The sequence below is a fragment of the Lysinibacillus xylanilyticus genome, assembly GCF_001708185.1.
GTDB classification, from domain to species: Bacteria; Bacillota; Bacilli; order Bacillales_A; family Planococcaceae; genus Lysinibacillus; species Lysinibacillus xylanilyticus_A.
On record NZ_MDDN01000018.1, the window covers coordinates 1 to 57,671 of the forward strand.

At 36.8% G+C, this 57,671-nt stretch carries 46 protein-coding genes and 3 pseudogenes (1 of these 49 running past the window's edge); 3 read left to right on the forward strand and 46 right to left on the reverse strand.

Annotated elements, in window-relative coordinates:
- Positions 1-319: 319 nt before the first annotated feature.
- The 8 genes and pseudogenes from BFJ97_RS20265 to BFJ97_RS20295 form a co-directional block, all read right to left on the reverse strand.
- Positions 320-1,486, reverse strand: coding sequence for a DUF418 domain-containing protein (locus BFJ97_RS20265; RefSeq protein WP_068986460.1), 1,167 nt, complete (start codon positions 1,484-1,486; stop codon positions 320-322).
- Positions 1,487-1,671: 185 nt separating this feature from the next.
- A pseudogene (gene addA, locus BFJ97_RS20270) lies at positions 1,672-4,032 on the reverse strand (helicase-exonuclease AddAB subunit AddA); the annotation flags it as partial.
- A gap of 112 nt (positions 4,033-4,144) precedes the next feature.
- Positions 4,145-5,958 (reverse strand): annotated as a pseudogene (gene ltrA, locus BFJ97_RS20275) (group II intron reverse transcriptase/maturase).
- Between the two features lie 587 nt (positions 5,959-6,545).
- Positions 6,546-6,698: a UvrD-helicase domain-containing protein gene (locus BFJ97_RS24370; protein ID WP_217492405.1), complete on the reverse strand. Its 153-nt coding sequence runs from the start codon at positions 6,696-6,698 to the stop codon at positions 6,546-6,548.
- 846 nt (positions 6,699-7,544) lie between these two features.
- Positions 7,545-8,807, reverse strand: a pseudogene (locus BFJ97_RS20280) (UvrD-helicase domain-containing protein); the annotation flags it as partial.
- Position 8,808: 1 nt separating this feature from the next.
- Positions 8,809-12,318 carry a helicase-exonuclease AddAB subunit AddB gene (gene addB, locus BFJ97_RS20285; RefSeq protein ID WP_068986462.1) on the reverse strand — a complete coding sequence of 1,170 codons (3,510 nt, stop codon included), beginning with the start codon at positions 12,316-12,318 and terminating at the stop codon, positions 8,809-8,811.
- A 245-nt stretch (positions 12,319-12,563) separates the two neighbouring features.
- On the reverse strand, positions 12,564-13,193 hold the full coding sequence (locus BFJ97_RS20290) for a TVP38/TMEM64 family protein (protein ID WP_068986463.1): 630 nt from the start codon (positions 13,191-13,193) through the stop codon (positions 12,564-12,566).
- 11 nt (positions 13,194-13,204) lie between these two features.
- Complete coding sequence (locus tag BFJ97_RS20295; protein WP_068986464.1) at positions 13,205-13,756, reverse strand: helix-turn-helix domain-containing protein; 552 nt, start codon at positions 13,754-13,756, stop codon at positions 13,205-13,207.
- 124 nt (positions 13,757-13,880) lie between these two features.
- On the opposite strand from BFJ97_RS20295, the gene BFJ97_RS20300 reads away from it, so the two are divergent.
- Together BFJ97_RS20300 and BFJ97_RS20305 are read left to right on the forward strand one after the other, a co-directional pair.
- Entirely contained in the window at positions 13,881-14,615 is a 735-nt protein-coding gene (locus tag BFJ97_RS20300; protein WP_068986465.1) for an AzlC family ABC transporter permease, read from the forward strand.
- Complete coding sequence (locus tag BFJ97_RS20305; protein ID WP_068986466.1) at positions 14,612-14,938, forward strand: AzlD domain-containing protein; 327 nt, start codon at positions 14,612-14,614, stop codon at positions 14,936-14,938. The genes BFJ97_RS20300 and BFJ97_RS20305 overlap by 4 nt, the downstream gene beginning before the upstream one ends.
- Positions 14,939-14,989: 51 nt before the next feature.
- On the opposite strand, the gene BFJ97_RS20310 is transcribed toward BFJ97_RS20305, so the two are convergent.
- The 11 genes from BFJ97_RS20310 to BFJ97_RS20370 form a co-directional block, all read right to left on the reverse strand.
- A complete protein-coding gene (locus tag BFJ97_RS20310) occupies positions 14,990-15,226 on the reverse strand; it encodes a DUF2198 family protein (protein WP_068986467.1) in 237 nt (78 codons plus the stop codon).
- Positions 15,226-16,407 (reverse strand): PDZ domain-containing protein, encoded by a 1,182-nt coding sequence (locus tag BFJ97_RS20315; protein ID WP_068986468.1) that lies wholly within the window; start codon positions 16,405-16,407, stop codon positions 15,226-15,228. The genes BFJ97_RS20310 and BFJ97_RS20315 overlap by 1 nt, the downstream gene beginning before the upstream one ends.
- 161 nt (positions 16,408-16,568) lie before the next feature.
- Entirely contained in the window at positions 16,569-18,014 is a 1,446-nt protein-coding gene (locus tag BFJ97_RS20320; RefSeq protein ID WP_068986469.1) for a S41 family peptidase, read from the reverse strand.
- A 518-nt stretch (positions 18,015-18,532) separates the two neighbouring features.
- Positions 18,533-19,120: a peroxiredoxin family protein gene (locus BFJ97_RS20330; RefSeq protein WP_068986471.1), complete on the reverse strand. Its 588-nt coding sequence runs from the start codon at positions 19,118-19,120 to the stop codon at positions 18,533-18,535.
- Positions 19,121-19,623: 503 nt separating this feature from the next.
- Entirely contained in the window at positions 19,624-20,931 is a 1,308-nt protein-coding gene (locus BFJ97_RS20340; protein ID WP_068986473.1) for a murein hydrolase activator EnvC family protein, read from the reverse strand.
- A 119-nt stretch (positions 20,932-21,050) separates the two neighbouring features.
- Positions 21,051-21,935: a permease-like cell division protein FtsX gene (ftsX, locus tag BFJ97_RS20345; protein ID WP_068986474.1), complete on the reverse strand. Its 885-nt coding sequence runs from the start codon at positions 21,933-21,935 to the stop codon at positions 21,051-21,053.
- Positions 21,925-22,611, reverse strand: a complete 687-nt coding sequence (gene ftsE / locus BFJ97_RS20350; protein WP_068986475.1) for a cell division ATP-binding protein FtsE — start codon at positions 22,609-22,611, stop codon at positions 21,925-21,927. Before ftsE ends, ftsX begins: the two co-directional genes overlap by 11 nt.
- Before the next feature lie 269 nt (positions 22,612-22,880).
- Positions 22,881-24,074 (reverse strand): DUF4097 family beta strand repeat-containing protein, encoded by a 1,194-nt coding sequence (locus BFJ97_RS20355; protein ID WP_068986476.1) that lies wholly within the window; start codon positions 24,072-24,074, stop codon positions 22,881-22,883.
- 433 nt (positions 24,075-24,507) lie between these two features.
- Entirely contained in the window at positions 24,508-27,372 is a 2,865-nt protein-coding gene (gene uvrA, locus BFJ97_RS20360) for an excinuclease ABC subunit UvrA (protein ID WP_068986477.1), read from the reverse strand.
- Positions 27,373-27,379: 7 nt separating this feature from the next.
- On the reverse strand, positions 27,380-29,359 hold the full coding sequence (gene uvrB, locus BFJ97_RS20365) for an excinuclease ABC subunit UvrB (RefSeq protein WP_068986478.1): 1,980 nt from the start codon (positions 29,357-29,359) through the stop codon (positions 27,380-27,382).
- A gap of 636 nt (positions 29,360-29,995) precedes the next feature.
- Entirely contained in the window at positions 29,996-30,238 is a 243-nt protein-coding gene (locus BFJ97_RS20370) for an IDEAL domain-containing protein (RefSeq protein WP_068986479.1), read from the reverse strand.
- Positions 30,239-30,463: 225 nt separating this feature from the next.
- Between BFJ97_RS20370 and BFJ97_RS20375 the strand changes: the two genes are divergently transcribed.
- Entirely contained in the window at positions 30,464-30,973 is a 510-nt protein-coding gene (locus BFJ97_RS20375) for a competence protein ComK (RefSeq protein ID WP_068986480.1), read from the forward strand.
- An 83-nt stretch (positions 30,974-31,056) separates the two neighbouring features.
- On the opposite strand, the gene prfB is transcribed toward BFJ97_RS20375, so the two are convergent.
- The 27 genes from prfB to BFJ97_RS20510 form a co-directional block, all read right to left on the reverse strand.
- A protein-coding gene (gene prfB / locus BFJ97_RS20380) for a peptide chain release factor 2 (RefSeq protein ID WP_263297355.1) occupies positions 31,057-32,161 on the reverse strand; the annotation gives its coding sequence in 2 pieces (ribosomal slippage) (positions 31,057-32,085 and positions 32,087-32,161; 1,104 coding nt in all).
- Positions 32,162-32,424: 263 nt separating this feature from the next.
- On the reverse strand, positions 32,425-32,964 hold the full coding sequence (locus BFJ97_RS20385; protein WP_068986481.1) for a competence protein ComK: 540 nt from the start codon (positions 32,962-32,964) through the stop codon (positions 32,425-32,427).
- Between the two features lie 476 nt (positions 32,965-33,440).
- Positions 33,441-35,951 (reverse strand): preprotein translocase subunit SecA, encoded by a 2,511-nt coding sequence (gene secA, locus BFJ97_RS20390; protein WP_068986482.1) that lies wholly within the window; start codon positions 35,949-35,951, stop codon positions 33,441-33,443.
- 138 nt (positions 35,952-36,089) lie between these two features.
- Positions 36,090-36,641 carry a ribosome hibernation-promoting factor, HPF/YfiA family gene (gene hpf, locus BFJ97_RS20395; RefSeq protein ID WP_068986483.1) on the reverse strand — a complete coding sequence of 184 codons (552 nt, stop codon included), beginning with the start codon at positions 36,639-36,641 and terminating at the stop codon, positions 36,090-36,092.
- Between the two features lie 90 nt (positions 36,642-36,731).
- The gene (locus BFJ97_RS20400) at positions 36,732-37,115 is read right to left on the reverse strand and encodes a PilZ domain-containing protein (protein ID WP_068986484.1); all 384 of its coding nucleotides are present in this window, start codon (positions 37,113-37,115) and stop codon (positions 36,732-36,734) included.
- A 370-nt stretch (positions 37,116-37,485) separates the two neighbouring features.
- Positions 37,486-37,845: a flagellar protein FliT gene (locus tag BFJ97_RS20405; RefSeq protein ID WP_368072755.1), complete on the reverse strand. Its 360-nt coding sequence runs from the start codon at positions 37,843-37,845 to the stop codon at positions 37,486-37,488.
- Positions 37,842-38,246, reverse strand: a complete 405-nt coding sequence (fliS, locus tag BFJ97_RS20410; protein ID WP_068986486.1) for a flagellar export chaperone FliS — start codon at positions 38,244-38,246, stop codon at positions 37,842-37,844. The genes BFJ97_RS20405 and fliS overlap by 4 nt, the downstream gene beginning before the upstream one ends.
- Before the next feature lie 53 nt (positions 38,247-38,299).
- Entirely contained in the window at positions 38,300-40,642 is a 2,343-nt protein-coding gene (gene fliD, locus BFJ97_RS20415; protein WP_068986487.1) for a flagellar filament capping protein FliD, read from the reverse strand.
- Between the two features lie 22 nt (positions 40,643-40,664).
- Positions 40,665-41,051: a flagellar protein FlaG gene (locus BFJ97_RS20420; protein ID WP_068986488.1), complete on the reverse strand. Its 387-nt coding sequence runs from the start codon at positions 41,049-41,051 to the stop codon at positions 40,665-40,667.
- A 375-nt stretch (positions 41,052-41,426) separates the two neighbouring features.
- On the reverse strand, positions 41,427-42,104 hold the full coding sequence (locus tag BFJ97_RS20425) for an acylneuraminate cytidylyltransferase family protein (RefSeq protein WP_068986489.1): 678 nt from the start codon (positions 42,102-42,104) through the stop codon (positions 41,427-41,429).
- The gene (locus tag BFJ97_RS20430) at positions 42,101-43,147 is read right to left on the reverse strand and encodes a nucleotidyltransferase family protein (RefSeq protein WP_068986490.1); all 1,047 of its coding nucleotides are present in this window, start codon (positions 43,145-43,147) and stop codon (positions 42,101-42,103) included. The genes BFJ97_RS20425 and BFJ97_RS20430 overlap by 4 nt, the downstream gene beginning before the upstream one ends.
- Before the next feature lie 20 nt (positions 43,148-43,167).
- On the reverse strand, positions 43,168-43,830 hold the full coding sequence (locus BFJ97_RS20435) for a class I SAM-dependent methyltransferase (protein WP_068986491.1): 663 nt from the start codon (positions 43,828-43,830) through the stop codon (positions 43,168-43,170).
- Between the two features lie 74 nt (positions 43,831-43,904).
- Positions 43,905-44,894 carry a GNAT family N-acetyltransferase gene (locus tag BFJ97_RS20440; RefSeq protein ID WP_068986492.1) on the reverse strand — a complete coding sequence of 330 codons (990 nt, stop codon included), beginning with the start codon at positions 44,892-44,894 and terminating at the stop codon, positions 43,905-43,907.
- The gene (gene neuB, locus BFJ97_RS20445) at positions 44,891-45,967 is read right to left on the reverse strand and encodes an N-acetylneuraminate synthase (RefSeq protein ID WP_068986493.1); all 1,077 of its coding nucleotides are present in this window, start codon (positions 45,965-45,967) and stop codon (positions 44,891-44,893) included. The genes BFJ97_RS20440 and neuB overlap by 4 nt, the downstream gene beginning before the upstream one ends.
- A 2-nt stretch (positions 45,968-45,969) precedes the next feature.
- A complete protein-coding gene (locus tag BFJ97_RS20450; protein ID WP_068986494.1) occupies positions 45,970-47,064 on the reverse strand; it encodes a hypothetical protein in 1,095 nt (364 codons plus the stop codon).
- On the reverse strand, positions 47,054-48,208 hold the full coding sequence (neuC, locus tag BFJ97_RS20455) for a UDP-N-acetylglucosamine 2-epimerase (RefSeq protein WP_068986495.1): 1,155 nt from the start codon (positions 48,206-48,208) through the stop codon (positions 47,054-47,056). The genes BFJ97_RS20450 and neuC overlap by 11 nt, the downstream gene beginning before the upstream one ends.
- A 3-nt stretch (positions 48,209-48,211) precedes the next feature.
- Positions 48,212-49,366 carry a LegC family aminotransferase gene (locus BFJ97_RS20460; RefSeq protein ID WP_068986496.1) on the reverse strand — a complete coding sequence of 385 codons (1,155 nt, stop codon included), beginning with the start codon at positions 49,364-49,366 and terminating at the stop codon, positions 48,212-48,214.
- Positions 49,363-50,364: an NAD-dependent 4,6-dehydratase LegB gene (locus BFJ97_RS20465; RefSeq protein WP_068986497.1), complete on the reverse strand. Its 1,002-nt coding sequence runs from the start codon at positions 50,362-50,364 to the stop codon at positions 49,363-49,365. Before BFJ97_RS20465 ends, BFJ97_RS20460 begins: the two co-directional genes overlap by 4 nt.
- A 17-nt stretch (positions 50,365-50,381) precedes the next feature.
- Complete coding sequence (locus BFJ97_RS20470; RefSeq protein WP_254660218.1) at positions 50,382-50,729, reverse strand: hypothetical protein; 348 nt, start codon at positions 50,727-50,729, stop codon at positions 50,382-50,384.
- Between the two features lie 14 nt (positions 50,730-50,743).
- Complete coding sequence (locus BFJ97_RS20475) at positions 50,744-52,426, reverse strand: motility associated factor glycosyltransferase family protein (RefSeq protein ID WP_068986498.1); 1,683 nt, start codon at positions 52,424-52,426, stop codon at positions 50,744-50,746.
- 87 nt (positions 52,427-52,513) lie between these two features.
- Positions 52,514-53,347 carry a flagellin Hag gene (gene hag, locus BFJ97_RS20480; protein WP_068986499.1) on the reverse strand — a complete coding sequence of 278 codons (834 nt, stop codon included), beginning with the start codon at positions 53,345-53,347 and terminating at the stop codon, positions 52,514-52,516.
- A gap of 201 nt (positions 53,348-53,548) precedes the next feature.
- Positions 53,549-53,773, reverse strand: a complete 225-nt coding sequence (gene csrA / locus BFJ97_RS20485; RefSeq protein WP_068986500.1) for a carbon storage regulator CsrA — start codon at positions 53,771-53,773, stop codon at positions 53,549-53,551.
- Positions 53,773-54,216: a flagellar assembly protein FliW gene (fliW, locus tag BFJ97_RS20490; RefSeq protein WP_068986501.1), complete on the reverse strand. Its 444-nt coding sequence runs from the start codon at positions 54,214-54,216 to the stop codon at positions 53,773-53,775. The genes csrA and fliW overlap by 1 nt, the downstream gene beginning before the upstream one ends.
- A gap of 17 nt (positions 54,217-54,233) precedes the next feature.
- The gene (locus BFJ97_RS20495; protein WP_068986502.1) at positions 54,234-54,797 is read right to left on the reverse strand and encodes a DUF6470 family protein; all 564 of its coding nucleotides are present in this window, start codon (positions 54,795-54,797) and stop codon (positions 54,234-54,236) included.
- Between the two features lie 191 nt (positions 54,798-54,988).
- Positions 54,989-55,903 carry a flagellar hook-associated protein FlgL gene (gene flgL / locus BFJ97_RS20500; RefSeq protein WP_068986503.1) on the reverse strand — a complete coding sequence of 305 codons (915 nt, stop codon included), beginning with the start codon at positions 55,901-55,903 and terminating at the stop codon, positions 54,989-54,991.
- Positions 55,904-55,931: 28 nt separating this feature from the next.
- Positions 55,932-57,479, reverse strand: a complete 1,548-nt coding sequence (flgK, locus tag BFJ97_RS20505; RefSeq protein WP_068986504.1) for a flagellar hook-associated protein FlgK — start codon at positions 57,477-57,479, stop codon at positions 55,932-55,934.
- Positions 57,480-57,543: 64 nt separating this feature from the next.
- Positions 57,544-57,671, reverse strand: the end of a protein-coding gene (locus BFJ97_RS20510; protein WP_068986505.1) for a flagellar protein FlgN. 373 nt of this gene lie beyond the right edge of the window; 128 of the gene's 501 nt are visible here — the last part of the coding sequence; the start codon falls outside the window, past its right edge — the gene reads right to left on this strand; it ends in the stop codon at positions 57,544-57,546.

The window sequence follows — 57,671 nt, forward strand, 5'->3', positions numbered from 1 at the left end:
CTCGCTCCAGGGTCTCGGGCCTACACGATGTAGGTCACGAAGGCGTTATCACAGGACGTGATGCTCTTAGCCTTCGTTCCTCTATCGCTAATCTCCAAGGAGTCGCCCAGCCTCCACTCCAATCAACTTATATACATGACATATGTTTTAACAAATGTCATCACCAAATTTTTATGATGAGCCAAATCGCAATAAATTATTCTTATAATACAAGACGTGATTATTAACTATATGTTTCCACCACATAGAAGATGAAGGCTGATTTCCACCGTAGATTGCTAGATTGCACGAGAATCGTATACCTTATATTGATAAAACATTAACCTACTTTAGCATTCGCCTTATATGTTAATTTACGCCATAAAGCCTCTAACGGACCTTGTTTCCATTTTGCTAGCCAAATCTCCGCCACAATCATTTGTACAACAATAATACCTACTGCAATTAACACGCCTGTTGCGACGCTCACTTTTCCATACCAACCAAATCCAAATTGATAAAATAAACATGTTCCAATGATCGATTGTAGTATGTACATCGTTAACGACATACGCCCCATTTTTGCAAAAGGACTGAGTAACTTCGGTACAACTGGCAGTAAGCAAAGTAATACAATAACCCCAATATATCCAACTGATAAAATTGGACCACCTATGTATACTTTCAAATAATCTAAGAAATACGTACGAGTAAACATGATAGGTAAGCTCTTGATAAAAATACCAATTGTCAATCCAGCTATTGCTAACGTCAGCCATAGCCATTTTAACTCCTTCGCACGTTCCACTAAACGCCATTTAGAGGCTGCAGCACCAATTAACATATATGGCAAAACTGTAAATAATGCCGCAAACCACATGCCTATCCCTGCTTGGACAGATAAATCGGTTAAACGTTGCATAAAAGCATCTAGCCAACTTCCCGTTCCATAAGCAGTGATTGCTTGCTCTACTGAAGTAATATCTAAATACTCATCAACTGCAGTATTAAAGTTAACAAACCCTACAATAAATACCATGAAAACTTGCATAACACTGTTAATCATAATACCGATTGATAATAACCAAATAGGATGTAGTCGTAGTAATAGCAATAAAAAAATGCCACAAAATGCATAAGTCATCAAAATGTCGCCCCACCAAATGAGCACAGCATGTAAAAAACCAAATACAAATAATACAGAAAGTCTTCGCAGTCCTATCGTATAGAAATTTTGTTCACGACTTTGCGCTTTCTTCCATTGCATAGCAAGTCCATAACCAAATAACATGGCAAACAGTGGATAAAAGCTACTTTGTACATAAATATCTAAATTTTGCTGCCACACTATATCTGATGGTGTTGTAAACCATGATGCCAAATCAATATATGGCATTGGCAAATAAAAGGCGAACATATTAACGAGTAAAATACCTAGTAAGCTTATACCACGTAATATATCTAATGTCGCAATGCGTTCCTGCAACATTGTCGGTTTTAACTCCACAAAATAGCCTCCTCTATATAATCAATTTCGCCTTAGCGTAATTGTAGCTGTCGCTTTGCTTTCGCTACAGAAAACAATTGCTGAAGGAAGATAACGCTTTAGTGAAAACAGGGTATGGTAAGCTGCAAGATTTCGCAATACTTACCAATAGCAATAAGAAACCCCCGTTAACACAGTGCGTTTACTTACCCATGTATAGCCTGTTCAATATCGAATAAATATAGAATTTTATCACTCACTTTGATTTGAAGGATAGCTTCAATTGCCTCACTATAAACTCTAAGTTGAACACCATATCGCCCTAATAGTTCCTTCGAGAGTGCTGGCTCCTCAGCAAAATGTGATTGGATGCTATCTGTCTTATAATCAAGCAAGATCCATTCACCATATTCATCCTCAAATAAACAGTCAATAATTCCTTGTACAATTTGAGCATCGCCATCTTCATCTACTCTACTAATCGTAAAAGGCATTTCTCTACGTATTTGCTTTGCTTTTTTAAAGCGAAGTCCAACGTCTGTTGTAAAGAAATTACATATTTTTTTCCATGGAACAACCGTCCCCTCAGCCTCCGTCAGTAGCTGTCTTGCCACTAAATCGGCGACAAACTCCTTTACCTCCTGTACGTTTGTAAAGCCATTTTGAGGTACATGCTGCATAACTGTGTGGACAGCTGTTCCAATTTCTGCGCCTGTCAGCTGTTTGTCCTGTAAAAAAGTTGGACGTGGCGCAATGGTTGTCGTTTTTTGCTTAGAAGGTATTGAAAAGTAATATTCAGGCTCCTCCTGTCGCTGAAGATTTTCTAAACGCTTAATTTCACTAACTGATGTTTTTGAGCGTTTTTGTGTCGATTGTTGGAATGGATACTGTGCTTGAAAGCGCGTCGTAATTTCTGACAGCAATGCTTCGTCCTCTGGCGTTTCTAGCATTTGCTGTACCTCATCCTCTAACCCCTGTATGTCATATGAATAGTGACTCGTTTCGATAGCACGTACCCACCAATGTGCTACATCTTCAGGTGCCTTATAGGAGGAACTGGAGATTGCTGCAAAATCAGTATGTCTAGCAACCGCTGGCCCAAGCCAATCAAAATAGCTATTAGCTCGTGCACGTAAATACTCCTGAAGCGGAGCATCTACCGGTAAACTTTGTGCATCCAGCCAATTGTCGAGCGTTTTACTCCAATTTTTCACAGACCCAATTAAAATAAGTCGCTCCTTTGCACGTGTCATTGCTACGTATAATACACGCATTTCCTCAGCACGCATTTCGAGCTCCTTTTTCTCCTTCAGTGCTAAAAATGGTAGGGATGTATAGGTAATACGATTTTCTGGATCAATCGCCTTTACTGCAAGACCAAAATCTTGATCGAATAAATATGGATTGTGGAAATCCATTTTATTAAACGGTCTTCCCATCCCTGCAACAAAGACAACAGGGTATTCCAATCCTTTTGAAGAGTGAATCGTCACAAGACGCACAACATCATCTTTTTCTCCAATCGATTTAGCAGTTCCTAAATCATCACCACGCGTACGCATACGATCGATAAAACGTAAAAAGCGGAACAGTCCACGAAAGGCAGTTTTCTCATACATTAAAGCGCGATCATGCAAAATGCGTAAGTTGGCCTGACGCTGCTTACCATTTGGCATAGCTCCAACCATCTCGTAATAATGCGTGTCTAAGTAAATCTTCCAAATTAAATCTGACAATGAACCACGTCGTGCTAAATCTCGCCAGTTTTCAAATGCCAACATAAAACGTTGAAGCTTCGCAAAAGTGTCAGATTGTACACCATGCCCATCACTTCGAATAAATTGCCTTAGTGCATCATAAAACGGCGCTTTTGAATCTGCTAGTCGTATTTTTGCTAGCTCATTTTCAGTTAAGCCAACAAATGGAGCACGTAGCACTGAAGCTAAAGGAATATCTTGATATGGGTTATCGACAACCTTCAGTACATTCAGCATAATCATGACCTCTAACGCATCGAAATAGCCTTTGGAGGACTCTGCATAGAGAGGGATTCCCGCAAGCTTAAATTCCTCCACTAAATCTGTTGACCATGTCATTGAACGCATTAAAATCACAATATCGCTATATTTTAGTGGTCGTTCTGTCTTCGTTTTTGTATCAAATACAGTTGTCCCATCCTCCATCATCTGCCGGATACGCTCAATAATAAAACGTGCCTCATACTGTGATTTTTTTAATTCCTCTAGTTCAGCTGCTTCACTTGCAACATCTTCTGCCTCTTCTTCCTGCTCCTCTGCTTCAGGAGGATGCATGATGACTAGCTCCACCGGAACTTCTCTATCATCATATGGCGCTGCTGGCTTTAATGAAGCATTTTCATCGTATAGAATTTCTCCAACACGCTCTCCCATAATTTGTGCAAAAACGTAGTTCGTAGCGTTCAACACTTCTTTCCGACTACGGAAGTTAGCGTTTAAATCGATACGCATTCCTGTTAAATCTGGGGTCTCTAGAAACTCACTGTACTTTCGCATAAAAAGCTTCGGTTCTGCCAAACGGAAACGATAGTAGAGTAGGAACCCAGCGCCTTGCTACATTTTTGTAGTAGGTTTCCAGTGAACCCCTCCCCGAACCGTACGTACTCCTCTCAAAGTATACGGCTCTCCACTTATAACAAATCTATCGTTGTTTATGAATTTCTTTATGACATTTATCACACACGACTAACGTTTTTCTTTGCTTAGCGAGCATTGTCCATTCCCAATATTTTTTTCCCTTTAAATTCTTCACTTTATTTATGTGATGAATCTCGAATTTTGTATCGGGGTGATTGTCTCCACATAATTCGCATCGTCTTGCACTTAGTCGTTTTTCTAAATCATTTCGCCCTGATATACATAAAGATTAGGTAGTTCATCTATTGTTGCTTTGACGCTTTCTTTCTTCTTTTCAAAACCATCTTTATAGAAATATGCTATTCTTTCGCCTTGTTTTGTTTCGTATTTTACTCCCCAATACTTACCTTGTTTAAACTTAACCTTCATTTTTGCTACTGAGGATTTGTATTTATTCGCGAGTGTTTTTAAACAGCTATATTCCATTACATAACGTAATTGCCACATTTTTTGGTTTACATTTTCCGCTAGAGCATAATAATTATATAAACCACGCAGCTCTGCGTTATACGTTTCGATGATTTCTAGATCAGAAAGTCCAACTAATCTTGTTCGATGCAACATATCCCATTGTTTCGCATCAATGTCTTTGACCATTTTATTTTTTACGATTACTTTTTCAATTGTTCCTTTAGGTATTCGTAATTGTACATATCCCCTATATTTACATTTAATAACACCGTTTTTATCTTTTGCCGTACTTAAATCATGGCTAATTGATATATCGTAGCTTAAAAAATTCGCAAACTTTGTACTATGCGTAATGAGCGTCTTATCTTCTGACAATTCAAGTTGTAAATAATTTTGTAAGAAGTCTTTCATTGCTTGCTTAAGCATTTCACAATCTTCTTTACTACCGTTGACGCCAACAATAAAATCATCTGCATAACGTACATATTTTAATGCTTTATATGTGTCCGTGTTCGACTCATAGTACGGTAAATTAAGCATTATTTTCTTATTCGCCTTATATTCTTCAATCATTTCTTTTCGCAAGACTTCATCTTCTGTTGCATTAATCTTTTTATGCAAACGTTGGTTACGCATATCATATTTTCGATATTCAGTATTACGTTTACGTTTTTTTGGTTCACCTAAATCAAAAGAAGGTTTTAATTCTTTTTCAATATAATCATCAAATTCATTTAAATAAATATTCGCTAGTAGCGGACTAATAATACCGCCCTGTGGAGTTCCACTATACGTCTCTTGGAATCGCCAATTTTCAACGAATCCTGCTTTTAAGAACTTCCACATTAAACGAATGAATTTTTCATCTTTGATACGTTTTCTTAAAATAGTAATTAAAACTTGATGATTGATGTTATCGAAAAATCCTTTTATATCGCCTTCAATGAACCAGTTTACCCCAGTAAAGGTTTTCTTCATTTCGACTAATGCTGTATGACAACTTCTTTTTGGTCTGAAACCATGCGAATGGTTTGAAAATTTAGGCTCATAAATTGCTTCTAATATCATACGACAAACTTCTTGTACGATACGATCTGTAAACGTTGGGATACCAAGTGGTCGTGTGTCACCATTTTTCTTTGGGATATGAATACGACGAACTGGCTTCGGTTGATAGCTTTCATTTTTCAACGTATCAATGATTGCTTGAATTTTTTCTTCCCCGAATCCATCCGCTGTTTCTTCATCAATACCTTTTGTTGCACTACCTTTATTTTTGTATATCTTCGTATAGGCTTTTATATAAAAATCTTCATTGTATAAATGTCTGTATAGACGGTCAAATGTATATCCGTCTTTCATTGCTTGTTTCGATAGATTGTATAAGACAATTTCTGAACTTTGCATAGAGCATTTCGCTCCTTTCCTCATTGTTTATACGTTATAAGCTACTCCCCTTCGCCATGTAATAGGCTTTCCCTATCTCCGACTACTACGAGAGCTCCGTTACCTTATTGGATATTCAGTACCTTTGTACATAGCCTAGTGGCGTTCCAACTTAGGTAATCCCCATTTAGTATATTGTATACAGGCTTGATTCATTGTCGGAAGGAACGTTCATCCTTTTCTTCAATCTTGAAGAGTGTCTATTCTTTCATCAATCAGAAACTAGGATTGTGCATCAATCTAGTACACTTTCCTATGTTCAGTCGCAAGCATCTAATACGCTGAACAGAATAGAATCTAGGTTTCAAACGGTTTCCTAGATGGTTAAGCATGACCCCACTCGGACTATTCTTCAAGCAGTTTAGCCTTCTTCCTTATATGAATCTTTTATATCTTGCCATTCAGTCGTAGCCTTTCCGTTTAAGCTAACTTATGACTTTAACCGACATGCTACACTCCCTCTTTGGTTTCCCGCCAAGATAAGTCGGTTGATATATAAACCGTTTCTTTAATTTATTCACCGCCAAATGGTGAAATATACAATACCCTTATGGGCGCACGATACTTTGCTTTACGTCCCCAACCATAAAAAGGTTTCCCTCTTGCTCACTACCTGTTTTCACAAGCTGTAATATCGTTTCTTGTAGCATATTTGATATGGATAGGTAAGCCTTTGAACCATCTCCAGCTTTTCCCCCCATTCACACCGTACGTGAGGGTTTCCCCTCATACGGCGTTCCATCAATTAACTGCTCTTCATCCTAATATTTCATTTCCGCAAAGCCTGTCTCTTTAATGCTTTATTGGCGTTAACCGTTTCAGTCAATGTCCTCACCTCTATCAATCAAGAGATTGTTCAGTGATTCCATTTCTCTTGGTCCTACTCGCTTGAAAATCATGAAATATAGTATGAGTGTTCAATTAACTAACTAATGGCTATCCCTCCACTGCTTGTTATCACAGCTTCACAGGTACTATGCCATCACTTTCACTGACTTAAAATAAGGTTATAACATACAAGTTTTTCCCCTATACCTTTTCACCGAGTACAATCTCTCCAAGTAGTCAGCTTACCACGTTCCAAGAAATCATATCTGTACATATAATACCTTTAGGTCATTCCTCTAACCCTGTTAGCTTGATAGTGCCTGTAACACTATAAGGTGTTTCATAAAGACAAATTTTACTCCACCTCACTAACCCAACAATAAGTTGGTGTACCCTTTCGAATACCTATACCTCTAGAGCCGTACATTCGGAATTTCGTCAGTAGGAAGTTTTGTTCCCTACATTCTAACCATGAGTATTTTTATAGAACCCCAGCCTATCTACCACACAAAGTGCCTCCACTCCGCTTTCCTGTTATTAGGGTGATATTCAACTGACTTCACCGAGCTTATAACACCATCATGATTGCACATGACAATGCTATTCGGAGGATTAGGTCGAGCCTTTCAGAGCGTTACTTCATCATTCGACTCATCCGATTTCTTAGTTCTCCTAGCAAATATGCTAGTGGCTAATCTTTTCAATTAGCAACGTGTCGCACTATCTTGATATTCATCAACAAGCACTTCTTTAAAACGTTGTTTCAAATCTAATGCAACAGGTGAAGGTTGTAATTCACCTTCGACCTCTTCAGTTAAAATTTGCAATGCGAAATGCTCTAAATCCGAGAAATCAATAATTCCTCGTTCTAATTTGGCCATGCGGAACTGTTCGCTAAAAACATTTGTCAATTCGACTAATGTTCCAATCGTCGGACTCATTAATCGAATTTCTTCAAGCAAGCGCGCAGGAGTCCTAACAAAAAAGGTCTCTTTAAGCTTATTCACAATTTTCTTAGCTGCCTCTCGCTTTTTCTTGGCAAGCTCCTGTAGCTCCACATCTACTAATGCATCCTTTGATACACGCTTTAAAGTTGACCATTTCACAGTAGCAAAATAATCAAAGAGTTCCTGCCACGTTCCTTCACGACTAATACGAATTCCTTCCTGAATCATGGCAAAATCCATCTCTGCGGTTTCAGCATATGGTGCAGGTCCCGCAGGCTGTAGCGTAATTGTACGCATTTCAGAAATTAAAACGAATGCCTCTTCAAGACTATGCTTGACTGTTAATTTCACATATTTCGACAGCTCTAAATCATCAATTGTCACGTCTGCCGCTATGTCATATGTCTTTGGTAAACTACGAAGCCATTTTTGAGGCTCTGCATGAACACGAGACGTATCATAAAGCTTGCTTATTAAAGTTTCTATAGCCTGATCATCACGATCCGATGTAAAGCTATCAACTAGCCTATAGATTGCTTGAACCTCTGCCTCATCCTCAGAATCGTAAGCATTTTCTAGCACATCTGCTAATATATCATCTCTTAACAAAGCAACCTCTGCCTCATTCGCAATACGAAAGCCTGGGTCAATATCTAGCATATAGGCGTATTGTTTAACAATGGCTAAACAGAAGGAATGCAGTGTTGAAATTTGTGCTTTATTGACAAGGCTTAGCTGGCGTCGCAAATGATTGGAAGTTGGATTTTCTGCAATAGCTTTTTCAAGTGCCTCAGCCATACGATGACGCATTTCAGCAGCAGATGCATTTGTAAAGGTTACAACAAGTAACTCATCCACATTAATGGGATTTTCTGTGGCAACTACCTTCTCAATCATGCGATTAATAAGAACTGCCGTTTTACCAGAGCCTGCCGCAGCCGATACAAGTGTATCCTGACCGCTTGCATAAATTGCCTTCCACTGGTCATCTGTCCATGTGACTTCCGCTGGCTTTTTAGGTATTTTTTGTACCAACTTACTTCATCTCCTTCCGAATTTTCTCAACGATATCATTCGGTTTTGCTTGCTGTAACTGACGATAGTTTTGTTTACCATCAGATGGGTCAAATTGACAAACAGCTGTAAATTGACAGTAGTCACATGCTGTTTTTGCTTTTAGTTTATAAGGACTTATGGAGGTATCCCCCGCTAAAATTCCATTGCCTGCTTCTTGATGCTTGCGCCGTACAAAATGTTGTAGATTTTTCATATCATTAACAGGTACAATGCGTGACTGAGATTCTGACGGTGTCCCATCTTTTTTCATATAGACAGGAATGATTTTCGAATGCCCACTCGATTCCTCTAACTGCTCGTCCATCGATAAAATGGCCTCCGCATTTTCTGACAAAAGACCTTTCATTTTGTATTGTTTTAAACGGTCTTCCTCAATTTCGCTGTCGCTTAAATCCTTATCAAGCTTTAGCATCGGATTGTGGACATGTACATAAAGAACCCCAGCTGGCTCCGCTTCACCTGGTAACCAGTAAGAAGCATTTTCCATCGCTACATCTAAATACGTTAGCACCTGAAGTGACAATCCGTGGTAGACCTCATTCAAATCTAAATCACGAGCGGATGATTTATAATCGACGATCCGTAAATATGAGCGATCGTCAATAGCTGCACTATCCACCCTATCAATACGACCTCGCATAAACATTTTCTTACCACCTGTTAAATCAATTTCAAGTGGTGGAAGCTGTTCATGTTGCCCTGGTCCAAAAGATGCCTCAATAGCAATTGGCTTAAAGTGAGACACATTCGCATGCTGTGTAAGTGCCGTCATTGTTCGCTCGACAATACGAATAAGTTTTCGCTGAATATAGCGATAACGTGCGCTTGACAGTAAAATTTGATGTGAAAATACCGGGACAATTTGCTCAACGGCTTGCCTTGCTAATTGTTTAATTTGCTGCTTTGTTAAACGTATCCATGATAGCTGCTGACGGTGTGTCTCTTCAGTAATCCATTTCAAAGCCTCATGGAATAAATCGCCCATTGCAAATGTTTCTAGTCTATACTCTTCTCGCTCTTCTAGACGAAGCCCATACGTTGTAAAATGCGAAAATGGACAACGGAAATACTTCTCAATACGAGACACACTAGATGTTAACTTTTGACCATATAATTCCTGTGTAATGTAGTTTTCCAATGGCTCAGCTTCATTTTTATGTGTAATTGGATGTATAACTCGTTCAAAAATGAGTGCCCAATAAGGATCCTGCATATAAAATTTTTGCAGGGCAAGCCACTCTGGCGCAAGCTCACGACTGTGTTCAGCTTGGCGTTTTTGAACCATTAAATGTGCTAAAGCTGTACGTGGATGACGTAAATACGGTAAAGGACTTTCTTCAAGTAATTCAATTGGATCAATCACAACTCGCTCAACCTTGACACCACTCAAAAGCCCAGTCGTTCTATCATTGCCGATAATTTTCTTTATATAGAGTGAGGACAATAGCGCCTTACCCTCTTCATCAGCTGTTGGATAGGACATATATAATTTATCAGATGGTGTCGTTAAAGCACGGTATAGCAGGAAATTTTCTTGCAGTAAACGATTTTTAGATGTTGGCGCAAGCTCATAGCCAATTTGACTAAACCATTCACGTTCTGTATCTGACAGCAATCCCTCATACTCCATACGAGTTGGATAAACCCCATCATTCATCCCTAAGACGAAAGCGACTTTTATATTCGATAAACGAGCTAAATCAACTGTCGCTACCATGACCTCATCTAATGTAGGAGGGATACGAGAAAATTCTAATGTATCAAAGCCCTCATCTAAAATTTTCGCCGCTTCTTCTACAGACAGTTCCTGTTCCCCAAACATGTATACAAACTGATCGAGCACGGCAATCCATTCTTTCCATGCTTGGTCATGCTCGCTTGCAGCTAATGCATCCCCTCGATCAAGCTCACGTTCTTTCATTGCTTGGAGCTTTTCATAAACTTGTAAACTCTCAATCAGCTCAAACAATGCTGTCGCTACATCTCTACCTGTTGTCGCTGTTTCTAGCTTGTCCTGTAACAATTTTAGTGGCATACGAATTTCATCACGAATGGCCTCGATTTCTGCCTGCATCGCACGTTCTTCATCCGTTTGCACGCGTGAATGGAATTCAAGACCACGATACTTTTTGAAAAACCACCTGGCCTCCTCAAACCAGCGCTCACCATAGACGCCCTGTGCTAAACAGTAGTTTTCTAAACGATCCGCACGCTCTCGCCAAACACTTAGCTCAGCATGTAACGGGAAAAACAAATCTGTTTTCACGCTACGAAAAACCGGTTCATATTTCCAGTTAGAAGTGATAACCTCTAAAGCAGATCGACTTAGCTCAATTAAAGGATGATGTAGCATCGTCTTTTTAGAGTTGGTAAAAATAGGGATTTGATATTGTTGAAAAATAGTTGTGATCAATGGGTCATAAACATCTGCTTGTCTATAAAGTAGAACTATATCCTGATAACGATAGCCATCTTCCTTTGTCAGCTTTGTTATTTCCCGGGCAATGGCATGTATCTCTGCACGACGATTGGATGCCTCTAGTACCTTTACATCACCTGTAGTTTCTTTCGTTTGAGGCACCAGATGTGCAAACTCACCTTCCAAATGTTGTAAATCCTTAGATTGAAAACGATATGCATGATAGAAATGGATCGGTGCATCGATTTCAATGCCCTCCTCATAGGCGATATCGTGTAAACGTTGGTTCGTAGATGCAGCTTCATGGAATAAAGACTGTTCATCATAAACTTCTTCGATATGGTCAAAGGGAAGAACGACGGTTACTTGTTTCGTCACTTTTAATAACTCTTTTACAAGCTCTAATTCTCTTACTGTGAATGCTGTAAAACCATCTATATAAACTGTCGCTCTCTTCATCGTTTCAGAGTATTTCAGTTGCTCTGTTAAAATTGGATAATAGCCCTCGCTATCCACATAAGTTGTGCCAAGTCTCTCTTCCAAAGCGTGTAAAACGACTTGTAAATCATTCGTTTTAGCTTGCAATGTATTAGGCGCATCAACGGCCATTAAAGATGCTGTCACTTCAGCTAACACTGAACTATTTACGCTATATCGACTAAATTCTCGTAATAGCGTCTCAATTTCCTCCGTAAAGCCTCGTTTCCCGGCGGCTTGGCGAAATAACGAAAATTCACTTTTTTGTTCCTCTAAAAGTTTGCGGATCAGCATTCGATAGCCATAGCCATTTACTTCTTTTCGAGCAATCCCGCCCGTTTCCTGTAACACCAGCCATGCCAATCGTTTAAATGTCATGACTTGCGCACGGATTAAGCCTTGCAAGCCATGTTTATTCGTTAGCTCATACTCCGTTGAGTAAGACATTTGGTCAGGAACAATTATAAAAATTGGATGACCTAACGGATCTGATTTTAGTTGCTCGACTATCTCATGATGAATAAATGTTGATTTACCTGTTCCTGAACGTCCAGAAACAATACGCAATGTCATATACTCTTCCCCTCCTGTTAATATTCTATTTAATAAAATATGCTAATCGTATATACCCAACGCTTTACTACCCAACCTGTGCGTTTGTTGATATACCCAAGCACTTTACGATTCTACCTGAGCAGTTATTGCATGGGCCTGATTACTTTGCCGTTCTCCCTGGGCATTGCCTACCCTTATTGAAAGATAAAAGCCCCTGTTCTCATTCTACATGATACAAGGGGCTAGATGTGTATATTCAACTTTCATCGTTGATGATTTTTCGTCAATTTTCGCGCTTGTTTTAAATCTCGCTCCACACGTGCATTTAATCGTTTCTCTAAAAGCTTGCCAATCCACCAAAGCATAACAATCGCCACAGCTGCAATAATTAGTTTTTTAGGGCTTGTTAGTAACGCTCTTAAATCATAACCAAGCACGCTCATTCCTAAAATCATCACGAACTTCCCTGCCAATAACACAATTAAATAAAACTTTTTGTAAATATGAGATAGCCCCGCTACAACGTTTACAATGACTGAGGGTGTAAACGGAAAACACAGTAACACGAATAGTGGACTAATCCCATTCATATCTACCCATTTTATTAGCTTTTCTACTCTTTTACTACCTGTTACAAATCGAAGCTTTGGATGCTTGCCAAAATGTCGGACAAGCAAAAATACTGCATATGAACCCGCTACAGATCCTAGCCATGACAATAAAAAACCAAACCATAAACCATATGCACTTGCATTAACAACAACGAACACGACCAAAGGTAAAAACGGTAAAAATGCCTCTATAAAAGGTAATAAAAAACCAATGATTGGGCCAAGTGCTTGATATTGTTCCGTTATATGCTCAATATTTTCTACAGTAAACCATTCACTCAAAATTGACACCTCTATTTATACTGCAAAATTAAATGTAAAATCGTTAGCGCTTCAGTAGTATTTTTATACTCATGGGGCTGATGCCCTGAGAATACTAGTGTATCCCCTTCTTCTAGTTTTTCATGCATATCACCAGCAGAAATAGTGGCTTGTCCTTGGATAACGGTCACAGTTTCTTCCACTCCTTCTGTGTGGGCTTCGCTCCTGCTAAAGGCACCGGGCTCCATTTCAATCTTATAAAGCTCCCAGCCACGTTCTGGATTATAAGGAATAATGGAATATACACGATATCGCCCTTCGTCTTCATCTACATGTGGCGCATCCTTACTACTATATTTCATGAAATGTGCTGTCGGTGGCTGCAATAAGCTAGAAAATGACGTGCGCATACCTGCAGCAATTTTCCAAATCGTCGATACGGTAGGGTTTGCCTCCCCCTTTTCAATTTGTGCTAGTTGCGCTTTACTTACCCCTGTAGCTTTGGCAACATCGTCTAAGCTTAAATGACGTTGCTGACGAATCTTTTTTAGTTGAAATGCTAAATTTCGGCTCATTTGTTCCATTTTTATTCACCAATCTCTATTGTTTATTTTATAAGACATATGTATACTTTAATAAACATCAAGAAATATCAAACTATTCCATCATTAGTATACATGGAAATTTTTCAGAAAGGATGATCTATCTATGACAAGTACGACAGAGCTGCGGAATGAAGCAGCAGCTCACACACCCAATGACAACTTTTTACAAGGCGTAAAAGATTGTGTTCCCACCTTACTCGGCTATATTAGTATAGGACTTGCTTTCGGCGTTGTAGGTTCCGCTTCTGGCTTATCGGTACTTGAAATTGCACTTTTAACTATACTCGTCTATGCAGGCTCCGCGCAATTTATCTTTTGTGCACTTGTTTTAACCAATAGTCCGGCTTCTGCTATTATTGTAACCATTTTTGTCGTAAATCTACGCCATTTATTAATGAGTTTAACATTAGCTCCTCATTTTACACACTATTCCATGCTCAGAAATATTGGTTTCGGTACATTATTAACGGATGAAACATTTGGTGTAGCTGTTACGAAGCAAATGCAGACTGGTAAGCTATATGGCAAATGGATGGATGGACTGAATATCACGGCTTACTCATGTTGGATTCTTTCTTGTGTAGCTGGTGCATATTTAGGGCAATGGGTCGCAAACCCTGAAAAATGGGGCTTAGATTTTGCATTGATTGCTATGTTTGTGGCACTTCTTGTACTTCAACTTAGCAGTGTAGGTAAAAGTAAAATAATGCATTATCTTATGTTAATCGGCTATATGATTGTTACTATGTATGGCCTTTCTTATATCGTACCTTCCCATGTAGCTGTTCTACTTGCAACAGTTATTGTAGCCACAATAGGGGTGGTGACAGATAAATGACGACAACCGCTTCTATGGTCTGGCTGATCATTGGCTGTGCACTTGTAACTTGGCTACCACGTATTATTCCTTTTATTTTCGTACGAAGTGTAAAACTACCAGATGTTGTAATGAAATGGTTAAGCTTTATCCCTGTCTGCATTTTAAGTGCGCTTGTTATTGAAAATTTACTGGATACAGAAAGTGGAAAAGTCGTGACACTCGATTGGCCTGTATTTATTACATTTGTGCCAACGCTTATTATTGCACTCGTTACAAAAAGCTTATCTATTACAGTTGTAGCCGGTGTTATCATTATGGCAGCCGTACGATTTTTCATGTAAAAAGGTCAGTCCTGAAAGTGAGAAAACTTCACTTTGGACTGACCTTTTAATTTAAAGAGTATCTTTATTTTCTTTCATTTTACTTGCTAACCAAAAGCCTACTGTTAAAGAAAATGCATCAATCACATATAAAGTAGGCGTGGAAGTGTAACCTGCATATACAGATGCCGCAATTAGAGCAATCGCTAATATTAGTGCAACATAACGATTAAACGTAATTCTCGTAAACAATAACACGAGTAATGCTGGTAAAAATAACGCTAACATCATTTTCCCGAAAACATCCATTAGAAGTCCCTCGGCTCGGCTAGTAATAATCCTATACGATAATGATCATTACTATATATAACATGCTGTGTTAAACGAATTTCATTATTACAGTCTAATACTTCTAAACGACAATGTGCCGCATTTAATTGCAAAGCTTCATATAATTCATTTTCAGTAAAAATGGAACGACCATTTACTTTACGAATACATTCCCCCGCAAGTAAGCCCATCTTTTCAGCTGGAGAATCAGGAAGAACAGCCGCAATAATAGCTCCTTTCGAGCTCGGTGCAACTGCATAAATATCCTTTTTATCTTGCATTGCATAGAAGATTGAAATAACAATACGAAGTACTGCACCTACTGCCAACGTAATAAAACCGATGAACGGCTCAAAAGCTGCTATCAGTCCACCTATTAAAATAAGCTGTCCTAGTAGTAACACGGATCGCCCCATTTTAGGAAATTTAACAACCGGCATTTCTTTTCTAGTAAGCTTTGAAAATCCTATAACAATTGGAAATAATACGAGTGCAAAGCTACTCTCTCCTAATGTAAATTGTGGCCAATACGGCAAGTCTGCCGGAATAATATCTCCAGGTATTACAAAGAAAATTGGCAGTACCCATACATTTCTTGAACGATAGACAATTGCCTGCATACCCCGCTTCGTTTTTTCAACTCGTGGTGTCGTAACCTTCATTGCTGTACGACGAATTAACATGCCCTCAGCAATCACACTTAGACCTGCTAAAATCGTAATAGTTACAATAGCGCCATCTAATAAATTGGTACCTTCTAAAGAGATTTTCCACCAAGAAAATGTCCAATTGTATTGATACATCAACCATATTACTAGTGTTGCGAGCCCCATCGTATAGATAGGCGAAAGTGCATTAATGCAGAACAATAATAGTGCTAACACAGAAATGACTATTAAAATCATTAAGAAAGCTTTAGGCACTGTTAAACCTAAACCAACACTTATTAGTGAAATGAGGAGGGCATTTAGCCAACCATATTTCCATTGCCCAATTAGCTCTGTCCACCCCCAAATAATACGTCTATTAAAAAATTTACGCTCCTGCTTTACACGACTATAACCTAATAATATCGCAAATAAAATCGCAATGTACACTAATGGGTTGAGTAAAAAGCGGCCAATCGCTGTTACAATTTCTATTAATATATCACTAACCATACGAACACCCGCCATTCTGTCTTGAATACTATGAATTTATTGTATCAAACGACTACACTCTTGCGTAGTACAAACTAGTAGAAAGCTTTCTATTCTTATGATTTATCTTCATTGAGCGGATGTTACAACATATCAATTATGCCATTGTAAGTCTATATTATTTATTGTTCAATATTGTGCAATAAAAAGCTTGTCGCCATTTGGAACTGTAAATCATTTTGACGATCCTCTTTATATTTTTTCAATGTTTCATTTAAGCTGTTAAAGAAGGTACTATCCATATAAATATTATCTTCTACTTGTTTCAATTCCTTATCTTTACGATAAAGCTTAACAGCCTCTTCCGTCGTGTCATCAAAATAACCATCTAAACGAGCAATTTTATATCCTAACTTTTTTAAAGCATTTTGCGTATAAGAGATTTCCTCACTCATATCGCCCACTTTAAACTTCCCTGATAGTGGATGCATTTGGAAAGCAACTAATTCATTTTGTTCAATGACTAAATTAGCCTCAATACCTTGCCCGTGAATCCATTCGCGTTTCGGTGTCAGCCATTTATTTGTGGACAGTTTAAGCTCTCCACCATTTGACAGTGACCAAGATTCCTGCACTGTTCCCTTCCCAAAGCTCTTAACACCAACAAGGGAGGCACGTCCCCAGCCTTTTAAAGCACCACTAAGCACTTCACTAGCCGATGCACTGCCTTGATTTTGCAACACAACAATCGGTATTTTATTCATTGTCTGCAAATATTTTTCATCAAAGCTTTTTGATTCCGTTTTTAATGGTTCCATAGCACCTTCAGCATTTTGCATATACGCAAACACTTTACCATTCTCCAATACCGTGCTCAATAGTGCTGCGACGCTATGTAAATAACCGCCTGGATTATCTCGCACATCGATCACTAACCCTTTGATATCTTTTCGGAGTAATTTACTCGTTTCGGCAACCCACTCATTAGCTGTTTTCTCACCAAAAAGCGAAATTGCTACATAGCCTATCGAGGTATCTTCTACATTCACTACTTCGCTTGTTACTGTTTTATTGGAAATTGCTGCTCGTTCCATCGTCATTTTAATATGCTTATCTTCACTTGGACGATAAACAACAATTGTCACTTTTGTTCCCTTTTCTCCTTGAATTAAATGCATCAATTCACTCATCGATTTACCATCTACTCGAACACCATCAACTTGTACAATTTCATCGAGAGAGCGCATTCCTGCTTTATCTGCCGGGGACGAACGGACAGGAGACACAATAATAAATTTTCCGTTATTTTCCGTTAACTCGATCCCAATGCCCACTCTTTCTTCGGCTAACATTTGTCGGTGTTGTTCTGCCTCTTCCTTCGAATAATAAGTACTGTAAGGGTCCTTAATAGCATCTGCCATACCGCGAAGTGCTCCTTCTACTAACACATCTTTTTTCGTACTGTATACAGATTTTTTCTCAATTAAATTCAACGCTTCATTAATCGATTCGGCCTCTGTGACGACCGGCTCCTCTTTATCCCCTAAATTAAACCAATCAAAATAAATTCCACTACCTAGCAATAAACTACTAGCAAGTACGCCGACACCCGCCATTATTTTGCGCAAACCTTCCCTCCTCCGTCTCTTTTACTGTATGACTTTTATTTTTCAAACATACAAGATTCAGCTTCAAAATAATTTGTTGAATACTATGCTTTTGGTTTAGCAAGTATTCTATGAGTGCTTCGCGGATATTTGTGACTGCGGGTATTTGCCTTTCGTGCGTGGATATTCTAGCGTCTATCGCGGATATTTACTTTACTTACGCGGATATTTACTTTACTTACGCGGATATTCCGGCGTCTATCGCGGATATTTACCTTACTCGCGCGGATATTCCGGCGTCTATCGCGGATATTTATTTCCCTCCTCGCGCGGATATTCCGGCGTCTATCGCGGATATTTACCTTACTTTCGCGGATATTCCGGCGTCTATCGCGGATATTTACCTTACTTTCGCGGATATTCCCCCCTGAGCGCAGGTGTTTATTCTTGAATCAAGGATATTTTATATAAAATTTTCACATAAAAAAATCTGCTTCGTTTCTTTAACAAAAACGAGCAGACTCTTTACATTTATCTTGTTAATCTAATTCATCAACATAACTTTTTAGCATATCCATATCCATCGGCCCTGAAATGGCACGTTGAATGTATCCCTTTGAATCAATAAAATAAGTGGTAGGAATTGTCATGACATTATATTGTGGAGAAACTTCTCTTTTTTGGTCAAGAAGGATAGGAAATGTTAGTTCGAAGCTATCTCTAAATGTCATAACGGTATCAATTTTTCCGTCAGCTGAAAATTCACGCTCTTCCGATGTTAAATTGACAGCTATGATTTCCACATTATCTTCTTTAGCATGTTGTTCATAATACTTTTGCATATGTGGCATTTCAGCCTTACATGGTGGACACCATGTCGCCCAGAAATTTAACACGACTTTCTTTCCGCGAAGGTCGCTCAATGTTACCTCGTCACCATCCAAGCTTGTTAACGTAAAATCTGGTGGTGTATCTCCATTTTTTAAGCCAATCTTTTGTTCATCCATTTCTTTCCCAAGAGAGGCTGTTTCAATTTCACGATCCTTATCAATCTGCTGTTTAACATATGTACCAATCATCGCAACTACCAATAACACGACGATAAGCAGCCCAATATTTCTTTTCATTTCTTACCTCCCAGTAATCAAGTGCTTTGTGAGAATTTTTTTGAGCAGTCGTATATTGTTATACCCAGTATAAGTAATACGACGCTCACCCATACAGCCGGTTGCCATAAACCATGCGGCTGAAAGGAGGCTACAATTTTACTTCTAATTATCTTTTACAATTATCTACCAAAACAACGCTGAGTTCAAGATACTACTATATAAATGTCTTCCTCAAACGTTCCGCCGACTGAGCCCTTCCTCAAGGTTATTTTACCCCTCGCTTTTTTGTTTCTATCTATCACTTTGATAATTCCATCCTTCACTTTGCTGCTTCCATCCGTCACTTTGATAGTTCTATCCGTCGTTCTGCTGCTTCTATCCATCGCTTTGATAATTCTTTCCGTCGTTCTGCTGCTTCCATCACTTCGATGATTCTTTCCCTCATTTTATGTTCTATTCATCACTACTAATAAGAAAAAAGCTATACATTAGATTCATCTAATGTATAGCTTTTACTATTTTTACAACGGAATATATTTTAAAGGATTAACACTACCGACTGATTGTCCTTGCCAAGGGCCGTTGTGCACTTCAAAGTGTAAGTGTGGTCCTGTTGAACGTCCAGTACTACCCATTGTTGCAATTTGCTGACCTTGGGATACCTCTGCACCAACACTAACATTGATGGAATTTAAGTGTGCATACACTGTTGCATAAATTTGACCATCAATTGAATGTGTGATAATGACAGCATTACCATATGAACTAAGTGGTGCAGCATAAGATACAACACCGTCAGCAGCTGCCCAAATTGGCGTACCTGTACTATTTGCAAGATCGACTCCATAATGGAATTCTGGACCTGCACCAATATTACGCCAGCCATATGGCGATGTTAGACGACCATTTGTCGGGTTGATCCACGTACCATTTGATTGCGGAGCATGGACGACATTTGAAGATCCACCACCATTATTTTTAGCTGCATTTGCTGCGGCAGCGGCTGCTGCTGCCTTACGTTTTTCTTCCTGTTGACGGGCAATTTCTGCTAATCGTTTTTGCTCATCAATAATCTTTTGTTGTAATTCTTCACTAATTTCAAGTGCCTCAGAGTATTCTTTTTCAAGTAAAACTTTCTCTGACTTTAGTTTTTCTTGTTCTTTTTCTAATTGATCAACTAATTTGTTTTTCTCAGCTTTTTGTCCATCCAATGATGCTTTTAAACGATCAAGCTCAGCTTTTTTATCTTCAAGCTTTTTGCGTTTGCTTTCTAAGACTTGCTTTTGTTCCTCTAATTTTTGCTTGTCCTCTTTTTGCTCATGGATAATTTGACGGTCCGCTTCCATTAATGAATTAACAGCAGAGAATCGATCGATAAAATCTACGAAGCTACTAGAACTAAGTAGTACGTCTAAATAGCTAACAGTACCACTTGCCTGAATGGCACGAGCACGATCCTCTAACAATACATCACGCTCTTCAATTTTGCGCAGAAGCTCTGCTATAGAATCTTCTAAAGCTTTTATTTCTTCATTTGCAGAATGAATTTCCGCCATTACATTTTTAATATTATTATTAGTTTTTTCAATTTCAGCGTTTAATGATTGAATTTGATCTAATATTTGTTGTTGCTTTTCTTCATTTGCAGTAATAGCATTTGATTTATTATTGATGGATGAATTTAAGCCATCTTTCTTTGATTCAATTTGATTTTTTTGATCTTTTAAATCCGATAAATTAGTTGCATATGCTGATGGAGTTTGGATAAAAAGAAATAGTGCAGATGCTGCTGCAAGTGTTTTTATAGAGTTTTTCGCCATACTTTTCACCGATTGAACTCCCTTTCGACTATTATTTTGCTTGATCACCTATTGGGTTGATTTTCGTTACGGACGGCACTTTTCAAGATACTACTGATGGCTTCTTTACTCGTTCCATATCCTTAAAGTTAGATTTTTAAAAACTTACGTACTGACATGAAACTTCCCCAAATACCGATTAGTACACCAATTAGTAATAGAAGCGCACTTACTTGGTACACAAGTGGTGAGAAATCAAGTACTTGAATAAGCTCACCTTTTAAGCGAGGCGCAATAATTCTATATACATTGTGGTAAAGAGTTGCAATCACCGCAATCGGAATAATAGAGCCTAAAAGTCCGAGCCACATTCCTTCTAATAAAAACGGTATGCGTACGAATGAATTCGTTGCCCCTACAAGTTTCATAATTTCTATTTCATCACGACGTGCAATAATCGTAATTCGAATCGTATTAGAAATTAAGAAAATGGCTGTAAACAATAATCCTAAAATGAGCACTACACCTACGTTACGGCTAGTATTTAAGAAGTTGAAAAGCTTTTCTACTTTGCCTTCACCATACATAACATCATATGTATACTCAAATTTATCAATTTTCTTGGCTACAGCAGCTGTTTGCTGAGGATCTGAAGCCTTCACATAAATAACATTACGTAATGGGTTACTTTGTTCAAATAGTTTAAAATCGTCCCCAAAATCTTTTACTAATTTAGTTAACTCATTTTCCTTTGTCGAATAACTCATCTCTTCGACACCTGGCAATTTCTTTATTTTTTCCATGAGTGTTTTTTCAGCAGCTTTATCAGCTGTTTCATCAATTAACACTTTAATTTCAACATCATTCTCTAAATCATTTGCTACTTTATTTAAATTCATCATAATAAGCGCAAATACGCCTACTAATATTAATGTAACTGTAACCGCACTCACTGAGGCAATGGTCATCCAGCTGTTACGACCAAGTGACTTTACACTTTCTCGGAGATGACGTTTCAACGTACTAAATTTCATAGCCGTAATCACCTCCGTGCTCATCACGTACAATCATGCCGCCTTCAATGGCAATTACCCGACGACGAATCGTATTCACGATTTCTCGGTTATGGGTTGCCATTACAATCGTTGTACCTCGTGCATTAATTTCCTCAAATAAATTCATAATGTCCCACGATGTCTCAGGATCAAGATTCCCAGTAGGTTCATCTGCAATAACGACCTTTGGCACATTAACAACAGAACGCGCAATCGAAACACGCTGCTGTTCACCACCTGAAAGTTCATTAGGGAACATTCTTGCCTTATTCTTCAGTCCCACTAATTCCAAAACCTCCATTACTCGGCGACGGATTTCCACTGGGTCCTCCTCAATTACCTCTAGTGCAAACGCTACGTTTTCATAAACATTCAAACGAGGGAGCAGTTTAAAATCCTGGAATACAACGCCAAGCTGGCGACGTAAAAAAGGTACCTTTTTATTTTTCAATGTAGCTAAATCTATGCCATTAACAATAATCTCGCCCGAAGTAGCTTTTTCCTCGCGGTACATTAATTTAATGAATGTCGATTTACCTGCACCACTTGGACCTACAACGTAGACAAATTCACCTTGCTTTATGTTAACGGAAATCCCATTTGTCGCAACTACGCCATTTGGATACTTCTTTGTCACATTTTTCATTTCTATCATATTTAAACCACCTAAATCTCTTACTTATAGTAAGAGGTATTTCATTTACTATTATAGCACTCTATTTCTATTTTTTTATTACAGTTTCATTTCATTCCGTGGCAGTTCCTTCTATTTCGTTCTTTCATTGCCATTAAAAAAAACGAAAATGATAGGAAAATCGACATAAAAAGACAGAAATCGATTTTAATGTAGAGAAGTCGATTCCTGTTTGACAATAAAAAAACATTCAAGCTATGCTTTTTTACATAGCCTGAATGCATTTATACTTAAATATGCTGCTCGTCAGTTGTTGTATAACGTACTAAAACTGCCCCTGTTTTGGATTCACCTTCAATAAATAGACGATTGGCATTCTCTACTTCTTTATCAAAACGTACTACCTTTGATAAGAATTGATCCTGTGATTCAATCTTTGAGGCATCTTGAATACCAACATCTACTTTACCAAAATTCGTAACAATTTTACCGCTGATCGATATTGTACGTGGCACATACAATTCAACAGCTCCTGCAACTGTTTGCGCTTTGATTTTTGATGAATTTGTAGAGCAAGTTGTGACAACAACATGTCCATTGACCGATTTTGCTTCAACTTCATCCAATGCGCCATCTAAATATACACGACCATTCAATGTTTCAGCTTCTAAATCTTTACCACGGACATTTGTTAATTCAATTGAACCATTAGAAGAATCCACTTCTGCCTTTCCAAAATTAAACTTAGAGCCTTTAATTGCACCGTTTAATGTCTTTACTTTTAATTGCTCAAAATCCGTATCTTGTAAAGTAACACTACCGTTCATTAAACGTACCGATAATTTGTCCAATTTATCCTTTGGTACTAGTACTTTAACATTTACTTGAACAAGTTTGAGTTGACTTAAAATTCGTAGTGAACCTTCATTCTCCTTCACAACGAATTGCTCTAAGAAATGAGCGCGTGTTTCTTCTTCACTGTCATTAACTAGTGGTGCCTTCACCTTGCAAATGACTTGGAAGCTATCACCTTCAGTAGATTCCACTGCAAAATTGCCATTCGGTAATTCAGCAACTATATTTTCTACCTGTTCTGCCGCAACTTCTTCTGTATGTGTAAACTCTACTTTATCCCCAAACGGAGAAGATACATCAAATTCTTTTACCTTTTTCACTGCTGTATTCATCATATCCATAAAGAGTGAACCAATTTGTGTTAAATCTTTACGAAAATCTCGCATTTCTTCTTCGAAATATTTAGTGAAATCCTCGTCTTTTTTCTTGTGTTCATCTTTGTGACTTTCATCTTTAAATAATGACTCATTCTCTGTTGAGGAATGCTGGCCCTCATTTGACACATTATTCATAACATGTTGAGTGGACTTGCTAGGTTGCTCTAATGCTTCAAATAATGTAATCGCCTCTTGCGCTGTAATTGTTCCTTTTTCCACAAGTTCTAAAATTCGTTGACGTTCATTTTGCATAACTAAAATAGCCTCCCTCAGTTCGTTATACTATTTATACGAATCATTTTGTGAAAAGTTTCACCATTAAAATGAAAATTTTGGAGATACATCTTTTTTTAAGCTTAGAGGTGAGTGTGCCGTTCATAAATCTTAAAAAGGTCCATCACTAAAATTTTTCAAAACGTATGCCATGTATATCAGTTGATTGGAGTGGAGGCTGGGCGACTCCTTGGGGATCAGCGTCACAGATGAGACCCTGGAGCGAGCAACGCGAGTGAAGCGGCTCATCGGACGCCCCCAGGAAAGCGCCCAGTCGGAACGGAAATCAACCACACGTTATGGTAATGATCCAGTATTGACTCATAATTGTATTTCTATGTAATAAAAAAGTTCGCAACTCCCCCTTCGGAAAGTGCGAACTTTTTTAGAGAACAATGCGTAATTCGACGTTTTATTGAGAAGCCTTTTCTAAAACAGCTTCCATACGCATACGATCTCGTGTCAATATTGGCTTTAAATACTTCCCTGTATAAGAGCCACTTACTTCAGCGACTTCTTCTGGTGTACCTGTTGCAACAATTGTACCACCTTTGTCGCCACCTTCAGGTCCCAAATCGATAATGTAGTCTGCTGTCTTGATGACATCTAAATTATGCTCGATCACTAACACCGAATCGCCATTTTCTACAAGACGCTGTAATACAACGAGTAGACGTGCAATATCATCCGCATGTAAGCCCGTTGTCGGCTCATCTAAAATATAGAATGATTTCCCTGTTGAACGACGGTGTAATTCAGAGGCTAATTTTACACGCTGTGCCTCGCCACCAGATAAGGTTGTGGCAGGTTGTCCTAATTTCATATAGCCTAACCCAACATCCACGATGGTTTGTAGCTTACGTTGGATTTTCGGAATATTTTCAAAGAAAACTACTGCGTTTTCAATCGTCATATCTAAAATATCTGCAATGCTCTTATCTTTATATTTCACTTCAAGTGTTTCACGGTTATAGCGTTTCCCATGGCAGACTTCACATGGCACATAAACGTCTGGTAGGAAATGCATTTCAATTTTTATAATACCGTCACCACGACAAGCTTCACAGCGACCTCCCTTAACGTTGAAGCTAAAGCGACCTTTTTTATAGCCTCGTACCTTCGCCTCATTTGTTGCTGCGAAAACATCTCGAATATCATCAAATACACCTGTATAAGTAGCCGGATTAGAGCGAGGTGTACGACCGATTGGTGATTGATCAATATCAATAACCTTTTCAAGCTCATCAATCCCCGTTACTTCTTTATGTTCACCTGGCTTCACCTTTGAACGATTAAGCTTTTGAGCCAATGATTTATATAAAATTTCATTAATAAGTGTTGACTTACCTGACCCCGAAACCCCTGTGACGGCAACGAATAATCCAAGAGGTATATCGATTTTCACATTTCGAAGATTATTTTCCTTGGCACCTTTAATCGATAATTTACGACCATTTGGCTTACGACGCTCAATTGGCAATGGAATAAATTTCTTACCACTTAAATATTGCCCCGTCAAAGACTTTTCATTTTCCATTACTTCCTGTGGTGTCCCTGCCGCTACAATTTGACCACCATGTACACCTGCACCAGGACCAACATCAATGAGATAATCCGCCGCTAGCATTGTATCTTCATCGTGCTCGACAACAATAAGTGTATTACCAATATCACGCATATTTTGCAATGTACTAATGAGACGGTCATTATCACGTTGATGTAAGCCGATAGATGGTTCATCTAGAATGTAGAGGACACCTGTTAAGCGTGAGCCAATTTGTGTCGCAAGACGAATTCTTTGAGCTTCTCCCCCTGAAAGTGTCCCTGCTGCTCGACTTAATGTTAAATAATCTAATCCTACGTTTACGAGGAAGCCTAATCGTTCTTCAATTTCGCGTAAGACAAGTCGTGCAATTTTCATATCCTTTTCTGATAAATCCAGATCCTTGAAAAATGTATCTGCTTCCTGAATCGAATACTGTGTAACTTCACCAATATGCTTATCTGCAATTTTCACAGCTAAAGTTTCCTGCTTTAAACGATAACCTTTACAAGAAGGACATGCTTGCTGTGCCATATATTTTTCCATCTGTTCACGCACGTAATCAGAAGTGGTCTCCTTAAAACGTCGCTCCACATTACGCACAACACCTTCAAATTCAATCATTTGATCTCGCACATTGCCAAACTCATTTTCATAATGGAAGTGGATTTTATCTTTACCAGAACCATATAAAATTTTATCCATCTTTTCTTTCGGAAGATCCTTTACTGGTACATCCATTGGGATATCATAATGATCACATACTGCCTTTAATAACTGTGGGTAATATTGTGAGCTTGTTGGTTCCCACGGTGCTATTGCATGCTCTAATAAAGAACGGTCCCAATCTGGTACTACCAAATCAAGATCTACCTCTTGTGTTGATCCTAAGCCATCACAGCTTGGACAAGCTCCAAATGGACTGTTAAATGAAAACATGCGAGGCTCTAGCTCACCGATAGAAAATCCACATAATGGACAGGCATGATGCTCACTAAATAATAATTCCTCATGTTCCATCACATCGACAAGTACGCGCCCTTCTGCTAAGCGTAATGCTGTCTCTAAAGAATCGCTAAGACGTGCAGCAATACCTTCCTTCATCACAACACGGTCCACGACTACTTCAATCGAATGCTTTTTGTTTTTATCGAGATCAATCGCATCATCTAAATCACGTAGCTCGCCATCGATACGCACTCGAACAAAGCCTTGCTTTTTTAGATCCTCCAGTAACTTCACATGCGTCCCCTTGCGTCCAGATACCATTGGGGCAAGCAGCTGCATTTTCGTTCTTTCTGGGTAAGATAATAACCGATCGACCATCTGCTCAATCGTTTGGGAAGTAATTTCAATGCCATGATTTGGACAAATAGGCTTACCGATACGTGCATAGAGCAAACGTAAATAATCATAGATTTCCGTTACTGTACCAACTGTAGAACGGGGATTACGGCTCGTCGTTTTTTGATCGATCGATATAGCAGGAGATAATCCCTCAATCGCATCGACGTCTGGTTTATCCATTTGTCCGAGGAATTGACGAGCATAAGCTGAAAGAGATTCTACATAACGACGTTGTCCTTCGGCATAGATCGTATCAAACGCTAATGATGATTTCCCTGAGCCAGATAAACCGGTTAACACTACTAGTTGATCACGTGGAATTGTGACATTGATATTTTTTAAATTATGTGCTCGCGCGCCCTGCACGACTATTTCAGTATTTTTCACAAGCCATTCACCCTTCTGCCTTCAATTCAAATATTGTATCGCGCAGCTCAGCAGCACGTTCAAAATCTAGCGCTTTTGCTGCTTCCTTCATTTCTACTTCTAGAGAAGCAAGTAATTGCTCTTTTTCCGCTTTCGTCAGCTTCTTACCTTTTGTCGCCTTCGTTACATAAGACGCTTCTCCCTCTGCCACCTGTGTCGCACGGATCACATCAGGAATCTTCTTAACAATCGTTTTCGGTGTAATGCCATGCTCCTCGTTATACGCCATTTGCAGTGTTCGACGACGCTTCGTTTCCTCAATTGCCTTTTTCATCGAATCTGTCATATTATCTGCGTACATAATGACATGACCATTAGCATTACGTGCGGCACGTCCAATTGTTTGAATGAGTGAACGCTCTGAACGTAAAAACCCTTCCTTGTCAGCATCTAAAATAGCTACAAGCGAAACCTCAGGAATATCTAGCCCTTCTCTCAATAAGTTAATACCAATGAGAACATCATAAGTACCTTTGCGAAGCTCACGAATAATTTCAATTCGCTCTAGCGTCTTAATTTCTGAATGTAAGTATTCCACCTTTAAGCCCATTTCTTTCAAATAAGCCGATAAATCCTCTGACATTTTTTTCGTCAATGTTGTAACTAGGACTCGTTCATCACGGGCAATACGACCTTGAATTTCATCGATTAAATCATCAATTTGCCCTTCAATAGGACGTACGTCAATTTGTGGATCAAGCAGCCCGGTTGGACGAATAATTTGCTGCGCCATTTCCGGAGTATGCTCAAGCTCATACGGGCCTGGTGTTGCTGATACATAAATAGCTTGATGTATATGTTTCTCAAATTCTTCAAAACGTAAAGGGCGGTTATCTAGTGCTGATGGCAAACGGAATCCATGCTCAACTAGCACACCTTTACGTGCTTGGTCACCATTATACATTCCTCGAACCTGTGGCAATGTAACGTGACTTTCATCGACAACAAGTAAAAAATCCTCAGGGAAATAGTCAAGTAACGTATATGGAGTTGCCCCCGCTTCACGCAATGTTAAATGACGCGAGTAGTTTTCGATACCTGAGCAAAAGCCCATTTCACGCATCATTTCTAAATCGTAGCGAGTACGTTGCTCTAAACGCTGTGCCTCTAATAATTTATCCTCTGCACGTAATAGAGTTAAACGCTCCTCCAACTCTTTTTCAATATTTTCAATGGCCTTTAGCATTTTTTCTTCTCGTGTAACGAAGTGAGATGCTGGGAAAATAGCTACATGATCACGATCCGCTAGTATTTCACCAGTTAACGCATCCACCTCGCGAATTCGATCGATCTCGTCCCCGAAAAACTCCACGCGGATACAATGCTCATCACGAGATGCAGGGAATATTTCCACTACATCGCCACGTACCCGAAACGTCCCACGTGTAAAACTCACATCATTACGTTCATACTGTACATCGACCAGTTTTCGAAGCAACTGATTACGTTCAATTTCCATTCCGGTACGCACTGATACGACCATTTCACGATATTCTTCTGGAGAACCTAGACCATATATACAGGACACGGATGCAATAATAATGACATCATCACGCTCGAATAATGAAGATGTTGCAGAGTGACGCAACTTATCAATTTCATCATTAATGCTTGAATCTTTCTCGATATAAGTATCCGTCTGCGGTACATAGGCCTCTGGCTGAAAGTAATCATAGTAGCTAACAAAGTATTCAACGGCATTATTAGGGAAGAACTCTTTAAACTCACTATATAATTGACCCGCTAAAGTTTTATTGTGTGCCATAATAAGTGTCGGTTTTTTTACCTGTTTAATGACATTAGAAATAGTAAACGTTTTTCCTGTGCCTGTTGCACCGAGCAATGTTTGATGACGTTTACCTGCACGTACACCCTCCACTAATTCTGCAATTGCTTGTGGCTGATCCCCATTTGGCGTATATGGCGCTTGTAAATCAAATGTTTGCACACATGTCCCCGTCCTTTCCTACCAATTTGATACATATATTTTAGCATAGCACTATTAAAATTTCGAACATTTAACGAACGAATGTTTGTAAAATTTTATTCTTTTGCTACAATGAGATGAATATTTATAGAACATACGTACCGAAGTGCATACTGACAGCCTATTCATACATTCGACCATTGCGAGAAATAAAAAGTGAAATTCCTTATAGCTTAAAGTGCTATCTGTAAACTTGGAGTTCCTGTTAATAGATTACCCTTTCCAAATGTTAACTAATCGAGATGGGCGGATGGAAATGTATTAGCCTAGAGGCGATTTCCATCGTTTGATGATAGACTCCTCAATTCCTGGGAGATTCGAGCAGATAAGGAGGCGTAAGCTCGGCTAGGCTGAAGAACTGATCGGGTTGACCGAGATATGATCGGGTTACCGCAACATCGGCTCCGCTTGGCCACAGTTCTGATCGGGTTCGACGAAGAATCGCTCGGCCCCTTAAAGATTCGGCTCGGCTTAATACTAAATCCACTCAAGCCATATGAGGTTTCGACGAGTTCAAAGCACCCCAAATCACCAATCTTTCAAAGAAAGTAGCAAAAAAATCCCGCCCTCCATTAAACGGAGAGCGGGCTCGTCATATTATTCACTTGTTACTTGGTGTAACGCTTTTAGTTCGGTTGCGTATAGATGAAAGGCCTTTTCATCTTTTTCATCGAGTGCTCTATCTATCAGAACCATGAGCTGCTCTTCACGATACATACGCTGGATATGATTTATAAATAAATCTAAATAAATCTCGTTTAATAATTTCTCTGCCTCACTTACTTTCTTTGACTGACCAACGGCTTTTAGAAAATCTGTATACGGATAATATTTATCCAACGACCTCACCTCGATCCTTTTCTAAATTATATGAAAATTGAAATTAAAAAGCAATGCTTAAGAACTGAAATTCACTTCGATTTACTATTAATCTCATGCCATTTCATGCAAATTCTCTAAGCAATTGCTTGCTCTACCAATCGCTTTTATTCTTTATCTATATTTTCTGAATTTAATTTTGTGTTTTACACTTCAATAATAAATAGAAAAGGAGGCGCTACATATATGCCAGCAAATTATGTAAATGGATATTTAATGTCTTTTAACACCTACTTACTAGAACCAATTCAGTACAACTCTAAAATTTTCACTCGAGTAATCGACAAGCATAATGAACTGATTGTTACTAGGAAGCCATTGCATGTATTACGAAAATCTTGTATTTCACTAGGAACAACCTATGAGGCAGCAAAACATTCCGCCAAACGCTTCTTCGGCAATCAACATAAACTTCCCATCGTTGTTACTTTTGATTATGGTTACCCATGTATTTTTTTACCAACTTATTCACCAAACTCCATCCACAATATATGGATTGGACTACATGCCATTTCGAATATTGTCCCGAGTAAAATGGGCTGTATCGTCACACTGAAAAACGATCAACAAATTGAACTACCCGTTCAATATGCTTCTATTAGCAAACAATTTGTCAATGCATCGATGCTTTATAAGCATTACATGAATGAACGTAAGCAAATTAGTCAAGACACTCCGTATTATCCACCTTTTTAATAGGACGACCAACCATAGCTAATCTAGCAGAACAAAAAAACCCCTCAGGAGCACAATTTTACTGTGCCTCTGAGGGGCCTTCATTACCCGATTTTTGAACGTAAGTATGCATTAATGAACGGATCTAAATCTCCATCCATCACCGCTCCTACATTACCTGTTTCCTCATTTGTACGATGATCCTTCACCATTGAATATGGGTGGAATACATATGAACGAATTTGTGAGCCCCAGCCGATTTCCTTCTGTTCACCACGGATTTCATCTAGCTGTGCCTGCTGCTTTTCAATCTCTAATTGATAGAGCTTCCCTTTTAACATCGTCATGGCTTTTTCACGGTTTTTAATTTGTGAACGTTCTGCCTGACATTGTACGACAGTACCAGTTGGAATGTGCGTAATACGAACAGCTGAATCTGTTGTATTAATATGCTGACCACCGGCTCCTGTTGCACGATACGTATCAATTTTTAAATCCTCCGTGCGAACTTCAATTTCAATATTGTCATCGAATTCAGGCATAACATCACAAGAAACGAATGATGTATGACGACGGCCCGAAGAGTCAAACGGTGAAATACGTACTAAACGATGAACACCTTTCTCTGCTTGTAAATAGCCGTAAGCATTATGACCCTTAATAGACAATGTTACAGATTTAATACCTGCTTCATCGCCAGGAAGATAATCAACTGTTTCAACTTTAAAGCCACGTTTTTCTGCCCAGCGTGTGTACATACGAAGAAGCATTGAGCCCCAATCCTGAGATTCCGTACCACCAGCTCCTGGGTGTAACTCTAAAATCGCATTGTTTTGATCATATGGACCACTTAATAGTAATTGCAGCTCAAAATCGCCCATTTTCTGCTGGAATTCTACTAATTCTGTGCCCAGCTCCTCCTGTAATTCTTCATCAGGCTCTTCTCTCAATAGCTCTAGCGTCATATCTAAGTTCTCATGTGTTTCCACTAAATCTTTATACTCATTAGCAATTGCCTTTAAGCCATTACTCTCATTAATGATTACCTGTGCGCCTTGTTGATCATCCCAGAAACCTGGCTCAAGCATCATTTCATCTAATTCCTGAATGCGTGCCTCTTTGTTTTCTAAGTCAAAGAGACCTCCTAAAATCCGCCAATTTTTTGGCTGAAGTGTCTAACGCGTTACGTACATCTGCTAATTCTATCATTGTTAAATCCTCCGAACATTTTTAATGGGGCAATCTTGTAAATCTTTTTTTCAATAAAATCATGATGAGTTAACGCAAGGATCGGTATGTGCTTTAATCCCAATGGCTAAGTTCTCATCGCTCTCGAAATGCATTCAAAATGCTCATTTCTCTATTTTTTGTAAGCCCCGTATTTTTTTATTATAACGTTTTTACGTCGGAAAACATACTTTTTTAACATGACAGCATAATTTACATAACTAATTGGACGACAATCATTTGCCTTAAGCTTTATCCTCAAACACAGCACTTCGGGTTGCCATGCGTTGGTATACTTTAACTCGATCATGTTGTCCTAGTAAGTGATTTGTTCGTTTCTCTAATTTATACTTAAGTAAATATGCTCTTTGAATTCTGTTTTCAAATGCTCTGAAACTTAAATCCACAATAATGTCCTTGCCGTTCATAAAATATACTTTTGTATTTTTTTTATCCACAACTTGAAAGTCCTCAATATGCTGGACCGCAAACCATATACATTCAGGATGTAGAGGAGATTTACTTGGAAACCATACAATATTACTTCGTTCATGAACAACTATTGGATTTTTATTCAGTTTTCCAAGTATCATTTTCGATCCATCGAAAGCCCCTCTTAAGCTTGAACCAAAATAGCGTAGATTATAATCCATTAATTTTGTCGGTGCTAATTTTGAAATATATTGATAATCCCTTTCTATCACACGTGTACACAAGTTCCCAAAGGCATCATACTCCGGCATATACAACATCGTTTCACCACTCATAATGTCATCACTATGCATTTTAATCCTCCTAAAATTTATATTTTCCAGTAAAGAGGAGTATATTAATAGAGATATTGGTATACTCCAATGCTCTAGAATTTTTATATCCAAACATGAATCACCCCCTTTATTCAAAGAAAGTAAGTCCACACCGATTTCACACAATAAAACTTTCATACTATTTATACTTTTATAATAAATTAGAAAAAAGTTATAAACGTTACCCTTTTCATTGAACTATTTACCTATTGTTGTAGTATTATGTATCTTTTTCAGAATTATCTATCAATAAAACGAAAAATAGAAAAAGGCTCTTTGCCAAAACATAAAGGGGACTTGCAAGGCGCAATGTGAAGCTTACGCAAAAAATCCCCGCTCCCCTCCCTTTCGGCCAGCTAACTGCCAAACCTGTAGTGATCTTTCACCCAAGTTTCGGGTACTAAAAAAGACCATTTTAACGTATAGTTAAAATGATCTTCTTCGTAATCGTAAAATTATTGACCTGCACCATGGCAGTTTTTAAATTTCTTCCCACTTCCACATGGACATACATCATTACGTCCAACATTTTCAGCCTTACGAACAGGTTGCTTTTTCGGTGCTGGAGAACCATCCTCTTTCGGATTAACAGCTTGACCTTTTGCAACTTCCTCACGCTCTAGGTTACTACGAATTTCTGCCTTCATCGCATATTTCGCTACATCTTCGCGAATGGAATCGACCATCTCCTCAAACATAGCAAAGCCTTCTTGTTGGTACTCACGAAGCGGGTCATTTTGACCATATGCACGAAGATGGATACCTTGACGTAGCTGATCCATAGCATCAATATGATCAGTCCACTTCGTATCAATTGAACGCAATAAAATAACCTTTTCAAATTCACGCATACGCTCTGGTGTAAGCTCTGCCTCTTTTTCATCATAACGCGCATGAACAGCGTCAGAAATTATTCGGTTAATTTCTTCAGCAGATTTGCCTTGGAAATCTTCCACCGTCTGATCATCTTCACCTAGAAGATTTGCACCGACAAAGTCATCAATGGCTTTTAAGTTCCAATCCTTTTGCTCGCCTTGCGTATATAATGCAACAACATTGTCGATTGTTTCTTGAATCATAGACTCAACAAGGACACGCATATTATCTGTTTCTAATACGTCATAACGCTCTTTATAAATAATTTCACGTTGCTGGCGTAACACATCATCATATTGTAATAAACGTTTACGTGCATCGAAGTTATTTCCTTCAACACGTTTTTGAGCTGATTCTACGGCTCTTGAAACAACTTTTGATTGTAGCGGCTGTGAATCATCCATCCCTAAACGCATCATCATAGACTTCATATTATCAGAGCCAAAACGACGCATTAATTCATCTTCTAGTGACAGATAGAATTGCGTAACCCCTGGATTCCCTTGACGACCAGAACGACCACGCAGCTGATTATCGATACGACGAGATTCATGACGCTCCGTACCAATTACCGCTAAACCACCAATCTCCATTACACCTTCGCCAGGCTTAATGTCTGTACCACGACCAGCCATGTTCGTAGCGATTGTTACAGCGCCCTTCGTACCAGCATTAGCAATAATTTCGGCTTCACGCTCATGGTTTTTCGCGTTCAGGACATTATGTGGAATTTTATGTTTATCCAAGAGGTTCGAAATGATTTCAGACGTTTCAATTGCAACAGTACCAACAAGAACAGGTTGTCCTGCTTTATGGCGCTCTGCAATATCTGCCGCCACCGCTTTATATTTTCCTTCCATTGAAGCAAAAATTAAGTCTGGACGGTCATCACGAGCAATCGGCTTATTCGTCGGAATCGCCACAACACTCATATTATAAATATTACGGAATTCTTCTTCCTCTGTTTTCGCTGTACCTGTCATACCTGAAAGCTTTTGATACATACGGAAATAGTTTTGGAATGTAATTGTCGCCATCGTCATTGATTCATTTTGAATCTCTACGCCCTCTTTAGCTTCAATCGCCTGATGTAGCCCATCTGAGTAGCGACGACCTTTCATTAAACGACCCGTAAAGCCGTCAACAATAACAATTTCTCCATCTTGCACAACATAATCAACATCATTATGCATACTTACGTGTGCCTTTAACGATTGGTTAATAGCATGGTTTAAACGTACATGCGTTAAATCAAATAGGTTATCAATACCAAACGCTTTCTCCGCTTTTTCAACACCAGCATCTGTTAACGTAACACCTTTTGTTGACTCTTCATATGTGTAATCCGTTTCCGCACTTAACATACGACAAAACGCATTAGACTGTTTATAAAGCTGCGCTGATTTCCCAGCTTGCCCCGAAATAATTAATGGAGTACGCGCTTCATCAATTAAAATCGAGTCAACCTCATCGATTACGGCATAATGCAACGGACGTTGTACACGTTCTTCTTTATAAAGCACCATATTGTCACGTAAATAGTCAAAGCCTAGCTCATTATTTGTGCTATACGTAATATCAGCTTCATAGGCTGCACGTTTTTCTTCTTTTGACAGGCTGTTCAAGTTTAAACCAACTGATAAGCCTAAGAAATTATACAGATGCCCCATTTCTTCAGCATCACGACTCGCTAAATACTCGTTGACTGTTACAACATGTACACCTTTACCAGTAATGGCATTCAAGTAAACAGCCATTGTAGCCGTTAACGTTTTACCTTCCCCGGTTTTCATCTCCGAAATATTACCTTCATCTAGTGCAGCAGCACCCATAATTTGTACACGGAATGGGTACATCTGTAACACACGCTTTGACCCTTCACGACAAACGGCAAAAGCTTCCGCACGAATCGACTCTAATTTCTCTCCGTCGGCATAACGTTTTTTAAATTCTTCTGTTTTCGCTTGTAATTGTTCATCTGAAAGCTGTGCCATTTGAGAAGCGAATCCCTCAACCTGGTCAGCGATTTTTTCTAATTTTTTTAACTCACGCTTATTGAAATCAAATAATTTATTTAATAGGTTTACCATGAATTTTTTCACTTCCTATATAGTCTCAAAGTTCATTTTACCATTGTGTAACAGTTTCATGCAAACACTGTCACTAGCATGACGATAAAGTCATAAAAAAAGCTCCCGCTATGGCGAGAGCCTTTGTACATATGAAGTTTAAGTTGTTTCGATTAAGCCGTATTTACCGTCTTTGCGTTTGTAGACAATATTTGTGCCGTTTGATTCTGCATCTGTAAAGATGTAGAAATCATGTCCAAGCATATTCATTTGTAATACAGCCTCTTCTTGATCCATCGGTTTTAAATCAAATTGCTTTGTACGAACAATAGAGTACTCATCTTCCTCTGTCGATACATCAGCTACTGCTTGCGTAGTAGCAAAATAAAGGCCTGCACCTTCGCGCTCACGGAATTTACGGTTTACCTTTGTTTTATGCTTGCGAATTTGACGTTCTAATTTATCAACGATTAAGTCAATCGCAGCATACATATCATTATGACGCTCTTCTGCACGAAGAGTTAAGTTTTTCATTGGAATTGTTACTTCCACTTTTGTTTGCTTGTCATTATAAACCTTTAAATTTACGTTAGCATTGGCGTTAATATCTTCGTTAAAATAGCGCTCAACTTTCTCGACTTTGTTCTCAACATACTCTCGAATAGCTGGCGTTACCTCAATATTTTCACCACGAATGTTAAAGTTTAACATGTAAACTCCTCCTTTATAACTGCTATACTTTATATTTCTACACAAGTGTGAGAAATTCCTCTAAAATAATTCTTTTTTTCACAAATTTTTTTAAGAATTAACGTTATTGAGTTTTGCCTCATCCGCTTCTTTTCTTCGGCGCGACTTCAATTCATCGACAATTAAATCTTCAACCGACCCTTGGTTATTGAAATTCACGCCGTACTGCTTGCCATTGCCAAAAGGACGACTCCAAATGATTTCTCCATAAGCTCGTACCTCTATTGTATCAAGAACAAAGCGTAAATCCAAAGGAGGAGGGTTGACACCTAAATCCACCTCAGTAAACATCTTCATACCTCTTGGACTAATATCGAGCAGGTCAGCCATTGCCGTTTGTGCTTGATTCACTTTTCCATTTTCATAGATCGCAAACGTCATTTTAATAGGTTCATCGAATTTAAATCGAAAACCTTCTTGTCGCTTAAATATCATCTACCCACTCCAATACTATTCTAAACATCTATTTAGTTGATTATGACACGATGCATGATTTACATCTAGAGGGAATAAGTAACATATTCTACCGTAAAAAGGGCTATTTTATGACTATTTAAATGATTCCCTTTTGTATGAGATACATCTTGTGTCTTGTCTTTCTTACAAAGAAAAGAGAGGTTAGAAATTTTTCTAATAATAATTGTCGATAATTCGCAAAGTATAGCTATATTTGTAATTCAATTTATTAGCGCTTTATTTCAAATTCTCATATCCATTTTTATTGGAAACAAACACACAAAACCAGGAACTCATTTATAAATGAGTCCTGGTTTTGATGAATAAAATCCTTAAAAGTACTTTTAACTTATTTTTTCCCGTCGTAATACATACCATCCATTACACGGACAGAGCTATACGGATTTAAATATTGCTGCTCAGTTTTTTTAGATTGTTGAACGGTTTTCAAATCTGTTTTAATTGCAGCCATAACCTTTTGTAATCGTTCCTGTATGCCTCGATCAAGTTCCTGTAAATGTTTAATTAATTGATGCCCATCTAAAGATTTTCCTGATTGCTTCAATTCCTCGATTATTGCACCGCGCTCGTCAAGCAAGTCATTTATTTTTTCGATAAATTCTTCTCGATCGTCTCCGTGAGGAATGGTCGACATATGCTCGTAAAGTCTAGCTGAAATAGAGAGCAAACGTTCAACTGGCCCCATCATATTCTGTCGCCATTCCCGTATTGTTGCTGACGATTAATACGAATAACTTCCTTCCATGTATCACGGAATTCCGTCACAAGTCCTTCAACCTCTTCAATTATAGAAATGTCATTTCGAATATTTGCTTCTACTAATCGAGTATTCATATATTCATAGAGTGCCATCATATTTTTGGAAACTTCGATATCCATATTTAGTGTCGCCATTAGCTCACTTATGATTGCCTGTGCTTTTTGAAGGTTAGTATTTTTTTCTTGGATCTTTTTATCTTGAATCGCCAACTTTGCCTTATGCAGAAATTTCAAGCATCCATTATACAGCATTAACGTTAAATCTCCTGGAGAGGCAGTTGTAACACTATTTTGTTTATATGCATTATGAGCCGATGTTTGTGCTGTCAATCAAAGACAACTCCTTTATATTACCTTTTAACTAAATTATACTAAAACTTTTATCACTGTCCACCAGATTGCGCAAACATACCTGCCTGTGAGTTTGCTTTGTTAATAGCTTTCTCCATTGCACTGAATTGCTTCCAATAGCGGGCCTCAATTTTTTCAAGCTTGTCTTTCCATGTATCAATACGTTTATCCATATCAATAATGTTCTTACCGATAGAGTACTGGTTATCAGTCAATGTAGCACGACCAGCTTTTTTCTCTATATCTTGTTTAAAATTATTCATTGAATCACGTAATTTTACTAGAAAACCTCTTGTATCAACAGTTTTTTCTACACCATCTATAATTTGCTTTTCTTCTTTATTACCATTATTGGCAAACAACGCCGTGACAGCATCTGGATCTTCTTCTAATGCTTTACGTAATTTTTTTTCATCGATTTTTAATGTACCACCGTCATTATATTCCTTCGATGTAGAAATACCAATTTTATAAAGGGTATTATATTTTTCATTCTCTACACCTGGATATGATTCAGAAATCAAACTACGCATATCTGATAAACCACCACGAATAATACTATCACTTCGAAGTAAACCGCTCTTCGCTTTTTCTTCCCACAGTTTAATTTCATTTTCAGACATTTCTTTTCGTTGTTCGTCTGTCAATGGCGCATAGTCACGGTATTTTGTTTCTTTCGTTTGATCATTTAAATCTTTAATAAGCCCATTGTACATTGTTACAAAATCTTGTATTTTTTTCATCATATCGTCTACATCTGTTGTAGAAGTAATTGTAACTGGTGTTTCTGTTGTACCAGGTCCAGTAATTTGTGGTGGCTGTTTATCTGGATCTTCCGTTTCATCAATAGGAGCTAAACCAGCGGCTGCTAAAGCGGAATTAACTGTTGCTAACGCATCGACAATACGTTGTTCACCAGCTTTTAAAGCATTCGCAGATGAAATCTTTTCTGTCTCAGCTGTTTTTAATTCTAGCTGACTAGAAGCTACATCTTTAAATCTTCCTAACTCACTTGTGTCCAAACCTTTGAGGGCTTGTAGCTGAGTACTGTTCAACTTACTTAACTTAGTTTTTGTTTCACTGTCTGATAATCCTTCTAACGGTTTATCTGCTGTCCAATCTATAGATGCGATAATCGCTATGTCTGCATCTGTTAAATCTGCTAAAAATTTTGTATCAGCGTTTTTATAAGCAACTTCTTTAGTAGCTACCGCTTGTAATGATTGAAGTTGAGTTTTATCTAGATTATCTACTGCTGTTAACTGTTCTGGTTTAAGTGCTTTAAGTTTTATATTTAATGATTCAGAAACTCCATTATTAGCGTCTTCTAAATCTAAAGTCGATAAATTCAAAGTTGCTAATTCATCTGTTTCTCCTGCTGTTAAACCAGTTAAGAAAGCTGCATTATTAATAGTAGTGTAAGCCGTTTTTTCACTGTTAGTTAGTCCAGTTAAAAAAGTAGTTTCAAAAATTGAATTGTAATTATTTAATTTACTATTGTACACAGCTTCTTTATCGGCTGCTGTAGTTTGCAGTAATGGGAGGCTATCAATAGCATTTTTCCTTTCAGCATAGGCAGCCTTAATCGATTCATTAATAGTATTTGTCGCATTAAAAGTTGACTTTAGAGTAACTTTATACCCTGAGATTTCAAAAGAATTCGTAGAGCGTTCAGTTGCGATTCCATTAACTTGAAACATTGCATTTTGACCATTGTTAGCAAGGTCAGTTGAAGTACCTAATCCAAGCTTATTTAGCATAGCAGTATCTTCATTTGCAACTACAATTTCAGCTCCACCTTTTACATCACCAGTATTTTTGGCTGTAATCGAAAAACGCCCATTTTCAAAAACTGCGGTAACACCTGCATTACTTTTATTTATTTTTTCAACTAATTGACTAACTGTTGTAGTATCGGGATCAAATTCAATTTTAGTTGCTTTTTCTGCTAACTTCCCATTTGATTGAATTGCTTTAAAAGAAATTGACCCTTCCGTGATTCCTAAATCTCTTAAATTAGTATTTTGGGTTGCATTAATTTGGGAACCCGTTGTCCGTGCAGCAGTTGCTAACTGAGACACACCTTCTATTGTAAGTGTACCAGCAGCATTTGATGTAGCTGTTGCTGTTACAAAATTAGAATTAGATGTTGCTGCAGTTTTGGTATTGAAGCTTTTAAGCAATAAATTATCATAAATATTTTGTCTAGCAGTTTCTATTTTTGTATTTACACTACGATAAGCATCACGAGTCCACAATGTTGTTTGTTTTTTTTGCTGTAATTTAATTAGTGGAGATCTTTCTGTCGCCATTAATTTTTCTACTAATGCATCTATATCCATCCCTGATGCTAATCCACCAATTCGATTTACCATAATAAAGCCCTCCTAAAAAATTTTATATTTTTTCGTCTACTATCATACCTAAAAGCTTTTGCATTTCATAAAATGCATCTAGTAACTTTCTAGGTGGTATTTCTTTTACGACTTCTTCTGTTTCTGCATCTACGACTTGAACAAAATAGCGTTCTAAGCCATCATGAAAGACAAATTTTGATGAACTGTGGTTGATTTGTAAAAATTCATTCACTGTGTCTACTGCTTGTTTTAGTTTTTCTTTTGATACTGATTGTTCTTCTGTTTGTACTGCTAACTCTCCAATTGTTGGTAACTCAACTGAATTTGTCTCTACAATTACTTTTGAATTTTTCTGTACTGTATTAGTCTGTACAGCACTAGATGGATTGCCTGAATCTACTGATTGACCTTGTGCGGAAATTCGCATATTCACTAACCTCCTAAACAATTAAGTAGCTTATTTTTATTATCGGAAGCATTTGACAATCTTTCACTCAAAAAGTGATTATGTATAAACAAATAGAAAAGGCAGATAATGTGTCAACTATTCACATCCCATCTGCCAATAATTATTTATAGTGCCTAATCTCAAAAGTATAACAAATCTTAGCAATGCCAAATAGGAATAGCTTTTCATGTGTTTACAACCTAATTTTTATTGCTAATCTTCTAAACTATCCTTTTAAAGGACGTTTAAAATTAGTATCTAGATATTTTTACTGCTTTTTATATGCTAGTTCTCTGAAAACACTTCGCGGAAAATATAAACATTTTTTTCATTTTAATGTCATTACTGGTATTTTCATCTCTTGTTTAATATACTTTCACAAATTTCGATGTCTAACTCAGTATCAATATCAATTGACCTTATTGTTGGCATGACAAATGCTTTCGTATTACTATTCAAAAAAGTTTTTTCTTGAATTAAAGCACTTATTTTTGCCACATACACCGCGCCATTCAGTTTAAATGTTTTTGGTAAATCTTGACGTCTTGATGTCAATTTGTCTTGCTTTATCAATGGGTATAAATTTCCGTCTTCAATAGTATACGTCCAATATGGCGAATATTCTGGCTCTGTTACACTTACACAAAAATTAGAATTTTGTTCAATAGTTAATTGTATACACCCATCGATATCCTCTACAGTTCTTAAAGGCGAAGTAGGCTGCAGTAGTACCACATAGTCATAACCCGGACATTGTTTAATGGCATGTAAGACCGGATCAATACCAGGTGTTTCATCCTGGGCCAATTCCATCGGGCGAATAAATGGCACTTCGCAGTCAAATTGCTTTGCCACATCAATTATCTCTTCGTCCTCAGTGGATAGAATTAGACGTGTAATAAGCTTTGACTTTTTTGCTTCTTCTATAGTCCAAGCGATTAAAGGTTTTCCAGCTAAATTTCGAATATTTTTACGTGGGACACCTTTTGAGCCTCCTCTCGCCGGTATAATTGCTAAGATGCGCTCTTTCATACACTACTCTCCCCATAGTCTAATTTAGCTTTTTCAAAATCATCCATTCTACCAATATCTAACCAATATTCACGAATAGGAAAAATAGATGCTACTTTATTGTCTGCAATAATCGTCTCAAATAAAGTAGGCATATCAAAAAAAACATCCTTTGGTATATAATCAAATGCTTCCGGATTTAAAACATAGATACCTGCATTTACAAAACTTTTATGTATAGGCTTTTCTTGTATGGAAACTAATTTCGCACTTTCTGTTTTAATAACACCATACGGGATTTGATATTCGTATTCACGTACACACATTGTTGCTACAGCTTCTTGTTCATTATGAAATTGCATTAACTGGTCAAAATTGACCTGTGTTAAAAGGTCCCCATTCATTACAAATACAGGTTTTGTAGGTTTTTCACATAACAATGAAAGAGCCCCAGCAGTCCCCATTCTTTTTGTTTCTTCTATATAAGTAATATTTACTCCAAATGCTTCACCACTTTGAAAGTAATTTTGAATCATTTCTTTTTTGTAGTTTACTGATAAAATAAAATTTGTATAACCATATCGCTTAAAACCTTCAATGATAATCTCAAGTATTGGCTTGTTTCCAACTTTAAGCATCGGTTTAGGAATATTATCTGTTAAGGGACGTAATCGAGCTCCTAAACCTCCAACCATTAATATTACAGTATTACTTCCCTCTTGAAGGTTTCTCAGTTCTTTAAAAATTATATCCACGAGTTGTTTTTCTTTGTTAACAATAGGTAATTGCTTTAGATTATATTTTGTTAATATATCTAAGCATTCGTTCCTTGTATTGAATTCATAAGCGAATACCGGCTTTTTATTCATTACATTAGAAATACTTGTATTTAATTCTTCTCCTCGTAATATACTTCGTCGGATGTCACCATCGGTTACTGTACCCAATAATTGATTCTCTTTATTAACTACTACTGCAAATTGTAAAGATGCATCATCTATTATTTTCATAGTTTTTAGCAATGTTTGTTCTGCATGAACAACAATAGTTTCCCAATGTTTCAAGTTAATACCACCATTCTAACTCACTTTTGTGCTATTACTACCCATTCTTTTATTAAATGTTTTTGATTTGCGCAACTTCTACTAATTGCTTCAAACTCTAGAATATGAAATTTCTCTAACATTCTCCTCATATCTTCTTCTGTTGCAAATCTAGTTAAACCTTTTCCTTGCATAGGTCCATCCTCAACTATCCATGCATTATATCCTACATTTTTTCCTGTTTGATCCCCCCAGCATCCATTAGCAAAATGTTTAGTAAATAATTTCCCATTAGGCTTTAGTACTCTGTATATTTCATTATAAATTTTTTTAGCATTATCAAAATCGTTTGCATAAACTGCTTCACTATCAATTACAGCATCGAAAAAATTTTCCTTATAAGGGATACTTAAGATATCCCCTTGAACTACTTCCCCTGTCCAATTTATAATTTCTTCGTCTAATCTTTGAGTAGCCTTTTTTACCGCTATTTCTGAACCATCTATACCATAAACAGAAAATCCTTCTCTTGATAAATACCATAAATTAGCTCCTACACCACAACCAACTTCTAAAATTCTTATTTCGTTTCGATTATGGTCCTTGTAAAAGTTTCTTGCGGTAAATCTTATTAAATCTTCGGAAGGATATTTCCCCCATTCTTGATTTGAAAATATATCATTCCATACTTTGTCCCAAGCCATATGTATCCCTCTTTTATTTTAAATTTAATTAATCCTCTTCTATGAACATTGAAATTAATGAATAAATACTTTAGCTAACGGTAAAATAAAACCTTTCTATTATCAGAATCTTCCATATTTCTTTTTAAAACATTATATTTATCTGGTTCATGAATGTAACTTCCAATATAAAAGTTTTTACTTAGCACCGAAAAACCTTTTTTAAAAAAGAGTAGCGAGTTTTCAGGCGAATTATCTGTACCTCCTCCTAAATACAAACTTTTAACCTTATTTTTTTTAGCAAATTCAGCAAATTCATATATCATAATATTAGTTGCACATAAATTTCTTCCCTTTATTGTTGATGCCGACAAATGATACTCTGCCATAGAATTTGTCATAAAGAAAATGGAAGATGCTACTATTTCACCCTCAGTATCTATTACACTCAATAAAAAAGTTTGGTTACTATTTAACAATTCTTTATAATAACTAGCATCAAAAAAATAATCAGATCCAGCTTGTTTATTCAACATTAAATCCTTATATAGATTTATAAACGCCTCTAAATAAAAAGGTTCTTTTGAGAAAATTACCTTCAAATTATTTTTATAAGCTTTTTTCACTGCTGTACGTACTCGTGTGCTAAAGCTACCAATTAAATCACCAGAGTTCTCTAAATCTATATAAATAGTTTCTCTATTTAGCATTAAATTCCCATAATACGCCTCAGATGTATTTGCTAAAGGATGAAAACGTATAAATTCTACTAATACATTATTTTTTTTACACCATGCCAAATAACTATTTATAGCTTTTTCTTTAAATGCTTCAGAACCTATAATAATAGGCCCTCCGTATCCATATGGGGTTAGAATATCTTTTAAATTAGTATCTAACACATTTCCTAAATAAAATGAATGAAAAAAAATATTATTTTCTTGTTGAATAACGAAAAAGCATACTTTTAACTCTTTATTATTTAGTGCATCCCTAGTTATGTATGAGGGATGCATATAATATGATTGCAAATTTTCAGGGAGTACTTCGAAAATTTGTATCGCTTTTTCCATCGAAACAATCATTTTAAAGTAATCTCCTCATCTATTTTAAAATCTTTTGTGGCTCTTTGATCTTGTAACTCCCAATAATAGAAAGGGGATAGTCCACTACCCGGTCTTTTTACTGCCATGTTACCACTGCTAAAATATTCTCCTTTTTTAATACTTTGAAAAGCAACTAAACTTTTTCGAGCTACTTCTCTATTCTTTATTTCGGAATTACTAGGGACCTTAATACCATTCCCTAAGGATAGTTCTACATTTCGAATACTCTCTACCATATTAACTAATTCTAGAGGCTCAATCGAAGCAGCGTGATCAGGCCCTTCGGCATTTTTGTCATAAGTTATGTGTTTTTCAATTATTGTTGCACCTAGTGCAACAGCAGCAATTGAAATTTCAATACCTTTTGTATGATCTGAATAACCAACAGGTAACCCAAATACATTTCCAAGTGATTTCATTGCTAGTAAGTTAGTTTCATCTATTGGTGCAGGATACTCGGTAGTACAATGTAACAAACTCACCTTTTCTCTTAACAATTGTTGTCCTTGTTCAGATATATACGCTCTTTCAAAAGCCTCTATTGATGGGTTAGTTTTATCATTAATTAATCCAAATGCTATTACTCCTAATGCATTTTGGATATCAGCTACTGTAGCCATACCTGTGGAAAGTATAATATTTTTATGATACTTTGCTATGTAAAGTAATAGTGGAGCATTCGTAATTTCACCTGATGGAATTTTTATAGTATCCAATTTTAAAACATTAATTAAAAAATCTGCACTTTCAAAATCAAATGGAGTAGATAAAAATTCAACTCCCTTTTCATCACAATAGTTCTTTAACTCGATAAATTCGTCAAACTTCAATTCTAATTTTTTTTCCATATCAAATTGACTTTCTTGACTACCAGTATTCGTAATCTGATATTCTGCTTTAGGGGCAGTTCTACTCATAACATTCTCAGTAATCCAAGTTTGAAACTTTACTGCATTTACTTTAGCTTTAACCGCGATATCAATTAACTTTTTAGCTAAGTTAATATCCCCATTATGATTAACCCCAGCCTCTGCTATAATATATGTTTTCATAATTAGTGCACCTCATAAAAATTAATTAAGTTTTCGATAATGTATTTAATTTCACCATCATTCATTCTTTGATCAATAGGTAATGTAATTATTTTATTACTCAATTCATAATCTTCTTCAAAATATGAACTATTGATTCGCCAATGTACTGGACAAAATATATTCTGTTCCCTCAAAAAAAGTAATAGTTCATCTCGCAACTCTTTTTTTACAACAATAGGGAAACCTAATGGTACAGTATTATTACCAATGCTGTCATACAAGCTTTTTATATTCGTTTTCAATAAATCACTCAACTTCAACTCATGGTATAAATTATTCCAATTTTTTCTTCTTTTTTGTTTTAATTCATTAATATTAATCCTTTTCATAATAAACTTAGAAATTTCAGATATCTGATTTGGTATAATATATGTATCTAGTAGTGCCTCAGATTCTTTTAATAAATTTAAATATACTTTTTCATCTTCTACAGCGGCTCTTAAAACTTTCCCAAATATTTGTTTACTTAAAAACTCTTCGTTATCGAAATTCGTTTCAAGTTCTAAATTCAATAAAGAGGATTTTGCTATTAACGCTGCACCATCTGGTTGAGCCGTAAATTTTCGAAAACTATAGATACTATAATCTGACAAACTATGATTAAAATTATTAAAGGCAGCTTGCACGCAGTCTTCGATTATATAGAAATTTTGGAGTTCATTCATTTTTTTTAACCAACTATATATGCAGCTATTTTCAAATCCAAAATAATTAATAAATAATAATACTTTATTATTTAAGTCATCAGGTAAATAATTAGGATGTTGTAAATCTTCTCCCATTGAATAGTATTTAATTTCAAAACCTAATTGAAAAAAAGGTTGTTTCACTGATTCACAACAATATACTGGCAAATATGCTACTTTTTCTATCCCTTTTTGTAATAGTTCTTGTAACGCCAAATAGATTGCAGAACGACCTGTATCTGTCCAAACAACATCTCTATCCAGTATCCAATCATTTAAATTATTTATTGGTTTTCCTACTAGTAAATTTGGTGTTATTTCAAAGTCTCCGCCTATTCGAATACTACTACCTTCTTTCCTAATAATCATAGAATTTTTTTCTTGTTAATGTTGAAAAATCTAATTTTTTTAACACTTTAACTATATCCGATGAAGTTTCAAACCCATCATATTTAAGAGGTATATCTTTTAACTTCTCAATGAAATGAGTGTTAGTTGCTTTAGAAATAGCTTCAATAATTTTACCTTTGCTAATATCGCAATCTATAATTGATTCAGCTTTTAATCTTCCTTTTTGTCTATTTCCAATATTAACAGTAGGAACACATAAAACAGGTGCTTCAACAATGCCACTTGAAGAATTTCCAATTACAACTTTAGCAATTTTTAGAGTACTCAAATATCTTCTTTGTCCTAATGAAAAATATGATCTAACTCTTGTATTGTTTTTTGCAGTATATTCATCAATCATTTCATTGATAATTCTACCATCACTGTCCGCATTTGATTTTGTGAAAATAATATTAAAATCTTTAAATTCATCTAATGCTAAAAACAATTCTGTAAGCTGAGATTTTGCCATATTGGGCTCTAAAGTAGTTGGGTGGAAAGTAATAAGGAACAACTTACTTAAATCAAATCCAAAATAATCCTCAAGCTCATATTGTGATAAATAATCTATCTTTCGGATATTTTCTACACCTGGATCTCCAACGTTAAAAACCCGGTCTGGTTGTTCGCCTAATTGAATAATTCTTTCTTTGTATTCTTTGTTTGCAGAAAAATGTATAGAACTTAATTTTGTAATTGCATGCCTAATTGCATCATCAATTGCCCCTTCAGTTATTTCCCCGCCTGATATATGAGCAATAGGAATATGCATTACAAGTGCAGTTTGGGCCACTGCAAGCATCTCAAAACGATCTCCCAAAATAACAATTAAATCTGGCTGTAAACGTTCAAAAGCATCTGCAAATCCAATCATTGCCAGACCCATCGATTTTACAACACCAGTAGCAGTATCCGACGATAAAAGCATTTCTAATTTCTCATCTATTTTAAAACCATCCACTTCTATTTGTTTATAAGTCTCACCAAATTCAGGTGACAAATGCATCCCAGTCACAACTAGTTGTAATTTGAATCCTTCCTCATCTTGAATTCGCTTCATTAAATTTGTTAATAGACCATATTCAGCCCTTGTCCCCGTTACAAAACAAATTTTTCGATTCATAATTTAAACCTCTTTAATTGGTGTACTTGGTATATTAATAACTCGTTCATTTAACGAATCCGTCACACTTAAATCCATCTTTGGACAATCCATAAACATATCCAGATTATGCATTGGTGTCCAAATTGGGCGACTCATTACACCATTATTATTTAAAAATGCTAACACTTCTTCACGATTATGCGTATCATCTAAAATTAGTGTTTGGAGCCAATAGTTACTGTCACAATTAGCTGGTTCTTTAAAGAGACGTACACCTTGTAAATTAGTAATTAATTGTTCATACTTAATCGTTAATTTACGTTTTTGCTCGACAAATTCAGACATTTTTTCTAGCTGTGCGCAACCTAGTGCGGCATTTATATTTGGCATACGATAATTATAGCCAATTTCATCATGCCTAAATGCCCATCTGTGTTGAATTTTAGCTGTTGTCGTTAAATGCTTAGCATAGTCAGCTATTGTTTCATCATCTGTCACAATGGCACCTCCACCACCAGTTGTCATGATTTTATTTCCATTAAAACTAATGGCACTAATTTTTCCAAAGCTTCCTGTATGCTTGTTTTTATAATAGCTTCCTAAAGATTCCGCTGCATCTTCTACTAACTCAAGATGATAATCCTTACAAATCGCAACAAGGTCTTCTATTGAAACAGGATGCCCAAAAGTATGCATAGGCACAAGCGCTTTAATACGACGACCTGTCTCTTTATTAAAAAACTCTCCGTTCCGCATTTCACCAATTTTATTAAGATAAGCTTTTAGTGCGATTGGATCTACACCTAATGTGTCCATACTTACATCAATAAAATGTGGTACTGCTCCTAAATAAGAAACGGCATTTGCTGTCGCAATAAAAGTAAGCGAAGGCATCAGCACTTCATCTTCTGCCTCTACCCCCACTACCATTAAAGCAATATGTAATGCAGCTGTGCCATTCACAACTGCGACAGCACGTTTTACACCTACAAATTCCGCTAGCTTTTCTTCAAAACGTGTTACATATGCCCCTACCGAAGAGACCCAGCCTGTTTTCACACAATCTGTTACGTACTCAATTTCTTTGTCATTAAACGTCGGTTCATGTAAAGGCACAAAATCTTTGCTATAAAGCGCCTTTACATCATTGGCAAATTGCATCCATTGATTATTCATATATTATAAACATCTGCCTTATATTGAGATAAATTTTTGGGATTAGTAAACCATTTAATTGTTTCTTCTAGACCTTTTCGGAACCCATCCTTATTTCCATAATTTGGTTCCCATCCAAGCAATTCTTTAGCCTTTTTATTTTCTGCCCATAAACGCTCTACTTCACTTTTTTCAGGTCTTAAACGTTGCTCATCAGTTTCTATTGTTAAATCAATACCCATAATATCTGCAATCGTCTCTGCTGTTTCTCCTATTGAAACTTCATAATTAGAACCAATATTAATCACCTCACCTATAGAATTCGGTGATTCCATTACAGAAATAAAACCGTTAACAGTATCTTTTACATAGTTAAAATCACGCGTAGGACTGATTGCACCTAGCCTAATAACATCCTTACCACTTGCAAGTTGACTAATAATAGTAGGTATAACCGCTCGAGCAGATTGTCTAGGGCCATATGTATTAAATGGGCGAATAATCGATACTGGTGTATCAAATGAACGATAAAATGATAATGCCATTTGATCTGCACCAATTTTAGATGCAGAATAAGGTGATTGACCTTGTAACGGATGTTCTTCATCTATCGGTACATATAAAGCAGTTCCATATACTTCACTTGTTGATGTATGTACAACTTTTTCTATCCCTAACTCTTTAGCAGCTTGCACTACATTTAATGTCCCTGTCACATTTGTATCTACATATGTCGCTGGAGAGTGATACGAATACGGAATAGCGATAAGTGCTGCAAGATTTAACACATGTGTACAGCCCTCCATTGCTTTTTTAACACCATATGGGTCACGAATATCACCCGCAAATACATCTAATAATGACCTAATATCCTGAGGTGATTGATCCAACCACCCCCACGAATTAAATGAGTTATAATAAACAAATGCACGTACATCATAACCTAACCGTACTAATTCTTCTGTCAAATGAGAGCCGATAAAACCATCAGCTCCGGTAACTAGTATTTTTTTATTCATATTATAGACAACCTTTATTATTTAATTTCATAAAGTGAACAGCTTTCAAAAAATGGTTTAATTTCGTATTCAAATATATCTGATACTAGGACATAGTCTTGAATTTCCAATCCATTATTAATCTCGCTTAAAAAACCTTGAATAGATTCATGGTTTAACTCATTATCGTATCCTAACTCTTTCAGCTTGTGGTTTACATCAATTAACCATGTCATACCTTCACTAAATTGAAGAATTAATTGAAGAGCTTGTGGTACCTCATTATTTTGAATTTTACTAATAATAGAATCGCTTCCTAGTACTATATTCTCTAAATATTCATTGTAGCTTTGCATTGTTTCAATAAACAAATTATTCAAGGCCAAATTCACTCCTAGTATTAAATATTTTTTAATAATTCATTAATATCTTTTGCTGCTCCTTCAACTGCTTCAAGCAGACTTTTATATAATGTTTCACTTTGGGTATATACACGTTTATATGCCTCTTTGGGTGTTTCTCCTTTTTTTACTTGAAAGTACTTTAAAACTTCAATGTTAATATATTGTATTGCAACTGTTAATGATGTCTGCTTAGTTAATTTTTCTACTGCTCTATCATTTTTTTCTAATTTTCTTAAAATTTCTTGAGAAAATTTATCTTCAAATTTATTCTTAGATAAGTAAGCTAAATTCTCTTTTAATAGTTTTACTAGCCTAATATATAAACTATATTCATTTTGCAATTTTTGTATGGCTTGTTCCCTATGTCCTACGTTTTTTTCAATAAAATCATTTTCCCTAACACTATCAACTATTTTGGTAGCATACTTCTCGCTAAATTTCTCAAAAGGCATATTAGTAAATTGTTCTATTAATACCCCCCCTTCAGTACAATTATAAATTTGTCGATCTAAGGCAAATTTACTTTTTATTTTCTCAAAGGCCTGCTTCATCATCAAAAATGGATAATCTGTTAAAACTGGAATTCCATAATAACCTGTAGCTTCAATTAAATTTCTGCTACTCTTAAATTCTTCATCTACAACGTTTAAATACTTATTATTATCAGCATGTGTTTTATTATCCGTATATGCTAAATCCTGACCAATAAATGCAATTGGGCCTGTAGTCATATGTAAAGCTATTGAAAATGCGAAATTAGCCACCGATCCTCCACCACTATGGGTCACAACTTCTTTTTTTACAATACTTTTTAAATGATCTTTTAAATAGCTATCACTTTCATTTAAAAAGAAGTAAGCGTCATCGCTAAAAACATCTCTTATATTAGGATGGTTTGTCATACTATATATTAATTTACTTTTATTTAAATTTAGTTCTTTAAAATGCCCATAATTTTCTATAGATCCATCTATAGAAACCACATAGTCCGGTTCTATCTCAGCCATAAGTAAACTATTAATAGTAGAACCTGCAGCAATTAATATTATATTATTTTTTATTTCTTTTAATAACCTTAATTGTTTGTTTAATGATGGCCCTCCAGATGCAATTACTATAGGACAAGTATATTTATTATATAGATTTTTCAATGAGTAATCTTTAATTGCACTTTTAATATTATTAATATAATTTCTATGCCATACAGATTGAAAGCCTCTAAAAGTATTAATTGTAACTTGGTCAAAATGTAGCTTTTCATTTAAAGCTTTTAAAAAAGCCTTATATTCATTAGGTATTATTTTATCATAATTAGGAGATACAATTAGATTAATGTTATCTGTAACTTTTATTGAATTCACTAACTGTTTATACAGGATATCTTGATTATTTTCGTAAGCAATTAATTCAAATCCCTCACATGAAATATCACCTTCAAAGATTGGATCTATTACAAGGATTTTCTCATTACTAATTGCTAGTTTCCTAATTTCATCGACAATATAGCCCTTACCATAACCAAAAACAATTTGAATGCACCCAGGTTTATAATTTTTTTGTGCGAATTGCTTTGCTTCTAATAATGGATTGTATTTACTATGTAAAAAATAATTATTTACCTTTATCGTTTTCACACCATTTTTTGAATCGAATAATTCAATGTTAAACTGATCCTGCAAAATACTCACCTCCCTTTATTTATCGACAAATACTTAAAAATATAAAGAAAAAACCCACTCTGAGAGTGGGTTTTTCTTTATATTCAATTATTGTAATAATTGAAGAACACCTTGTGGTTGTTGGTTAGCTTGAGCTAACATAGATTGAGCCGCTTGAGTAAGGATGTTGTTCTTAGTGAACGCCATCATTTCTGCAGCCATGTCTGTATCACGGATACGTGATTCAGCAGCTGTTAAGTTTTCAGAAGCAGCACCTAAGTTGTTAATTGTGTGCTCTAGACGGTTTTGTACAGCACCTAATGCAGAACGTTGAGTAGAAACTGTTTTGATAGCTTCATCAATTACAGCAATTGCATCACTTGCTCCTGTACCAGAAGAAATGTCAATACTAGATAAAGCACCACCAGCAGCTAATGCGCTCACTTGCATATTATTAATTGCTAATTTCATTGTTTGGCCTTCGTTTGCACCAATTTGGAATGTTAACTCAGAACCTGTAGATAAACCACCATTTAATAGAGTCTTTTCGTTGAACTCAGTTGTAGTTGCGATACGATCGATTTCTGATTTTAATTGTGTAATTTCATCATTTAAGAAACCACGGTCTAAATCTTCATTCGTATCGTTACGAGATTGTACTGATAATTCACGCATACGTTGTAGGATAGAGTGTGTTTCGTTAAGAGCACCCTCAGCAGTTTGGATTAAAGAGATTGAGTCTTGAGAGTTTTTAGTAGCCATGTCAAGACCTTTGATTTGTGCACGCATTTTTTCTGAGATTGCTAAACCAGCAGCATCGTCACCAGCGCGGTTGATTTTGTAACCAGAAGATAATTTCTCAAGGTTTTTAGAAGATTGAGTGTTGTTGAAAGCTAGGTTACGGTGTGTGTTTAAAGCTGAAATGTTGTGTTGAATTCTCATTTGGAATTCCTCCTTGAATGTTTGTTTTTGTTATTCCACATCCGTGTGGAATTTAGGATTAGGTAGTATGTACTTCCTGCACCTTACAATCTATATATCGTAATTAGTTGGAAATGTTTAATAGTTTTTTAAAACTTTTTTTATTTTTTTATGTAATAAGCTCCGTGTTTGTATTTCTTATAACATCAACGCCCAAAGTATTTAGTCTTTATTTTGCTTTAGTTGTTCCAAGAAGCTTGACGATGCTGATAAAGCTTCTTTATTCTGTGCTTGAATAGCTTCAAAAACTTCCGAACGGTGTACTTTGACTGTTTTAGGTGCGACTATACCTAACTTAATTTGTTCACCTTCTACTGCTAATATTTTTATTTCGATTTGGTCGCCAATCATAATAGATTCATCTTTCTTACGTGATAAAACTAGCATTATTTCGCACTTCCTTCCAACGATTGCATTGAGTAGCGTAATGGATAGGATTTATTATCTTGAAGAACAATTTGTTTACCACATTTTTTATCCATGTTAATAACTAAAGGTGCAAGTAAATTAATAGTAGAGTCCTGAAGTGTTTCCTTCATTGTGACAATAGCGTATGTTATAACATCCTCTTCATTTTCAATTTGTAGTTGTTCTAAATCCTCTTCGCTTAAATCAAAACTATAGTCTTTTTTAAAGGCGAATGGATAAGCAACTACAAAGCCTATTTCAACTTGTTCAACTGATTGTAACAATGCCAATGGATGTTCTTCAGAGATAGGAAGTAGTACGAATCTTTTATGACTTTCTAATCCAAGTAGTCCTTGTTCAAACGTAAGTATGTCTTTTTCAACAATTTCGACCTCACCTAAAAATTTTGTTGTAATTTTCATCTATTCCTTGCGCTCCTTTAGATGTTGACATCGATGTCGACATCTGGTCTTTGTACCATTGTACCAGTTACTTTTCCTGGTGTGTATTCATGAATTGGTTTGTTCACTTTTGCGTCAATAATTGGTTCTCTACGCTGGATATTGACGTCCGTTGTCCCAGGCGTATAGTCGATTTTAACTGATCCTATAGATGGGACAAATTTCACGTTGAATTGTACACGGTGTGGACCATGATTTTGTTTCGCGATGTTTTGGATTGTCGCACGTCCCTGATCTTTACCAGCGTTCTCCATCATTTGACGTCCCTCTCTAGCTCTTCGTGCCATTCCTTTCAGAGCCTCTTGTTTACCTTTTTCTGCGTAGTTTGCACTTGATTCAATAGGACCGATTAAACCTAAATCACGTCTTGCCTGTGAAGAATCGATTTTTAAAACGCCTTTTGTTGTATTAATTTCCAAAATTGCGGCTGGCTGCTCAATATGCTGTGTTGCATTAGGTTGTTTAATATATTGTTGTGACTTAGCTATATCAAGGTCTATTTTCGCATCCGTTGTATGAATTTGAATTTGTGGGAGTCTCATCTACATCTCTCCTTTCAAGAAAAGCGTCTGAACATATTGTTCAAACGCTTTGGTATTGCCCCCTGTCGCTTCGCTTTCGGGGCAGAACTTTTCGCTTCGCGTTTGCCCCTGCCGCTTCGCTTTCGGGGCAGAACTTTTCGCTTCGCGTTTGCCCCTGCCGCTTCGCTTTCGGGGCAGAACCCTAGTAGATTTTATCGGATAAAATCTACTAGGGTTTGCTGAATAATTTTTGCTCCTACAGATAGTGAGGCTTGGTGAATTGATTCTTGTGTAATCATCTCTGTAATCGTCTTAGCATAGTCTGTATCTTCATTGACAGACAGTTGCTTTGTTACATTGACTTCTTGAAGGTCTAGTCGATTCTCCATCATCTCCACACGATTTTGACGAGCTCCGACATCTGCTCTTACGGTCAATGTACTTTCATAAACAGCATCTAAACCAGGAATTGCGCCACCACCACTTGTTAAACCAAGTGTATTTCCAATCTCCGTACCTGTAGCACCGTTTTGTAAAAGTGTTGTAACTTGTCCCATAAAATCATCGATATCCTTAAATAAATCAGCACCTGGAGTATTAATATTCATTGGGATGCCATCAAATACGTTGATTTCAATCGCCTTCTGTCCTCCAGTAGTAATTGCTGGGTTTTGTGGTCCTGTTTTATCAGTATAAAGAGGTTGGTTTGTATGCGTACCTGAAAAGATATAGTTTTCACCAACTCTTGTATTGGCAATATCACGCAATTGTTCCTTAAGTTGTTGCATTTCTGCATTTATTTTTTGACGATCGTCAGTAGTATTTGTATCGTTTGCAGCTTGTACAATAAGTTCTTTTACACGTTTTAATGCAGAGCCTGTCTGATCAAGTGCTTCGTCTGTTGTATCTAGCCATGTATGTGCTTCACGAATATTACGTTGGTATTGTTCGTTTTTATCAAGATCTATACGATAGCCCATTCCCTTGACCGCTACAACTGGATCTTCAGATGGTCTCGTAATTTTTTTACCAGAGTCCAACATATTTTGATATTTAGACATTTTGTTGTAGCTTGTATTTAAATTGCGTAGCATATTACTTGATAGCATTGATTGTGTGACGCGCATAATTTATCTCCTCTCAGTCAAGTGACTATTATAGCCCTACTCTTCCCATACCATTGATGATTTTATCTAAAGTTTCATCTACCACTGTAATCATACGTGCATTGGCATTGTATGCTTGCTGGAATGTAATCATATTAGTCATCTCTTCATCTAACGAAACCGAGCTCATTGAATCACGGTTATTAGAAATTTGTAAGTGCAATGTTTTAGAGTTGAAAGCATTACGCTCTGCTTCCTGTCCCTTTACTGCTAAATCCCCTACTAATGATTTATAATAGCTTTGGAATGTACCTTGCTTTAAGTTTGCTTGTGCTTGTTTTTGAAGCTCCGCTAACTTACGCATGTTTTGGTTATTACCTTCCTCACCCGCCGTATCAGATACAGCTACCTGCTTCGGATCAGTAATCACCACTTTAAAATCTCTTGCAGTTGTTCCTGCGAAAAAGTCAATACCTGTACTATTGTCTAGACCGACACCTATTTTATGAATATCATTAAATTTTGTAATAAATTCATTTGCGAGATTATCTAAGTTTGCAAGCATTTCAGGATAAGTACCTTGTCCACCGCTATGTCCATACGCATCAATTAATGCACGCAATGTTCCTTTATCAGGGTCCATTTGACTGTAATCAATTTTATGAGGTCCTGTCGTTGGATCTGCTGGTGGCTCGCCAACAGCAGAGATTTTAATTTCCTTAAATTCAAAATAGCTCCCTGTCGCTTGCTCATCTACCTCACCATCGACGCGCTGATTGTTTGTGTCCATCGTTGCAAGTGCAGCATATTCTTTACCATCCACTAATTTAATAGGTGCGCTGCCATCCGCTGGTACATATGTAATCGTCATAGAACCTTCCGCTACATCTTTTGCTAACCCACCTGATTTTTGCATTGAAATCGATACAGGGATATTTTCATTTAACTCATCTACTAACAAATCACGTGCATCATATAAATCGTTCGGCACATAACCACTCGGCTCAACTTCTTGAATTTGTTTATTAATGGCTGCAATTTGTTTAAGAATCGAATTCACTTTATCTGTTGATACTTTAATTTCATTTCCGATATTACCTTGGATAAGTTTTTGCTGTCTATCCATATAATTAAAGGACTCCGCAATAGACTTTCCTTTAGCAATTAATACTTGACGCGCAGCTGCGTCTTTTGGATTGTCAATAACATCTTCCATCGACTTCCAAAAATCTGTAAATGATTGATTAATACCAAACTCTGAAGGCTCTGACATGATATCTTCCATTTGCGCAATCGACTTTGCTGTTGAATCCCAATAACCCAACTTATTCGTTTCTTGACGATATTGACGATCGATAAATTCATCGCGAATACGTTGAATTGACCCCGCTTCAACCCCAGTACCAAGATGGCCTGGATAAACAGGTTGATTTAAGCCTGCATTTGGAAAGCCCGGAGTCGCTTGCATATTTACTCGTTGGCGAGAGTAACCTAATGTATTTGCATTGGAAATATTATGTCCAGTAGTATATAAAGCTGTTTGTTGTGTAAACAAACCACGTTTACTAGTTTCTAAGCCCATAAATGTTGAGCGCATTGTTTTTCCTCCTTTTAGTACCGTTTATAAGTTCAAGCATAATTTCTTGCGTCCGTGCAAGAAACTACGCTTGCGAATCGAAATATGATTTTTTGGCCATTGAATTTGTGCCGCGTACCTCATTGCCTGAGTAATTAATTTGTTCAGGTTGAGGTCGTAGATTATCTAATGTTAAATTGACAATTTGTAGTG

Coding starts and splice junctions, on each gene's coding strand:
- ftsE (WP_068986475.1), bottom strand. CDS start 22,611: ATGATAGAAATGAAAAATGTGACAAAGAAGTATCCAAATGGCGTAGTT.
- hag (WP_068986499.1), bottom strand. CDS start 53,347: ATGAGAATTCAACACAACATTTCAGCTTTAAACACACACCGTAACCTA.
- BFJ97_RS20435 (WP_068986491.1), bottom strand. CDS start 43,830: ATGGCTTGGGACAAAGTATGGAATGATATATTTTCAAATCAAGAATGG.
- neuB (WP_068986493.1), bottom strand. CDS start 45,967: ATGAAAACATATATTATAGCAGAGGCTGGGGTTAATCATAATGGGGAT.
- BFJ97_RS20465 (WP_068986497.1), bottom strand. CDS start 50,364: ATGAATAAAAAAATACTAGTTACCGGAGCTGATGGTTTTATCGGCTCT.
- hpf (WP_068986483.1), bottom strand. CDS start 36,641: ATGTTAAACTTTAACATTCGTGGTGAAAATATTGAGGTAACGCCAGCT.
- BFJ97_RS20385 (WP_068986481.1), bottom strand. CDS start 32,964: ATGCATAGTGATGACATTATGAGTGGTGAAACGATGTTGTATATGCCG.
- flgK (WP_068986504.1), bottom strand. CDS start 57,479: ATGCGCTCAACATTTATGGGCTTAGAAACTAGTAAACGTGGTTTGTTT.
- BFJ97_RS20450 (WP_068986494.1), bottom strand. CDS start 47,064: ATGATTATTAGGAAAGAAGGTAGTAGTATTCGAATAGGCGGAGACTTT.
- BFJ97_RS20440 (WP_068986492.1), bottom strand. CDS start 44,894: ATGATTGTTTCGATGGAAAAAGCGATACAAATTTTCGAAGTACTCCCT.
- BFJ97_RS20400 (WP_068986484.1), bottom strand. CDS start 37,115: ATGATATTTAAGCGACAAGAAGGTTTTCGATTTAAATTCGATGAACCT.
- BFJ97_RS20375 (WP_068986480.1), top strand. CDS start 30,464: ATGCCAGCAAATTATGTAAATGGATATTTAATGTCTTTTAACACCTAC.
- BFJ97_RS20460 (WP_068986496.1), bottom strand. CDS start 49,366: ATGAATAATCAATGGATGCAATTTGCCAATGATGTAAAGGCGCTTTAT.
- fliW (WP_068986501.1), bottom strand. CDS start 54,216: ATGAAAATTACAACAAAATTTTTAGGTGAGGTCGAAATTGTTGAAAAA.
- csrA (WP_068986500.1), bottom strand. CDS start 53,773: ATGCTAGTTTTATCACGTAAGAAAGATGAATCTATTATGATTGGCGAC.
- fliD (WP_068986487.1), bottom strand. CDS start 40,642: ATGGTAAATCGAATTGGTGGATTAGCATCAGGGATGGATATAGATGCA.
- BFJ97_RS20355 (WP_068986476.1), bottom strand. CDS start 24,074: ATGCAAAATGAACGTCAACGAATTTTAGAACTTGTGGAAAAAGGAACA.
- secA (WP_068986482.1), bottom strand. CDS start 35,951: ATGGTAAACCTATTAAATAAATTATTTGATTTCAATAAGCGTGAGTTA.
- BFJ97_RS20300 (WP_068986465.1), top strand. CDS start 13,881: ATGACAAGTACGACAGAGCTGCGGAATGAAGCAGCAGCTCACACACCC.
- addB (WP_068986462.1), bottom strand. CDS start 12,318: ATGACATTGCGTATTGTTTCTGGACGTTCAGGAACAGGTAAATCAACA.
- BFJ97_RS20305 (WP_068986466.1), top strand. CDS start 14,612: ATGACGACAACCGCTTCTATGGTCTGGCTGATCATTGGCTGTGCACTT.
- BFJ97_RS20315 (WP_068986468.1), bottom strand. CDS start 16,407: ATGGTTAGTGATATATTAATAGAAATTGTAACAGCGATTGGCCGCTTT.
- BFJ97_RS20420 (WP_068986488.1), bottom strand. CDS start 41,051: ATGCGAATTTCCGCACAAGGTCAATCAGTAGATTCAGGCAATCCATCT.
- BFJ97_RS20425 (WP_068986489.1), bottom strand. CDS start 42,104: ATGAAAGAGCGCATCTTAGCAATTATACCGGCGAGAGGAGGCTCAAAA.
- BFJ97_RS24370 (WP_217492405.1), bottom strand. CDS start 6,698: ATGGGGGGAAAAGCTGGAGATGGTTCAAAGGCTTACCTATCCATATCA.
- BFJ97_RS20405 (WP_368072755.1), bottom strand. CDS start 37,845: ATGATGGGGCCAGTTGAACGTTTGCTCTCTATTTCAGCTAGACTTTAC.
- flgL (WP_068986503.1), bottom strand. CDS start 55,903: ATGCGCGTCACACAATCAATGCTATCAAGTAATATGCTACGCAATTTA.
- BFJ97_RS20310 (WP_068986467.1), bottom strand. CDS start 15,226: ATGGATGTTTTCGGGAAAATGATGTTAGCGTTATTTTTACCAGCATTA.
- BFJ97_RS20495 (WP_068986502.1), bottom strand. CDS start 54,797: ATGAGACTCCCACAAATTCAAATTCATACAACGGATGCGAAAATAGAC.
- BFJ97_RS20295 (WP_068986464.1), bottom strand. CDS start 13,756: ATGGAACAAATGAGCCGAAATTTAGCATTTCAACTAAAAAAGATTCGT.
- BFJ97_RS20330 (WP_068986471.1), bottom strand. CDS start 19,120: ATGAAAAGAAATATTGGGCTGCTTATCGTCGTGTTATTGGTAGTTGCG.
- ftsX (WP_068986474.1), bottom strand. CDS start 21,935: ATGAAATTTAGTACGTTGAAACGTCATCTCCGAGAAAGTGTAAAGTCA.
- neuC (WP_068986495.1), bottom strand. CDS start 48,208: ATGAATCGAAAAATTTGTTTTGTAACGGGGACAAGGGCTGAATATGGT.